General features: G+C 66.9%; 51 protein-coding genes and 1 pseudogene (1 of these 52 running past the window's edge). 29 read left to right on the plus strand and 23 right to left on the minus strand.

Features of this window, described 5'->3' with window-relative positions; genetic code table 11:
- The 3 genes and pseudogenes from HALKA_RS0114235 to HALKA_RS0114245 all read right to left on the minus strand — a co-directional run.
- Positions 1 to 77, minus strand: the 5' end (the start) of a protein-coding gene (locus HALKA_RS0114235; RefSeq protein WP_018258626.1) for an Nmad3 family putative nucleotide modification protein. It extends 715 nt beyond the left edge of the window; only the first 77 of its 792 coding nucleotides appear in the window; it begins with the start codon at positions 75 to 77; its stop codon lies beyond the left edge, outside the window.
- Between the two features lie 45 nt (positions 78 to 122).
- A pseudogene (locus HALKA_RS22275) lies at positions 123 to 762 on the minus strand (RAD55 family ATPase).
- A 28-nt stretch (positions 763 to 790) separates the two neighbouring features.
- The gene (locus tag HALKA_RS0114245) at positions 791 to 1417 is read right to left on the minus strand and encodes a MinD/ParA family ATP-binding protein (protein WP_018258628.1); all 627 of its coding nucleotides are present in this window, start codon (positions 1415 to 1417) and stop codon (positions 791 to 793) included.
- Between the two features lie 82 nt (positions 1418 to 1499).
- Here HALKA_RS0114245 and pyrB point away from each other — a divergent pair, with 82 nt between their 5' ends.
- The 3 genes from pyrB to HALKA_RS0114260 all read left to right on the plus strand — a co-directional run bounded on the left by pyrB (position 1500) and on the right by HALKA_RS0114260 (position 3322).
- Positions 1500 to 2414 carry an aspartate carbamoyltransferase gene (pyrB, locus tag HALKA_RS0114250; protein WP_015763255.1) on the plus strand — a complete coding sequence of 305 codons (915 nt, stop codon included), beginning with the start codon at positions 1500 to 1502 and terminating at the stop codon, positions 2412 to 2414.
- Positions 2411 to 2875: an aspartate carbamoyltransferase regulatory subunit gene (pyrI, locus tag HALKA_RS0114255; RefSeq protein ID WP_018258629.1), complete on the plus strand. Its 465-nt coding sequence runs from the start codon at positions 2411 to 2413 to the stop codon at positions 2873 to 2875. The genes pyrB and pyrI overlap by 4 nt, the downstream gene beginning before the upstream one ends.
- A 75-nt stretch (positions 2876 to 2950) precedes the next feature.
- Positions 2951 to 3322 (plus strand): TRAM domain-containing protein, encoded by a 372-nt coding sequence (locus HALKA_RS0114260; RefSeq protein WP_018258630.1) that lies wholly within the window; start codon positions 2951 to 2953, stop codon positions 3320 to 3322.
- 142 nt (positions 3323 to 3464) lie between these two features.
- On the opposite strand, the gene HALKA_RS0114265 is transcribed toward HALKA_RS0114260, so the two are convergent.
- A complete protein-coding gene (locus HALKA_RS0114265; protein ID WP_018258631.1) occupies positions 3465 to 4427 on the minus strand; it encodes an FKBP-type peptidyl-prolyl cis-trans isomerase in 963 nt (320 codons plus the stop codon).
- A gap of 132 nt (positions 4428 to 4559) precedes the next feature.
- Between HALKA_RS0114265 and cyaB the strand changes: the two genes are divergently transcribed.
- The 4 genes from cyaB (at position 4560) to HALKA_RS0114285 (ending at position 8394) form a co-directional block, all read left to right on the plus strand.
- Complete coding sequence (gene cyaB, locus HALKA_RS0114270; protein WP_018258632.1) at positions 4560 to 5111, plus strand: class IV adenylate cyclase; 552 nt, start codon at positions 4560 to 4562, stop codon at positions 5109 to 5111.
- Positions 5112 to 5171: 60 nt separating this feature from the next.
- A complete protein-coding gene (locus tag HALKA_RS0114275; RefSeq protein ID WP_018258633.1) occupies positions 5172 to 6374 on the plus strand; it encodes a methionine adenosyltransferase in 1203 nt (400 codons plus the stop codon).
- 317 nt (positions 6375 to 6691) lie between these two features.
- Complete coding sequence (locus HALKA_RS0114280; RefSeq protein WP_018258634.1) at positions 6692 to 7879, plus strand: tRNA sulfurtransferase; 1188 nt, start codon at positions 6692 to 6694, stop codon at positions 7877 to 7879.
- A 41-nt stretch (positions 7880 to 7920) separates the two neighbouring features.
- Entirely contained in the window at positions 7921 to 8394 is a 474-nt protein-coding gene (locus tag HALKA_RS0114285) for a DUF5804 family protein (protein ID WP_018258635.1), read from the plus strand.
- A 15-nt stretch (positions 8395 to 8409) separates the two neighbouring features.
- Here the strand turns inward: HALKA_RS0114285 and HALKA_RS0114290 are convergent, their stop codons facing one another.
- Both HALKA_RS0114290 and HALKA_RS0114295 read right to left on the minus strand, forming a co-directional pair.
- Positions 8410 to 9378, minus strand: a complete 969-nt coding sequence (locus tag HALKA_RS0114290) for a hypothetical protein (protein ID WP_018258636.1) — start codon at positions 9376 to 9378, stop codon at positions 8410 to 8412.
- A 226-nt stretch (positions 9379 to 9604) separates the two neighbouring features.
- Entirely contained in the window at positions 9605 to 10531 is a 927-nt protein-coding gene (locus HALKA_RS0114295; RefSeq protein WP_018258637.1) for a PLP-dependent cysteine synthase family protein, read from the minus strand.
- 199 nt (positions 10532 to 10730) lie between these two features.
- Between HALKA_RS0114295 and HALKA_RS0114300 the strand changes: the two genes are divergently transcribed.
- Complete coding sequence (locus tag HALKA_RS0114300) at positions 10731 to 11114, plus strand: thioredoxin family protein (RefSeq protein ID WP_018258638.1); 384 nt, start codon at positions 10731 to 10733, stop codon at positions 11112 to 11114.
- Positions 11115 to 11208: 94 nt separating this feature from the next.
- Here HALKA_RS0114300 and HALKA_RS0114305 read toward each other — a convergent pair whose 3' ends face one another.
- From HALKA_RS0114305 to HALKA_RS0114315, 3 genes are all read right to left on the minus strand, one after another.
- Positions 11209 to 11862, minus strand: coding sequence for a trimeric intracellular cation channel family protein (locus HALKA_RS0114305; protein WP_018258639.1), 654 nt, complete (start codon positions 11860 to 11862; stop codon positions 11209 to 11211).
- A gap of 100 nt (positions 11863 to 11962) precedes the next feature.
- Positions 11963 to 12244 (minus strand): DUF7322 domain-containing protein, encoded by a 282-nt coding sequence (locus HALKA_RS0114310; protein ID WP_026190329.1) that lies wholly within the window; start codon positions 12242 to 12244, stop codon positions 11963 to 11965.
- Between the two features lie 51 nt (positions 12245 to 12295).
- The gene (locus tag HALKA_RS0114315) at positions 12296 to 14443 is read right to left on the minus strand and encodes a thioredoxin domain-containing protein (protein ID WP_018258641.1); all 2148 of its coding nucleotides are present in this window, start codon (positions 14441 to 14443) and stop codon (positions 12296 to 12298) included.
- A gap of 319 nt (positions 14444 to 14762) precedes the next feature.
- On the opposite strand from HALKA_RS0114315, the gene HALKA_RS0114320 reads away from it, so the two are divergent.
- From HALKA_RS0114320 to HALKA_RS0114340, 5 genes are all read left to right on the plus strand, one after another.
- Positions 14763 to 15731: a hypothetical protein gene (locus HALKA_RS0114320; protein WP_018258642.1), complete on the plus strand. Its 969-nt coding sequence runs from the start codon at positions 14763 to 14765 to the stop codon at positions 15729 to 15731.
- 185 nt (positions 15732 to 15916) lie between these two features.
- Positions 15917 to 17257 carry a phosphoribosylamine--glycine ligase gene (gene purD / locus HALKA_RS0114325; RefSeq protein ID WP_018258643.1) on the plus strand — a complete coding sequence of 447 codons (1341 nt, stop codon included), beginning with the start codon at positions 15917 to 15919 and terminating at the stop codon, positions 17255 to 17257.
- A gap of 71 nt (positions 17258 to 17328) precedes the next feature.
- The gene (locus HALKA_RS0114330) at positions 17329 to 17847 is read left to right on the plus strand and encodes an acyltransferase (protein ID WP_018258644.1); all 519 of its coding nucleotides are present in this window, start codon (positions 17329 to 17331) and stop codon (positions 17845 to 17847) included.
- 24 nt (positions 17848 to 17871) lie between these two features.
- Positions 17872 to 18606 (plus strand): NRDE family protein, encoded by a 735-nt coding sequence (locus HALKA_RS0114335; RefSeq protein WP_018258645.1) that lies wholly within the window; start codon positions 17872 to 17874, stop codon positions 18604 to 18606.
- Positions 18607 to 18633: 27 nt separating this feature from the next.
- Entirely contained in the window at positions 18634 to 18984 is a 351-nt protein-coding gene (locus HALKA_RS0114340; protein ID WP_018258646.1) for a helix-turn-helix transcriptional regulator, read from the plus strand.
- Positions 18985 to 19029: 45 nt separating this feature from the next.
- On the opposite strand, the gene HALKA_RS0114345 is transcribed toward HALKA_RS0114340, so the two are convergent.
- From HALKA_RS0114345 to HALKA_RS0114355, 3 genes are read right to left on the minus strand one after another with little or no spacing between them, the layout of a single operon-like run.
- The gene (locus tag HALKA_RS0114345; RefSeq protein WP_018258647.1) at positions 19030 to 19455 is read right to left on the minus strand and encodes a hypothetical protein; all 426 of its coding nucleotides are present in this window, start codon (positions 19453 to 19455) and stop codon (positions 19030 to 19032) included.
- Between the two features lie 39 nt (positions 19456 to 19494).
- Entirely contained in the window at positions 19495 to 19779 is a 285-nt protein-coding gene (locus HALKA_RS0114350; protein WP_018258648.1) for a DUF8060 family membrane protein, read from the minus strand.
- On the minus strand, positions 19772 to 20803 hold the full coding sequence (locus tag HALKA_RS0114355; protein ID WP_018258649.1) for a DUF7490 domain-containing protein: 1032 nt from the start codon (positions 20801 to 20803) through the stop codon (positions 19772 to 19774). Before HALKA_RS0114355 ends, HALKA_RS0114350 begins: the two co-directional genes overlap by 8 nt.
- 108 nt (positions 20804 to 20911) lie before the next feature.
- On the opposite strand from HALKA_RS0114355, the gene HALKA_RS0114360 reads away from it, so the two are divergent.
- Positions 20912 to 21394, plus strand: a complete 483-nt coding sequence (locus tag HALKA_RS0114360) for a hypothetical protein (protein WP_018258650.1) — start codon at positions 20912 to 20914, stop codon at positions 21392 to 21394.
- On the opposite strand, the gene HALKA_RS0114365 is transcribed toward HALKA_RS0114360, so the two are convergent.
- Positions 21387 to 22142, minus strand: coding sequence for a DUF2797 domain-containing protein (locus HALKA_RS0114365; RefSeq protein ID WP_018258651.1), 756 nt, complete (start codon positions 22140 to 22142; stop codon positions 21387 to 21389). The genes HALKA_RS0114360 and HALKA_RS0114365 overlap by 8 nt on opposite strands.
- Before the next feature lie 144 nt (positions 22143 to 22286).
- Here HALKA_RS0114365 and HALKA_RS0114370 point away from each other — a divergent pair, with 144 nt between their 5' ends.
- Positions 22287 to 22943: a DsbA family protein gene (locus HALKA_RS0114370; protein WP_018258652.1), complete on the plus strand. Its 657-nt coding sequence runs from the start codon at positions 22287 to 22289 to the stop codon at positions 22941 to 22943.
- Between the two features lie 24 nt (positions 22944 to 22967).
- Positions 22968 to 23531 carry a tRNA (cytidine(56)-2'-O)-methyltransferase gene (locus tag HALKA_RS0114375; protein ID WP_018258653.1) on the plus strand — a complete coding sequence of 188 codons (564 nt, stop codon included), beginning with the start codon at positions 22968 to 22970 and terminating at the stop codon, positions 23529 to 23531.
- Positions 23532 to 23543: 12 nt separating this feature from the next.
- Here HALKA_RS0114375 and HALKA_RS0114380 read toward each other — a convergent pair whose 3' ends face one another.
- The 3 genes from HALKA_RS0114380 to HALKA_RS0114390 all read right to left on the minus strand — a co-directional run bounded on the left by HALKA_RS0114380 (position 23544) and on the right by HALKA_RS0114390 (position 26639).
- Entirely contained in the window at positions 23544 to 24257 is a 714-nt protein-coding gene (locus tag HALKA_RS0114380) for a ThuA domain-containing protein (RefSeq protein WP_018258654.1), read from the minus strand.
- A 92-nt stretch (positions 24258 to 24349) separates the two neighbouring features.
- Positions 24350 to 24883 (minus strand): phosphate-starvation-inducible PsiE family protein, encoded by a 534-nt coding sequence (locus tag HALKA_RS0114385; protein WP_018258655.1) that lies wholly within the window; start codon positions 24881 to 24883, stop codon positions 24350 to 24352.
- Positions 24884 to 25229: 346 nt separating this feature from the next.
- Positions 25230 to 26639 carry a PQQ-dependent sugar dehydrogenase gene (locus HALKA_RS0114390; protein WP_018258656.1) on the minus strand — a complete coding sequence of 470 codons (1410 nt, stop codon included), beginning with the start codon at positions 26637 to 26639 and terminating at the stop codon, positions 25230 to 25232.
- Positions 26640 to 26741: 102 nt separating this feature from the next.
- On the opposite strand from HALKA_RS0114390, the gene HALKA_RS0114395 reads away from it, so the two are divergent.
- The 10 genes from HALKA_RS0114395 (at position 26742) to HALKA_RS0114445 (ending at position 33892) form a co-directional block, all read left to right on the plus strand.
- A complete protein-coding gene (locus HALKA_RS0114395) occupies positions 26742 to 27281 on the plus strand; it encodes a transcription factor (protein ID WP_026190330.1) in 540 nt (179 codons plus the stop codon).
- The gene (locus HALKA_RS0114400) at positions 27281 to 27952 is read left to right on the plus strand and encodes a DUF2110 family protein (RefSeq protein ID WP_015763285.1); all 672 of its coding nucleotides are present in this window, start codon (positions 27281 to 27283) and stop codon (positions 27950 to 27952) included. The genes HALKA_RS0114395 and HALKA_RS0114400 overlap by 1 nt, the downstream gene beginning before the upstream one ends.
- Positions 27949 to 28722, plus strand: a complete 774-nt coding sequence (locus tag HALKA_RS0114405) for a DUF5803 family protein (protein WP_018258658.1) — start codon at positions 27949 to 27951, stop codon at positions 28720 to 28722. Before HALKA_RS0114400 ends, HALKA_RS0114405 begins: the two co-directional genes overlap by 4 nt.
- 46 nt (positions 28723 to 28768) lie before the next feature.
- Positions 28769 to 29461, plus strand: a complete 693-nt coding sequence (locus HALKA_RS0114410) for a competence/damage-inducible protein A (RefSeq protein WP_018258659.1) — start codon at positions 28769 to 28771, stop codon at positions 29459 to 29461.
- Positions 29462 to 29651: 190 nt separating this feature from the next.
- On the plus strand, positions 29652 to 30710 hold the full coding sequence (locus tag HALKA_RS0114420) for an ATP-NAD kinase family protein (RefSeq protein WP_018258661.1): 1059 nt from the start codon (positions 29652 to 29654) through the stop codon (positions 30708 to 30710).
- A 123-nt stretch (positions 30711 to 30833) separates the two neighbouring features.
- Positions 30834 to 31868, plus strand: coding sequence for a phosphate signaling complex PhoU family protein (locus HALKA_RS0114425; protein WP_018258662.1), 1035 nt, complete (start codon positions 30834 to 30836; stop codon positions 31866 to 31868).
- Between the two features lie 163 nt (positions 31869 to 32031).
- Entirely contained in the window at positions 32032 to 32247 is a 216-nt protein-coding gene (locus tag HALKA_RS0114430; RefSeq protein ID WP_223270951.1) for a DUF7525 family protein, read from the plus strand.
- 117 nt (positions 32248 to 32364) lie between these two features.
- Complete coding sequence (locus HALKA_RS0114435) at positions 32365 to 32589, plus strand: DUF7123 family protein (protein WP_018258663.1); 225 nt, start codon at positions 32365 to 32367, stop codon at positions 32587 to 32589.
- 50 nt (positions 32590 to 32639) lie between these two features.
- Positions 32640 to 33083 carry an SRPBCC family protein gene (locus HALKA_RS0114440; RefSeq protein WP_018258664.1) on the plus strand — a complete coding sequence of 148 codons (444 nt, stop codon included), beginning with the start codon at positions 32640 to 32642 and terminating at the stop codon, positions 33081 to 33083.
- Positions 33080 to 33892, plus strand: a complete 813-nt coding sequence (locus tag HALKA_RS0114445; protein WP_018258665.1) for a carbon-nitrogen family hydrolase — start codon at positions 33080 to 33082, stop codon at positions 33890 to 33892. Before HALKA_RS0114440 ends, HALKA_RS0114445 begins: the two co-directional genes overlap by 4 nt.
- 293 nt (positions 33893 to 34185) lie before the next feature.
- On the opposite strand, the gene HALKA_RS0114450 is transcribed toward HALKA_RS0114445, so the two are convergent.
- The 3 genes from HALKA_RS0114450 to HALKA_RS0114460 all read right to left on the minus strand — a co-directional run bounded on the left by HALKA_RS0114450 (position 34186) and on the right by HALKA_RS0114460 (position 39275).
- Positions 34186 to 35394: a PQQ-dependent sugar dehydrogenase gene (locus HALKA_RS0114450; protein WP_018258666.1), complete on the minus strand. Its 1209-nt coding sequence runs from the start codon at positions 35392 to 35394 to the stop codon at positions 34186 to 34188.
- A gap of 171 nt (positions 35395 to 35565) precedes the next feature.
- Complete coding sequence (locus tag HALKA_RS0114455) at positions 35566 to 37095, minus strand: aldehyde dehydrogenase family protein (protein ID WP_018258667.1); 1530 nt, start codon at positions 37093 to 37095, stop codon at positions 35566 to 35568.
- A 68-nt stretch (positions 37096 to 37163) separates the two neighbouring features.
- Complete coding sequence (locus HALKA_RS0114460) at positions 37164 to 39275, minus strand: CDC48 family AAA ATPase (protein WP_018258668.1); 2112 nt, start codon at positions 39273 to 39275, stop codon at positions 37164 to 37166.
- A gap of 153 nt (positions 39276 to 39428) precedes the next feature.
- Here HALKA_RS0114460 and HALKA_RS22180 point away from each other — a divergent pair, with 153 nt between their 5' ends.
- On the plus strand, positions 39429 to 39563 hold the full coding sequence (locus HALKA_RS22180; RefSeq protein WP_015763299.1) for a DUF7128 family protein: 135 nt from the start codon (positions 39429 to 39431) through the stop codon (positions 39561 to 39563).
- 78 nt (positions 39564 to 39641) lie between these two features.
- Here the strand turns inward: HALKA_RS22180 and HALKA_RS0114470 are convergent, their stop codons facing one another.
- Both HALKA_RS0114470 and HALKA_RS0114475 read right to left on the minus strand, forming a co-directional pair.
- A complete protein-coding gene (locus HALKA_RS0114470) occupies positions 39642 to 40847 on the minus strand; it encodes an RNA-guided endonuclease InsQ/TnpB family protein (protein WP_018258669.1) in 1206 nt (401 codons plus the stop codon).
- Positions 40848 to 41211: 364 nt separating this feature from the next.
- Positions 41212 to 41640 carry a DUF5796 family protein gene (locus HALKA_RS0114475; RefSeq protein WP_018258670.1) on the minus strand — a complete coding sequence of 143 codons (429 nt, stop codon included), beginning with the start codon at positions 41638 to 41640 and terminating at the stop codon, positions 41212 to 41214.
- A gap of 96 nt (positions 41641 to 41736) precedes the next feature.
- On the opposite strand from HALKA_RS0114475, the gene HALKA_RS0114480 reads away from it, so the two are divergent.
- On the plus strand, positions 41737 to 42615 hold the full coding sequence (locus HALKA_RS0114480; RefSeq protein ID WP_018258671.1) for a shikimate kinase: 879 nt from the start codon (positions 41737 to 41739) through the stop codon (positions 42613 to 42615).
- Entirely contained in the window at positions 42612 to 42899 is a 288-nt protein-coding gene (locus HALKA_RS0114485) for a chorismate mutase (protein WP_015763303.1), read from the plus strand. Before HALKA_RS0114480 ends, HALKA_RS0114485 begins: the two co-directional genes overlap by 4 nt.
- 16 nt (positions 42900 to 42915) lie before the next feature.
- On the opposite strand, the gene HALKA_RS19590 is transcribed toward HALKA_RS0114485, so the two are convergent.
- Together HALKA_RS19590 and HALKA_RS19595 are read right to left on the minus strand one after the other, a co-directional pair.
- Entirely contained in the window at positions 42916 to 43209 is a 294-nt protein-coding gene (locus HALKA_RS19590) for a PIN domain-containing protein (RefSeq protein WP_018258673.1), read from the minus strand.
- A 33-nt stretch (positions 43210 to 43242) separates the two neighbouring features.
- Positions 43243 to 43589 (minus strand): IS1595 family transposase (locus HALKA_RS19595; RefSeq protein ID WP_018258674.1); only part of this gene is annotated, 347 nt, incomplete at its 5' end.

Raw genomic sequence — 43589 nt, forward strand, 5'->3', positions numbered from 1 at the left:
CGGCCGTCCGGGTACAGCGGCGCGTGGGCGTTGACGTTGCTGTCGTCGGCTCCGACGCCGGCAAAGACGACTGTCATCGTCGACACTGGGCGGCGGGTCGGCAAATGAACTCCGGTGGCCGGTCACGCGATGTCTCGGGACGTGTCGATGCTGACCTGTTCGACCAGATCGAGCTTGATCACGTCCGAGGGGGCGCGGCCGCCGCGGAACTTCGGAATCGCCAGCCTGTTCTCGACTTCGTCGCCGGAGACGGTGGTGTCGAGCTGGAAGACGACGTCCGCGAAGTGCTCGGTCGTGTCTCGCAACGACGCGACCTCGCGGCCGTCCAGACAGTGGAGGATGGCGATGCTGCCCGTGTTGACGATGTGTGTCTGCAGGTCGTTCATGAAGGCACGGAACCGGGAGTGTGGTTCCTGGGCCTCCAGCACGTCGAGCGGGTCGACGATCAGGTTCGACGTCTCCGGGAGCGCACTGACCAGTTTGCCGGCGTTGTCCAGCGGCGCTTCGCCCGAGATGTGTCGCACCGTCGGGTCGCCGGTCTCTGCCGGGGTCTGCCGGGGTCTGCTCGATGCTCGCCTGCACCGCGGTGGCCGTTCGATCCAGCGAGAGCCAGAGCGTCCCCCGCGTCGCGGTCAACTCGTACAGAAACAGCTCTGCCTGGCTCGCTGGATCCGCCGTCAGGGCCACGATGCTTCCCTCCGGGATTCCCCCATCCAGTTTGCGGTCGAGAACGTCGATCCCCGTCCGCAGACGATTCACCATGCCACTGTGAGATACGCCCCGACACGAATTAAATATTCCGTTCGACCACTTCGTCGACGACGCGGTCGTACCGTGCCGCCACGGTCCCGTCGGTCAGCGGCGCTGTCACGTCCGGAACGTGGGCCAGCGTCTGGCAGCCCAGCAGCGGTTCCGGCTCGATCTGGCCCGCGCTTCGGGTCACCACCGAACCGAGGACGCGAGTCCCCAGCGTGCGAGCCATGGCCGCGGTCTTCGCTGCGTCTTCGAGACTCTCCGGCGTGGCCGTCGAGACGACGACGACCGCGTCGGCCGCGCGCAACGCGGTCGCCACGACCGGCGACGCGCCGGCCGGCGTATCGACGACGACCGGCCGCGGCGTCGCGGCCAACTGCTCCAGGGTCGTTTCGAGTGCCCCGACGCCGCCACGACCCGCCGGCAGCACCTCGACGCCGGGCAACTCCACGGCCGAGTGCGTGACTTCGTCGAGGGACGCTCCGTCCTCGTAGGCACCGATGCCCGGCCGTGGGCACGTTCCGGCGACGAGGTGCAGGTCCGGCATGTCACAGTCGCCGTCGACGGCGATCGGAGGAGGCCCCTCGCCCGCCAGCCCGCGAGCGAGACACGCCGTCGTCGTGGTCTTTCCCGACCCGCCCTTCCCGCCTGCGATCGCGAGCATGGCGGGGCCTGTCTCGTCATCCGTCTTGAACGCTCGGGACGGTTCGGGAGATTCAAGGCCGTCGCGGCCACGGTACCTATCGATGCGCCAGGACCACATCATCAGCGCCAAACAGCTCTCCCGCCGGGACATTGAGGCGGTGCTGGACCGCGCTGCCGAGATCGCGGCGGATCCGTCGGCCTACGCGGACCGACACGAGGGGTCCCTGCTCGGCCTCCTCTTTTTCGAACCCAGCACGCGGACGAAGATGAGTTTCAGTGCCGCAATGAAACGCCTCGGCGGCGACATCGTCGACATGGGCACGGTCGAGTCCTCCAGCGTCAAGAAAGGCGAGTCGCTGGCAGACACCGTCCGCGTCGTCGAGGGCTACGCCGACGCGCTCGTCTTGCGCCACCCGAGCGAGGGCGCGGCCCAGATGGCCAGCGAGTTCGTCGACGCGCCGCTGATCAACGCGGGCGACGGTGCCGGCCAGCACCCGACACAGACGCTCCTGGACCTGTACACGATCCGCGAGAACGCCGGCTTCGACGACCTCTCGATCGGGATCATGGGCGACCTGAAGTACGGTCGCACCGTCCACTCGCTGGCACACGCCCTGACCGTCTTCGACGCTCGCCAGCACTTCGTCAGCCCCGAGAGCCTCCAACTGCCCCGCTCGGTGCGGTACGACCTCCACGAGTCCGGCGCGGAGGTCCGCGAGCACACCGACCTCGACGACGTGCTGTCGGAACTGGACGTTCTCTACGTCACCCGGATCCAGAAAGAGCGGTTCCCCGACGAGAGCGAGTACCACGAGGTCGCCGGGGAGTACCAGATCGACGCGGCGACGATCCGCGAGCACAACGAGGATCTGACGGTCATGCACCCGCTCCCGCGGGTCGACGAGATCGACCACGACGTGGACGAACTCGACGGCGCACAGTACTTCCAGCAGGCACACAACGGCGTCCCCGTCCGGATGGCGCTCCTGGACATGGTCCTGGAGGAATCACGATGAGCGACGACCCCGAACTCCGCGTCAGCAAGATCCGCAACGGCACCGTGATCGACCACATTTCCGGCGGCCAGGCGCTGAACGTGCTGGCGATCATCGGCATCGACGGGACCAGCGGCGAGGAGGTCTCCGTCGCGATGAACATCCCCTCGGATCGGCTGGGCAAGAAAGACATCGTGAAAGTCGAGGGCCGTGAGCTCTCACAGAACGAGGTCGACGTGCTGTCGCTGATCGCACCCGCCGCGACGATCAACATCGTCCGGGAGTTCGACGTGGCCGAGAAACACCGCGTCGAACGCCCCGGCCGCGTCGAGGGCGTCCTGGAGTGTCCGAACCGCAACTGCATCACGACCGAGTCCGAGCCCGTCGACTCCGCGTTCGAGGTGCTCGACGACGGCGTCCGCTGTGAGTACTGCGACACGATCATCCGCGAGGACATCGCCGCTCACATTCTGGTGAGTTAGCACCCCCGCGGTGCCAGCGTCCGCCTGCAGCCGAACACCTCCAACTTATTTGCGGCACCCTCCCCAGTCGTCGGTATGAACTCGCTTCCGGTCGACGGTGTGGCCCCGCTCGCGATCGGCGGGGCCGCGGTGCTCGTCCTGGCGCTCGTCGCGATCTGGTGGCGTCGACGCGGCTCCGCGGACCGCCGCCAGTCGAAGAAAGCCCACGAAGCCGCCCAGCAACGTGACCCTCCCGTGGAGATCGGTGAGACCTACGAGTTCGGGATCACGGACTTCAGCGAGCACTACTCCGGTGAAACGAACGCCGTCGGGAAAGTCGAGGGGTTCGTCCTGTTCGTCGAGGACATCCCGGACGGGCTCTCGAAGGGCGATGTCATCGAAGCGAAAGTGCTCTCGTTCAACGAGGGCCGGACCTCCGCCGACGCGACGTTTGTCGGCCGGAAGTAGCGCCGATTTTCCGCACTGTCGCCACTGCGCGGCGGAAAATAGTGAGAAGCGACTCGGGACTTATACGGATTATTGTAGCGATTTACCGGTGATCGTCTACTCCGTGGCGACGATCACCGGTAAGCAACTACAAGAAACCGTATTACTCGTCGGCTGCGCCTTCGATCTCGTCCATGATCTCGTCGGCGTCGACGTCGGCGTCTTCGAGCGCGTCCTCGATGTCAGCGCCGCCGGCACCGCCCATGCCGCCCATCATGCCGGGCATGCCCATGCCGCCACCGCCGATCTCTTCCTGGACGATGATGCGGTCGATGTCGAGCAGCTGGGTGAGCTGCTGGGCGATCTGCTGTTTGCCCATCATCCACTGCTGGTTCATCGTCAGCTGGGGCGTCGCCTCGATGTAGAGCGTGTCCTTCTCGACCTCGACGGTCTCGGTCTCGGGTTCGGCGTCCTCGTCGTCCTCGTCGGACTCGACGAGCTGCTCTTCCTCGACGGTCTCGGTCTCGAACCACACGTCGAGCTCCATGTCGAGCATCATCGAGAGGATGCCTTGGGCCTGCGCTTCGCGGTCCTCGACCTCGCTCAGGACCTCGTAGTCGTACTCGATGTCCTCGCCGGCCAGCGGGTGGTTGAAGTCGACGCGTGCGCGGCCGCCGATGATCGTCTCGACGTGGCCGTGCTCGCCGTCGACGTCGACGTGTGCGCCGGGGTAGCGGTCGTCTTCCGGGATCTTGTCGGCCGCGACGGTACGGACCTCGCTCTCGTCGTACTCGCCGAAGGCCTCGGCCGCGGGGACGGTGACGGTGCCGGAGTGTCCGACGTCCTCACCGTACACGTCCTCTTCGACGGCCTCGAACAGGTGGCCCTGGCCGAGCACGATCGTCCGCGGCGCGAACTCCTGATCCTCGCCGACGCCTTCCTCTTCTGCGACTTCCGGGTCCGTCGTGTCGACGAGGTCGCCGCCCTCGACGGTGCGTGCGGTGTAGGCCATCTCGACGAAGTCGCCCGCTGCGAAGCCCTGGCTTTCCTCTTCATCGGCCGCTGATTCTTCTGCGTCCTGCTCTTCGAGTTCTTCTTCCGCGTCGGCCTCGGATTCGTTACTCATACCCTATCGGTCTGGCGTTGTACTCTTAAGAACAACGTTTCGGCTGCGCGACCGGGGCGGATGGTGCCCGATATCGCGCACACTCTCGTGGTTCTCGAATGCGTTTTATCCCCTGACGGTCAGTTACGGGGTATGTACGAGGTCGAACTCAAGGTCGAGACCGACCACGAGCCCGTGCGCGAGCGACTCGACGAGCTCGGGGCGACGTTCCTGGGCACCGTCGAACAGGCAGACACCTACTACGACGCGCCCCACAGAGAGTTCGCCGAGACCGACGAGGCGTTGCGGGTGCGTCGCGAGACCGTCGACGACGAGTCCTCGGCGGTGATGACCTACAAGGGACCCAAGGTCGACGCGGCGTCGAAGACCCGCGAGGAGATCGAGACCGCGGTCGGTGACGGCGACGACGCGGCGGCGATCTTCGAGTCGGTCGGGTTCGCGGCCGCGGCGACGGTTCGCAAGGAGCGCGACCGGTATCGGCTCGACGGCTACACGGTCACGCTGGACGCGGTCGAGGGCGCGGGCTCGTTCGTCGAGGTCGAGACCGAGGCCGAGGAGATCGACGCCGCGCGCGAGGGGGCAGCCGATCTCGTGCGCGATCTCGGTCTGGATCCGGACGAGCAGATCCGGACCTCGTACCTCGGGCTGGTGCTCGACGACCCGGACGGCGATGCAGGAGAGTAATCAGATAGGGCGGTTTGGTTTCCGCAAGTTATAGAACCGGGGACATCGAACGCAGTACCAATGACAGATCGGAACATCCACGTGCAGCCGTCTTCTGGGCTGGCAGTCGAGGAACAGGGCGTCGAAATCGTCGAGCGAAAGGGAATCGGTCACCCGGACTCGATCTGTGACGGCGTCGCGGAGACGGTCTCGCGGGCCCTCGCACAGACGTACCTCGACCGCTTCGGGACGGTCCTGCACTACAACACCGACGAGAGCCAGCTCGTCGCCGGGAACGCCGCTCCGGCCTTCGGCGGCGGCGAGGTACTGGAGCCGATCTATCTGCTGATCGTCGGACGCGCGACCAAGTCCTACGACGGCGAGCGCATTCCCGCGGAGACGATCGCGCTCGAAGCGGCCCGGGACTACCTGGAAGCGAACTTCCCGTATCTGGACGTCGGGACGGACATCGTCGTCGACGTTCGTCTCGGCGAGGGCAGCGGCGACCTCCAGGACGTGTTCGGCGACGAGGGGTCCGTGCCGATGGCCAACGACACGAGCTACGGCGTCGGGCACGCGCCGCTGTCGGAAACCGAACAGATCGTCAAGGCCACTGAGCAACGGCTCAACAGCGAGTACTCCGTCGACCACCCGGAAGTCGGGCAGGACGTGAAGGTGATGGGCAAACGCGAGGGCGACCACATCGACGTGACCGTCGCCGCGGCGATGGTGGATCGACACATCGAGGACCTCGAAGCGTACAAGGACGCCGTCGCCAGCGTCCGCCGATACGTCGAAGACCTCGCCACGGAGTTCACCGACCGAGCGGTGACGGTCCACGTCAACACCGCCGACGACTACGACGAGGGGTCGATCTACCTGACGACGACCGGCACCTCCGCCGAGCAGGGCGACGACGGCTCCGTCGGCCGCGGCAACCGTTCGAACGGCCTGATCACTCCGAACCGACCGATGAGTATGGAGGCCACCTCCGGCAAGAACCCCGTCAACCACATCGGGAAGATCTACAACCTCCTCTCGACGGAGATCGCAAAGAGCGTCGTCGACGATGTCGACGGCATCGAACAACTCCAGATCCGACTGCTCTCTCAGATCGGATCGCCCATCGACGAACCCCACGTCGCCGACGCCGAACTGGTCACCGAAGACGGCGTCACCATCGACGACATCGAAGACGAGGTCGAGGCCGCGATCGACGACGAGCTGGCCGACGTGACCAATATCACCCGACGCGTCGTCGACGGGGAGCTGTCGACGTTCTAAGGGAGACTCCAACCGGACGGGAGGAGTCTCCAAGTGCGAGCGGGAGTGAGCGAAGCGAACGACACGCGAGCGGCGGTGATGTGGCCGACGGGAGAAGTCTCCAAGTGCGAGCGGCGAGGCGCGGAGCGACTGACGGGAGCGACGGGCCTCGAACCGAAGCGGGGAGCGGAGTGACCCGCGGAGGAGGGGTTTGAGCAAGAGCGACGCGGAGCGACTGACGGGAGCGACGGGCCTCGAACCGAAGCGGGGAGCGGAGTGACCCGCGGACCGCCGTAGTGAGGCGACATTCCTTTATCGCGGATCGGTCAAGCATCGGTATGCACCCGCCGGGAGCCGACATCGTCCTCGTTCGTCACGGCGAGATCGGGACCAAGAGCGAGCAGGTCCGTCGATCCATGGAGGAGCGGCTGGCGCGGAACCTCTCGGCGTTGCTCGCGGATCGCGGCGTCGACGGTTCCATCGAGCGCGAGCGGACCCGGCTGTTCGTCCACAGCGACGATCCGGAAGCCGCGGCAGAGGCCGCGACAGACACCTTCGGCGTCGTCTCTGCGAGCGCCGCCGTCCGCACCGAGCCGACGCTCGACGCCATCTGTGAGGGGCTGGCAGCGATCGCACGCGAGCGATTCGACGGCGGGACCTTCGCCGTCGACGCCCGCCGTGCGGGCCAGCAGTCCGCCCACGACTTCTCCAGCGAGGACATCGAGTCCGACGGCGGCGCTGCCGTCTGGGCCGCGATCGAAGCGGCGGGCGGCGATCCGGCGGTCGATCTCGACGAGCCGGACCTGACGTTCCACGTCGAGTGTCGTCGGGAGGTCGCGTACCTGTTTCTCGACACGCAGGCGGGCCCCGGCGGGCTCCCCGTCGGGACTCAGGAGCCCGTCGTCGTCTTGCTCTCCGGGGGGATCGACTCTCCCGTCGCGGCCTGGAAGCTGCTCAAGCGCGGCTGTCCCGTCGTGCCGGTGTACGTCGATCTCGGGGCGTACGGCGGTCCGGACCACCGGGCGCGCGCCCTCTCGACCGCCGAGACGCTCGCCAGCTACGTCCCGAACGTCGACCTCTCGGTGCGGGTCGCCGACGGAGGGGGCGTCGTGGAGCGGCTCGCAGAGGAGCTAGACGCACGGCGGATGCTCGCCCTGCGGCGGTTCATGCTCGCCGTCGGGGCTCGGGTCGCCGAGCGTACCGACGCCGTCGGCGTGGCGACGGGCGAGGCGATCGGACAGAAGTCGAGCCAGACGAGCGCCAACCTCGCGGTGACGGACGCGGCGGTCGACTGTCCCGTCTTCCGGCCGAACCTGACCGCCGACAAGGCCGAGATCACGCAGCTGGCCCGCGAGATCGGGACCTTCGAGGCGTCGACGATCCCGACCGGCTGTAACCGCGTCGCGCCGTCGCTTCCCGAGACGAACGCCGACCTGCACGCCGTCCGCGAACGCGAACCGGACGACCTGTTCGAGCGTGCGAGGGTCGTCGCTGACCGCGCCGAACTCGTCGCCCTCGACCGCTGAGAGCGAAACCACTATCCCCGGCGACGGTCTCGGATAGCACGATGGCGCGAGTGTGTCTCGTCGGCTCCGAGGACTGCAACCTCCGGTACGAACTGCTCTCGCGCGAGACCGCACGGGAAGCGCTGGCGACCTACGACATTCGGGAGCCGTTCGCCAACGCCCTGGCCGTCGAGACCGTCAGCCTGGGGGCCGCGGTGGCGCTTTGCAACGACCTCAACTGGTATCTCGTCCGCTTTACCGACGCTGCGATGGTGCTCGAACCGTCGGTCAGCGAGACGGAGTGGCTCTCGCGGTCGCTGGCGACGGCGATGCGAGACGACGCCGTCGACGAGGACGAACGCGACCGCTTCCTGAAGGTGTACGGCGTCGAACCGCCCGAGGACGACGACGCCGAACCCCGGCTCGTCGAGCCGATGCTGGTGACGCGGACTGGCGATTCGATCCCCGAGTACGATCTGCGTGCGGTCGACGAGACGGTGGTCGTCAGGGTGTCGAGAGACGAGTTCGGGGCGTGAGACTGCCGGCGACCGTCAGCGGACCCACTCGCTGCTCTGGAGCAGCGACCGCTCTCCGTCGAGGGCGACGTACCACGCGTCGTCGTTCGGGTGAGGGAGCTGCTCGCCCTCGGACAGGCGCTCTTGGAGCGCCGACAGCGCCGTCGACGCCGGGGCACACTCCTCGTAGCGGCCGTCGGTCGCGGCGGTGAGGATCGACCGCTGGGCTTCGGGCAGGTCGTCGAGCGCGACGAGATACCGCTCGGCGGCGAACGAACGGAGCGCGGACTCGTCGGCGGCGACCCGTTCGAGGGTGTACTCGAACGTTCGCCGCTCTTTGGTGCCCTCGGAGTCGCCGGCCACGTCGACGCGCATCGTCCGGTCTCGCCACCGGACCCAGGTTCGACTTCCGACGAGCCGCGAGTCCGTCCCGCCGTCGGGGTAGGGTGCCGGGAACGCTCGGATCGAGAGCTGGCGCTGTGGGAGCCCGTCTCCCTCGCCCTCGGACTCGGGATCTAACGCTGCCGATTCGAGCGCGGCCCGGTCAGATTCGGGCAGCTCCTCGAAGGCGACGACCGTCGCGCTGTCGGGCGCGGTCTGGCCTTCCTCCCAGGACACGTCCATCTCGTAGACCGGGATCGCATCGACGGCGACGATCTCGGATTTCGTCCGGTAGAACGCGCCGTCGTGGCGTACGATCACGCCGTCACGCAGGGGGCTAGCGCCGTCGGTCGTGTACGACGCGGGCCCGTCGCTGGCTGCCCGTTCGACGATCGACCGCTCCGTCTCGCTCAGGGTGGCTGGGAGGTCGGCGGCCGGTGCGTACGGCCCGGTCGTGAGGACGATCCCCGACGTACAGCCGTCCGTTTCGGAGCCGTTCGGGCTCGAAGTCGGCGATCGCTGGTCCCGGCGGTCATCTTCGAGACTGGTCGTGTCGAACCCGACACAGCCGGCCGCCAGCAGCGAGGCGCTGGCTGCGAGGACCCGGCGGCGAGATCGTTGCATACCCGTCCCTGCCGTCCGTACTGATAAACTCCTTGTGGAGGCTCAAAACGCGGTCGAGGCGACCTCGGAGGGGACTGTAGTGGCCATTGAGCGGCGATGCACACCCGACCGCACGACGGCAGTGCGATCGGTGTGTGAATCCGTTCATACGGAACGTTGTAGTTGCTTACCGGTGAGCGTCTACCTCGTGGCGACGCTCACCGGTAAATTCCTACAACCGTCCGTATCAATCGCTACTGTGCTCGTCGAACATCCCCGTCGACATGTAGCGCTCGCCGCTGTCCCAGTAGACGGTCACGACGAGCGGGTCCGCGACGCCCTCGTCGAGCAACTCGGCGGCCTTCTCTCTGGCGGCGAGGTTCGACGCCCCGGAGGACTGGCCCACGAGGATCCCCTCCTCGCGCGCCAGCCGTCGGCACTCGGCTTCGGCGTCGGCGAGTTCGACCGTCGTCACCGAATCGAGCAGCTCCACGTCGAGGTTCGGGCTGACGAAGCCCGGCCCCATCCCCTGGAAGCTGTCCTCGCCGGTCCCGGGCTCTTGGCCCGAGAGGACGGCGTTGTCAGCCGGCTCGACGCCGACGATCTCTACGTCGGGGAACGTCTCGCGGAGCCGCCGCCCGACGCCGGTGACGGTCCCGCCCGTGCCGATGCCGGCGACGAACGCGTCGACGCTCCGGTCGCCGACCTGCTCGACGATCTCCGGCCCCGTCGTCTCGTAGTGTGCCCGCGGGTTGGCCTCGTTCTCGAACTGCCGGAGCTGAACGTACCCCTCTTCGGCTTCGAGTTCGTCGGCACGGTCTTTCGCTGCGGAGATGTCGCCGTCGACGAGCTCGATCTCCGCGCCGTAGGCTGCCATTATCTGGCGGCGCTCGGGCGACTTCGAGCCCGGCATCACGAGGCGCACGTCGTACCCCTTGGCCGCGCCGGCCATCGCGAGCCCGATCCCCGTGTTGCCACTCGTCGGCTCGACGAGCGCGTCGCCCTCGCTCAGTTCGCCGGCTTCCTCGGCGGCCTCGATCATGAACCGCGCCGGTCGGTCCTTCGCGGAACCGCCGGGGTTGAACGACTCGATCTTGGCTGCGACCGTCGCTCCCTCGGGAGCCCCGACCGAGACGAGCGGCGACCCCAGCGTCTCCAGGATTGTCTCGTTCATTACCGCCCTCTTGACGGTCCCCGGTTAAAACCCTCCCCGTCACCAGCATGGCGTGCCGTTACCGGTGACGACTGATACGGATTATTGTAGCGATTTACCGGTGATCGTCTACTCCGTGGCGACGATCACCGGTAAGCAACTACAATAAACCGTATGAGAGAGCGCGAGCGTTAAGCGACTCCGGGCACTACTCCGGGATATGCCACTGACAACGATGGAACCCAACCCCGTCTGGTCGGAGGGTGCCTACGAGGACACCGTCGACGTGCTGGCCGAGCACCGCGACGAACTGGTCTACAAGGTCTGGGGCGGCGACTGGTGCAAGGACTGCCGCTCGCAGCTGCCCGACTTCGGCGCGGCGCTAGACGCCGCCGAGGTCCCCGAAGAGAACGTCGCCCACCACGAAACCGAGAAGGAAGACGACGGCTCGAAGACCGGCCCCGGCGTCGAGGAGTACGGGATCGAGTACATCCCGACCGTGGTGGTCGAACGCGACGGCGAGGAGATCGCACGCTTCGTCGAAGACGCCGACGTTCCGATCGCCGTCTCTCTCGCTGAGGAGATCCAGGCGGTCCTCGACTGATACGGATTATTGTAGCGATTTACCGGTGATCGTCTACTCCGTGGCGACGATCACCGGTAAGCAACTACAATAATCCGTATGATACTGCCGGCAGTCACTCGCCGGATCTGAGCGTTTGGACGGTCGGGAGATTCCAGCTGAAGGTAACCGCCGCCAACCGCGTTACCACAACTACCCCTGCGCACACGCCAGCAGCAGTGCCCTCGGCCAGACCGACCGTGCCCGCGAGCCAGTACGCGATGCCACCGAGGACTGCGCAACTCGCGTAGAAGTCTTCGAAAAGGATGAACGGCGGTCGGTCGAGTAAGATATCTGCAAATGCTCCGCCGCCGACGGCGTTTATCGTCCCGATAGCAACGATACCGAAGGCCGACACGCCGGCTTCGGTGGCGACGATCGCCCCCGCCGTCGTAAATGCCGCCAAGCCGATGGCATCTGAGACGACCGTCACCGGATGCGTATCTGGCGTCGGCAGAACGATACTCAGCGTGACGGCCAAGCCAACGCCGAGCAGTCCCAGTCCGATTTCGACTGGCGACTGGAGGGCCAGCGGGATTCGGGTCACGAGTAGATCGCGTGTCGCCCCGCCAGCAAACGCCATCGCCAATCCGACGATGGTGATGCCAAACAGATCGAACTCTTCGCGGATCGCTTTCGAGGCCCCGACGAGTGCGAACGCCACCAGACCGATCGTGTTCATCACCGCGAACGGATCGCCGAACAGTGTCTGGAGGGCGCTCTGACTCATTACACTCGCCTTTGTGGGAGCCTCTCTTGAGTGCTACGTATCAGCGAACGCCACCTCGTACGATCGGCTGTCCACCGTGTGGCGGATCCGGGTTGTCTTCCTACTCGCTCCTCTCGGTCCGGTGCCACCAGTAGAGCGCGCCGACACCGGCGAGCGCGGCGACACCGACGGCGACCAGCGCACTGCCGAGGGGCCACTGGTCGAGGACGAGACCGTACAGCAGGCCGAGGCTGACGGCGGCGAGCCCGAACTGTGCCAGCACCAGCGCGGTGACGAACGCCCAGAACGTCCCGCGCGAGACCTCGCCGACCGTCGCCGCCGTCACGTCCGGCGACGCCTCGTCTTCGGTCAGCAGCGAGAAGGGGTCGAGCACGCTATGCACCGCTCGAAGGCGGCCACGCCGACGGACACGACCCGGCGACGGTGCGCCGTCTCACGCCTGTTCCGTCGCCCAGTCGAGCGCGTCACACAGGTGGTGTTGTGGCGGCGAACACGTGAACTGTCGGCAGGCGTAGACGGTCGCCTCGCCGTCGCGCTCGGTCCGGTCTGCCCAGATCGGCGGGACATCGTCCAGTCCCAGCACGTCGAGCCACGCGTCGAGGTCGCCGTCGCTCGGCGGCCGCCACGCGAGCAGCCGGTCCGGGAGATACGTCTCGGCCAGCGTCGTTCGCCACGCTGCCGGGACCTCGTCGGCCACCAGCGTCAGTTCGAGATCCCCACGGCGGTAGCGGTCGGCCGCGACGACCAGCGATGCGTGTTGCATCGGATTCGCCTCGATCTTGTTGGCGTGTGTCTCCAGGACGCCCGCAGCGATTGTCTCGAAGCGGTCGTGTGGGACGAACGCCGACAGCGAGAGCAGCGCCTGGACCGCGACGCCGCTGCTGGAGGGGGTCGACTGGTCGGTCAGTTCCTGGGGGCGGGCCACCAGCGACTCGCCGCTGGTCGGGGTGAAGTACAGCGTGCCGTCGTCCGCGTCCCAGAACTCTCGTTCGATCGCCCGGACGAGGTCCAGAGCGAACGCGAGGTGTTCGACTTCGCCGGTCGCCTCGAACAGCGCCAGCGCGCCGCGAGCGAGGAAGGCGTAGTCTTCGAGGTAACCGTCGATGGCCACGTCGCCGTCCTTGTAGCGCCGCGCCAGCCGTTGCTCGTCCTCGTCCCAGAGGTGTTCGCGGACGAACGCGAGAGCGTCGACGGCGGGATCCGGATCGACATCGTCGAGGACGATCGCGCCCTCCGCGATGGCCGTGATCAGCAGCCCGTTCCAGCCCGCGAGCACCTTCTCGTCGCGTGCGGGGCGGGGCCGCTCCTCGCGGGCCTCGAAGACCTGCTCGCGTGCGCTCGCCAGCGTGCGCTCGACTTCGCTCGCTTCGAGGCCGCTGGACTCGCTCAGGGCCTCGATGGAGGCGTCGACGGTCAGCACCGTCTTGCCCTCGAAGTTGCCCGACTCGGTGATCCCGAAGCGGTCACACAGCAGGTCGGCCGCCGTCTCGTCGTCGACGGCCGCGCGGACCTCCTCGGGAGTCCAGACGAAGTACGCCCCCTCCTCGGGCTCGGCGTCCGCGTCCTCGCGGCGGCCGGCGGGTGGCACGCTCTGGGCGTCGAGCGTGCTGAAGAAGCCGCCGTCTTCGTGTGTGAGTTCGCGCTCGACGAAGGCGAACGTCTCGCGGGCGATCTCCGCGTACCGCTCGTCGCCGGTGAGCTGGTAGCCCGCGAGGTAGGCTCGCGGGAGCGTCGCGTTGTCGTAGAGCATCTTCTCGAAGTGGGGAACGACCCACTCCCGGTCCGTGCAGTAGCGGTGGAAGCCGCCGCCGACGTGGTCGAAGAGCCCGCCGTCGGCCATCGCATCGAGCGTCTCGGTGACGACCGAGCGCACGTCGTCGCGGTCCGAACGGGCGACCTCGCGCATGAGGTAGTGGAGTCGCCCCGGCTGCGGGAACTTCGGGCCGTTCCCCCAGCCGCCGTGTTCGCGGTCCGCGGCCCGCACTGCGGCGTCGACGGCCGCCTGCATCGCCTCGTCGTCGGGCACGTCGCCCGGCTGCCCCACGTCGCCGACGTCGCCCTCGATGGCGTCGGTCCACTGCCGGGCGCGGTTGTACATCTCCTCGCGTTGCTCCGAATCGGACCACGAGCCCGCGATGTCTTCGAGCAGTTGGCCGAACGCCGGCATCCCGCGGCGCTCCTCGGGCGGGAAGTAGGTCCCCACGTAGAACGGCTCTCCCTCGGGAGTGAGCCACGCCGACAGCGGCCAGCCACCGCGGCCGGTCACCTGCTGACAGATGCTCATGTAGATGGCGTCGAGGTCCGGGCGCTCCTCGCGGTCGACCTTGATCGGGACGAAGTGCTCGTTGAGTAGCGCCGCCGTCTCGGGATCGGAGAAGCTCTCGTCTTCCATGACGTGACACCAGTGACACGCCGAGTACCCGATCGAGAGGAAGATCGGCGCGTCGTGTTCTCTGGCAGTTTCGAGTGCCTGTTCGTCCCACGGCTGCCAGTTGACGGGGTTGTCCGCGTGCTGGCGGAGGTAGGGGCTCTCCGCCTCGTCGAGGCGGTTCCGGTCCGTCGGGCCCGAGTCGCTGCTCATAGCTGACCGTCCGGGTGGCAGACGGGAAAGCCTGTCCGTCTCAGCGATCGCCGGCCCACGTTCCGGTTCGATCCGGGCGGTCGTCAAATATAGTAGCCATTGAAAATCAAGGTACACCTGATCGCACGACTGCAGTTTGATCGATGTGTAAATCGTTTCAATTGTTACTATACCTTCGGACGGCTAGCCGTACCGGCGAGACGGTTCGATCGACGGCCGACTACCTTCGTCTGGAGTCGGGGAACTGACCGGTTAGTGGCGGACTTACCGGCCGTACACGACCCATTACGAAATCGATACGCCGAGTGGGGTACCACCGATGAGTCCAACAGACGACGCGACCGACGAGAACGGCGTCGACCGCCGACGCGTGCTGAAGACGATCGGAGCGGCGACCGCGGGGCTGCTCGCCGCCAGCGGCACTGCAGCGGCACACGAGACCCAGTTCGAGGGCTGTGATCGCGTCTGTACGGGGACGGACGGGAGCTTCGCCGTCGTCGCCGTCGACGGGAGCTTTACCTGTCGCCCGATGACGGCGACGAGCGGCGTCGACGTGCCCTGGGACTGGCAGAGCTACTGTTACGAGGCGTCGGCCGACGAGACGATCGTCGGGCTGCTCGAAGAGAACGTCGTTCGAGGCGGAACTACCGATTCGAGCGGCTCGTGTAGCCTCTGTGTCAACCCCAACGACTGCGCCGCGTCGGCCTACGACAGCGTCGACGACATCGTGGCGGCCCTGGACCAGAACGATGCCTGTGGCGTGTGCGCTGGACACGTCGAGGCAGGGGGCAACTGTACGACGTACGCAGTCGACGGCGACAGCGGCAGCGACGACGGCGACGGTAGTGAGACGGGCGACGACGGCTCGGACGGAGACGACCCAGACGACGGTGGTGCGGACGATGGCGACGGGAGCGATGGGAACGATAGCGACGAGGACAACGGTGGTGCGGACGATGGCGACGGGAGCGATGACGACAATGACGACGAAAACGACGAAAACGATGGCGGCGATGACGACTACGATACGAACCAACACTACGCGGACGACCGAGAGCTCTGGCGCAGCGACCTCGTGGACGACGGCTCGGACGACGCGCCGGCGTGGGAGTGTGAGAACACGACCGAGAACCCGACCGCGATGGAGCGGTGGTACGATCGAGACGACACGCCGGTCGATCCCACGGACAGAGAGCGTTGCGGGTCGGAGACCGACGAGGACGACGGTCTGCTGACGGCGATGCAGCGGTGGCTCGCTCGTGACGACACGCCCGACAGCCTGGACTGAGACTGCCGGCTGTCACTGTGTCACGAGATTCGCGATACGGAGTCGGGACATTCGTCACAGGCGGACAGCCGGCAGTATGAGACGGAGTATCGTCGGTGTCCGGGAAGGCGGCCGTGAGACACGGAGCAGCCGCCGACGCGAGGGGAAAGGCAAGGTTTAGGCCCCTCCCAGTCGCCCCCTCAGGTATGACAGAGACCGTGGTGCTGATCGGTGGCGGGGGCCGCGAGCACGCGATCGCCCGCTCGCTGGCCGAATCAGAGGCCCGACTGTACGCGTGTGCCGGCAACAGGAACCCCGGAATCGCGGCGCTGGCCGACGGGTTCGAGACGCTGGACACGACGAACCCGACGGCGGTCCGGACCTACGCCGACGAGGTCGACGCGACCCTCGCGGTGGTCGGCCCCGAGGCCGCACTCGAAGCCGGCGTCGCCGACGCGCTCGACGAGGCGGGCGTGTACACGTTCGGTCCCCGGCAGGACGCGGCTCGCATCGAGACGGACAAAGCCTTCCAGCGGCGGTTCATGCGGGAACACGACATTCCCGGCTGTCCAGACTTCGAGACCTTCGACGACATGGCGGCCGCCTGCGCGTACATCGACGACTACGACGGCGACCTCGCGGTCAAGCCGGCCGGGCTCACCGGCGGCAAGGGCGTTCGAGTCATCGGCGACCAGGTCACCGCCGAGGAGGCAAAAGCGCACCTCCGGAGTGGGGACTACGATCGGGTCGTCCTCGAAGAGCGCCTCGTCGGCGAGGAGTTCACCGTCCAGGCGTTCGTCGCCAACGGCCAGCTCCGAGTCACGCCCGCCGTACAGGACCACAAGCGCGCCTACGAGGGCGACGAAGGCCCCAACACCGGCGGGATGGGAAGCTACTCCGACTCCGGACTGGAGCTGCCCTTCATGTCCGAAGACGACTACATGGAGGCCGTCGACGTGCTCCGGGCGGTCGTCGACGCGCTGGACGACTACAAGGGCATCCTCTACGGGCAGTTCATGCTCACCGCCGACGGGATCAAGGTCGTCGAGTTCAACGCTCGCTTCGGCGATCCGGAGGCGATGAACACGCTGCCCGTCCTCAACACCGACTTCCTCGACGTGCTGACGGCGGCCCGCGAGGACGAGCCCCTGCCACAGCTCTCGTTCGCCCCGAAGGCGACGGTCTGCAAGTACGCCGTCCCCGAGGGCTACCCGACCGAGCCGAAAGCCGGTGCGAAAGTGAAAATCGACGAGGACAGCGTGGCGAAAGCCACGGAACGGTCGAGCGGCGACGAGCCGCGAGACAGCGCCGGTGACGCGCTCCTGTTCTACGCCAGCGTCGACGAGCGCGACGACGGCATCTACACGACGACTTCCCGGTCGTTCGCCGTCGTCGGCCTGGCGGAGACGATCACCGAGGCCGAGGAGATCGCGGAGGCGGCCCTCGACGCTGCCGGCGAAGAGGGCCTGCGGATGCGCCACGACATCGGCAAGCCCGACCTCGTCCAGCAGCGGATCGACCACGTGAACGAGCTGCGCGGCGAGTAACGCGGGCCGAGATCTATCGGACCGTCCGCGACGACGCGGGTTTTTAGACGGCTCCTGACGAACGGTCCGTCGTGACTGGGCCACGACGACACGACCGTCTCGACCGGACGGCGACACCGGGACCGCACAACTCCCTGCACCACTGGCCGTCGGCCAAGCACCCGCTCAGGCTGGTGGTGAACTTCCTCGCCGTCTGGACCCTGCGGTACTCTCCGAGCCTCGCGCTCAAGCGGTGGCTGCTCCGTCGGCTCGGCGCGACGGTCGGCGAGGGGGTCTCGCTGGCGCTGACGGCCACCCCGGACGTGTTCTGGCCCGAACTGCTGACGATCGAGGACCACGCGGTCGTCGGCTACGACGCCACGCTGCTGTGTCACGAGTTCCTCAGAGAGGAGTATCGGACCGGCGAGGTCGTCGTCGGCGAGGGCGCGATGATCGGCGCGGGAGCGATCGTCCTCCCCGGCGTCGAGATCGGTCACGACGCCAAGGTCGGTGCCAACGCCGTCGTCACGGCAGACGTTCCGCCGGAGACGACGGTCGTCGGTGCGCCGGCCGAGCCGGTCGGCGAGGACGGAACCGACAGCACCCTTTAGCTCTCGGGGACCCTCCCTCCGGTCGTGTGTACGCTCGTCTTCGCCTGGCAGGTCTTCGAACAGCCACTCGTCGTCGCCGCCAACCGCGACGAACGGCTCGACCGGGAGTCGGATCCGCCCGCCGTCCGCGACTGGCGCGCACAGGTCGTCGCACCGACCGACGCGGAAGCCGGCGGCACGTGGATCGGCTACAACGAGCACGGCGTCTTCGTCGCGATCACCAACCGCTGGACGGACGCCGACCTCGCGGGCGAGCGCTCTCGGGGCCTGCTCGTGCGCGACGCGCTGGGCGAGCGATCCGCGGAGGACGCTGCCCGTCTCGTCGAGCGCGCCGTCGACGCCGACGAGTACCAGGGGTTCAACCTCGTCGTCGCCGACGCGTCCGCGGCCGTCTACACCGAGTGGGACGGGACCCTCTCGGTTCGCACGCTGACTCCCGGTGTCCACGTGGTCGTCAACGTCGGTGCCGACGGCGACTACCGGATGCCCGACGATCGACGAGCGGCGGCACAGCGCCAGGCCGACAGCGCCGGTCGACTGGTCCGGGCCCTCCAGCCGGAGCCCGACGAGAACGGGGGCTCGTGGCTCGACCGCGCGGCCGAGACGATCGCGGACCACGACTACGGCGTCTGCGTCCACGGTGAGGGGTTCGGCACCCGCTCGTCGTCGCTCGTCGTCCTCGGCGACGAGCGGTGGTTCCGCTACGCCGACGGACCGCCCTGTGAGACTGCGTATCGTCCGGTCGAAGGTCAGGTTTAAGCGGCCGACCCTCCCATAACGGAGTATATGAGCATGGCAGCCATCGAGGAGGAGCTCTCGGACGACGAGCGTGCCGGCCTGGAACTCATCAGAGAGTCCGGTGGCATCCACCAGAGCGACTTCTGGAAGGAACTGGACGTGTCTTCGCGCAAGGGGAGTCGGATCGTCGACTCGCTGGCGGACAAGGAACTGATCCAGCGCGAGGAGACCATCTACGAGGGGCACAACACGTACCACCTCACGCCGGCACCCAGAGATCTGGACTTCTCGCTGTTGATGGCCGGCGATCAGCTCTCGCCGTTCATCGGCGACGAGGAGGTCGACGCCCGGAGCGACGCCTTCTCGCAGTGGGTCATGAGCCTCGCGTACAACGAGTAGCGCCGCTTCTCGAACGGCAAAACGCAGAACGGACTGTTCGAAGCGCTAGTCTTCGAGCGCGTCGGCGATCCGGTCGAGCGTGCGGCGCACGTCGTGGACCTCGTCGCGCAGCTTTCGGACTTCGCGGGTCAGCTCTTCGTTGTCGCCGCTCTCCTCTTCTCGGCCGCCCGGTCCCATGCCGCCGGCACCGCCGGGGCCGCCTGGACCGCCGCCCATCATGCCGCCCATCATCTGTGCGAAGGGGTTCCCGCCGCCACCGCCGCCGCCCATGCCGGGCGGGCCGCCGCCACCGCCCATCATCTCTTCCATGCGCTCCTCGCGGCTCATCTCGCCGTCTTCGCCCTCGCGTTCTTCGGCTCGTTCCTGACGGATCTCCTCGACGCGCTCGCGGAAGGACTTCTCCTCGTCCCCGCCCGCGTCCGAGGGGTCGTCTGCCGGCGATTCGTTCTCCTCAGGGTCGTCTTCTGCCATGGACGGCCGTTGGCGTGCGGGTCGGAAAAGGGTTGTCGTCTACGTGATCCGACGGACGAGCACGGACAGGCCCAGCGCGCTGGCCAGCAGGATCACGAGATTGAAGATCGCCTGGAACAGCGGCCGGTAGTCCGGCGTGACGAAGTTCCGGATCGCGTTCGAGGCCGCGAAGTAGAACTGCAGGGTCGCGATCAGGGCCACGAGGATCAGCATGGCGAAGGCGGCCCACTGGAGCGCGTCGATGACTCGCTGGCCGGTGTTGGACGCCGCCGTCTCGTCGTCGTGCTGTGCCTCGGTCGCGCCGCCGGTGTCGTCGTCACTCATTGGTCTGTCTCCGTGCAGTCAGCAGTGCGGTTGCGAGCAGTGCCACGAGGGCGAGGGCAACGCCGAAGCCGGGACCGCCGCCAGTGGTCGTTCTGGTCTCTTCCCGTCGGCCAGCGTCTCCCCCGCCGGTGGTCTCGTCGTCGAAGTCGCCGGTGTCGAACTCGACCTCTCGGCGCGTCTCGTTGGCCTCGACGACGCGGGTCGGATCGAGGTTGGCGACGCCGATGGCGGTGTCGATCACCACGCCGTCACGCAGCAGGATCGCGTCGATGTAGTAGTTGTAGCCGTCGGGGACCGTCAGCGTCGTGCCGGGCTCGACGGTCCGGCCCGGACGGATCGAGCCGACCTCCTGTCGGGACTGTGCGGCGACGAGGTTCGACTCGGCCTGGCGGGCCCGGAGTCGCAGCGTCACGTCGCCGGCTTCCGTATCGCCGTCGTTGGTCAGTGCGGCCGTCACCGACAGCTCCGAGCGGTTGTCGCTCGTCGTCGTCGGATCGACGGCGATCGTCGGAATGTCTGCCGGGGAGTTCTCGTACCGCTCGAACGTCACCGTCGAGTCGGCGTAGTCGGGCGTCAGTGCCTGGACGCCGCTGATCGTCCGCGTGCCGCGGGCGACGCGGTCGCCGTCCTCGTAGACGATCGTCTCGATGCGATAGCCGCCCTGGCGCTCGACCGAGAGGTCGGTCAGCACCGAGATCGATCGCTCACCCGTCACGTTCTCGACGGACTCGTGGACCTGATCTTCCAGCAGGCCCGACTCGGCGTCGATCGCGCGGACTTCGAGCGTGACGTTTCGCGCCGGCCCGCCGCGATGGACGAGCCGGGTGTCGAGCTGGAGGTTCGCCGTCCGACCGGGCACCGAGGTGACGTTGATCGTCGAGTCCTCGGTCTGGAGGTGGAGGTGGCTCGGACGGACGTTCTCGTCGTCGGGCTCGTCGAGAACCCCGGGAACCGCGAGCGGTGTGACGAGCATGGCGACGACGAGAACGACCATGCCGCCGGTGAGTATCGTTTCGCGTTGCACGTCCCAGTGCCCTCCACGGAGTCATAAATGTTTTCTGACTAACCGACTCGGTGTGCAATTCGGTCGGTGGGGGCAAAATTCATGCCGTCGCAGTGAGACCCCAACGACATGAACGGACGAACTGCCCTCTCGATCGCCCTCTCGGTCGTCGGCCTCGCCGCCGTCGTCGCCGGCATTCACCAGGAGTTGCTGGAGTTCCGGCCGGTGTACGACGCGACCGTCGAGACCGGCTGGGGCGGCCCGCTCAATCACGAGGAGCGTCTGCTCGCACGCGTCGCCGTCGTCGGCGTTCTCGGCGTCGTCGCTTCTCTCCGGTGGCGGCGGGGCGCGCTCGGAGCGGTCGCCGCGAGCGGCGTCGTGCTGTTCTACGCGGCGAAAGCGGTCGGCCACTACGCCGCCGACGGGTCGCTGTACACCGGCTTCTCGGTCGCTGGCGGCGACGCCGGACGTTTCGTACTGGGTGCCGAACCGTACTGGCTCGTCCTGGGGGCCGCCTGCCTCCTCGCGGGCGGCGTGGCCCGGCTCTCTACGGGACGAAACAGGACAGCGAGCACCACCGTCCCAGCGGACGCCGACGCCGGCATCAACTGAACGCGCCGAGGCTGGCCTGGAGTTGCCGATCGGCGCTGTCCTCGCTGACCTCGTAGCCGACGGTGTCCCGGAGGTCGACGGCGTAGGTTCCGCCGCTGTTCTCGACGACGAGGAGACGCCCCTGGCTGCCGACGACGGTACCGGACAGCAGCGTCTCGGCGATCGGGCGGTCGGTCAGGGCCAGCCCGTACTCGAACTCGAACGTCTCGATCGGCTCGAACTCGTCGAGCAGCGTCCGCCAGGCGGCCTCCTCGACCGATCGGTGTAGCCCCTCGATCTTCGTTTGCACCCGGACGCTGTCGCCCACCGTCGCGGCGATCTCGGCCTCGATCTGGCGAGCGACTCGTCCGTTCGCGACGGTCCGGAGGTGGGCCGCCCGGTCGGCCCCCTGTTCTCGCAGTCGCCGTTCGAGCCGCCACGAGCGGGTGACGCCGACTTTGAACGTCGCCGGGGCGAAGGCGGCCAGGTAGACGGCGTGTTCCTCGTGACAGCTCTCCAGTGGCATCGCACAGTCCCCGCGACACCGCGCACATGGCCAGCGGTCCGTGTGTCTGTCACAGTAGGGTGCCGTCGGCTCCTCGCAAGCGACGTGCGTTCCCTCGTCGATCGTGCCCGCGCAGTGGCGCTCGCCGAGCGAGTACGACACCTGCTGGCCGGGCTCCAGTGGCTCCGTTCGAGCGGTCCCGTCGGTCCCGAGCAGGAGCGCGGCCGACTCGTCGACGCGAGCGCGATAGCCGACGACTTGCACGGCGGCGGCTACGGGGTGGCGGGCAAAATACCCGTGGATCGTCGCCGTCCCCCGACGCCCGCGTCGGACTCGCCCCCGCTCTCGGCGCGGATTCTACAGCACACAGACCGCGAAACTAAAGTGCGCGAACCCCGATTGCCGACTATGGACGACCTCTCTCCGACGCGGCGCTCGCTGTTGCTGGCCGGCGGTGCGGCGGCCGCCTCGCTCGCGGGCTGTCTCGACTCCTCGGGTGGTGGCTCCGAGCAACCGGACGGAACGGCGACGGTGACGACCGGTTCAGTCTCGACGCCGGTGGCGGGCGATCCCGAGGCCGACGTGACGGTCGCCGTCTACGAGGACTTCGCCTGTCCACACTGTGCGACCTTCAACCAGGAAGTGTACCCCGACATCCGCTCTGAGTACGTCGAGAGCGGGGCGATCCGGTACGAACACCACGACTTCCCCCTGCCGGTCGACCAGAGCGTCTCTCTGGAGGCTCCGAACGCGGCCCGAGCGGTACAGGACGGCGTCGGCGACGAGGCGTTCTTCGAGTACGCCGACCTCCTGTTCGAGAACCAGGGCTCGCTGGGGCCGGACCGCTACGCGTCGCTGGCTCGGGAGGTCGACGCGGACCCGTCCACGGTGAAGACCGCAGCGGTCGAGCAGGCCTACGAGGCGACCATCGAGGCCGATCGCGAGGGCGGCATCGACGCGGGGGTCGACCGGACGCCGACGGTGCTGGTCGACGGCGAGACGGTCGAGGCCAGCTACGAGGCGCTCAGCGCCGCGATCGACGCGGCCCAGTCCGACAGCACTTAACGGCCGACGCCCCTCCCCTCGGGTATGCAAGGCGAACCCGAGGTCGCCGTCCTCCGACTCGGCCACCGTCCCGGCCGGGACGAACGGATGACGACCCACGTCGGACTCACGGCCCGGGCCCTGGGTGCGGATCGGCTCGTTCTGGCGAACGCGGGCGCGAGCCGGCAGGACACCGTCGAGGACATCACCGACCGCTTCGGCGGCCCCTTCGAGGTCGAGGTCACCGAGCAACCGAACCGCTTCCTGAAAGACTGGTCGGGCTCGATCGCCCACCTCACCATGTACGGCCTCCCGGTGCAGGAGGTCGAAGGCGAGATCCGCGCGGCCCACCGCAGCGAGCCGCTGCTGCTGGTCGTGGGCGCGGAGAAGGTCAGTTTCGAGGTGTACGAGCGGGCCGACTGGAACGTCGGCGTGACGAACCAGCCCCACTCGGAGGTCGCCGGGCTGGCGGTCTTCCTCGATCGACTCTTCGAGGGGCGCGAACTCGACCGCGAGTGGGAAGGCGCGGATCGCGTCGTCCAGCCCCAGCCGGAGGGAAAGCGGGTCGTCCCGGCCGAGGAAGCGGCCGAGACAGCCGACGAGGGGTAGCTGCGGCCGCTGTTATTCGTTAGCTTCGACGTTGACGTTGGCCCACTGAGTGACGTTGCGATCCGTCGGTGCGGCCCACTCGACGGCGTTCGCGAGCACGTCCTGAATCGTCTCGTCGTGGTAGATCGGGTACGTCTCGTGGCCCGGCCGGAAGTAGAAGATCCGGCCGCTGCCGCGGCGATAGCAGACGCCGGATCGGAACACCTCGCCGCCCTCGAACCAGGAGCTGAGGACGTGTTCGTCGGGCTGTGGGATCCCGAACGGCTCGCCGTAGGTCTCGGCCTCGGGGACGACGATCGGCGTCTCGATGCCGTCGAGGATCGCGTGGTCGGGGTCGATCGCCCAGAGACGCTCACGCTCGCCGGCCTCTCGCCAGTTCAGGGTACAGGGCGTCCCCAGCAGTCGCCGGAAGGGCTTCGAAAAGTGTGCGGAGTGGAGCACGAGCAGGCCGAGGCCGTCGGTGACTGCACGACAGACCCGCTCGACCACGTCGTCTGCGACCTCGTCGTGAGCGGCGTGCCCCCACCAGAGCAACACGTCGGTGTCGTCGAGCACCGACTCGGTGAGGCCGTGCTCGGGTTCTTGCAGGGTCGCCGTTCGCGTCTCGTGGCCGCGCTCGGCCAGCGCGTCGGCGATCGTCTCGTGGATGCCGTCGGGGTAGATCTCCGCGACGGCGTCGTCCTCTCGCTCGTGTACGTACTCGTTCCAGACAGTGACAGCGACCATGCGTGACCTCGGTCGGGACGTGTGCAAAAGTCTGCCGGCCCGTCACGGCGATGTCCTGACACTTCGGTGGCCGGCTCTCGTCGGCAGCTTCGCTACGCGGACTCGCCGTCGGACAACTGGAGGGAGCCGTTCCCGTAGACCCGCTCGACGAAGAGCAGTGCGACCAGCGCGAGAATGATGATCGCGTACGATCCGGCGGCCAACACGGCGTCCGCCAGCGTGGCGTACTCTCCCGTGCGGAAGATGATGGCCTTCCGAACCATCGCGATGACACCGGTGTAGATGACCAACCGGACGACTCTCCGGGTGTCGCTCTGTTCGACGTAGGCCAGCACCGTCTGGTACACCTCGACGATGATCAACAGGAGGAGTCCGGTGTCGATGAACCTGATGACGACGAGCGGATCGGTGATCCTGCCCGACCGCACGGAAGCGAGTATCTCCAGAATCAGGTCGACGACGCCGACCGCAAAGAGCAGGGCAAAGACCGTCGCGGCAGCGAGTTCGACTCCGTGGACGAATCGATCCACGACGCGTGAGTACCGCTCTCCCAGCGACGCCGAAGACTCACTCTCGACGGAATCAGACGAGCTCTGGGCGGGCGAGGGCTGCTCGTCGCCGCTCATTCGTCCAGACCAGTCTTCCAACGGCCGTTGTCAAGCATACACCGTCTCGTACGTGTCTTGGACACATATACCATTTGTCGCGCCGGGACCGGTCCCTCGCTCCAGAACACTCCCGTGCCCTCGTCTGCTGGCACCGCTCCTCTACTACCGTCTTCCCAGCTCGCACCCGTCTCCGTATCGTTCCACGGGACGGAGACGCTCACCGGTACGTTCCGACGACCGTCCGTACAATCGGGCCAGCGCCTCGGCGGACAGTCCCCGGAGTCATACGGTTTATTGTAGTTGCTTACCGGTGATCGTCGCCACGGAGTAGACGATCACCGGTAAATCGCTACAATAATCTGTATCAGGCCGGACGGATCCGAACCAGTCGATCGTCGTCGTCGCGCGGGAACGGTCCGTTCGCGCGACCGTCACGGTTCGACGTGATCGCGTAGAGATCGCCCTCCGGTCCCTGTTCGACGTGGCGGACACGTCCGAGTTCCTCGCTCAGGAGCCCGCTGGTCCCGGCCCGGTAGTCGGCGTCGTACCACGAGGCGTCGTGGTGTCGCTCGTGTCCGTCTGCGGGCTGTGGCCCGTCGGCGGGCGTGATCGTCGCGGCCGTGACTCGCTGACTGATCAGGCCACCGAACACGAACCGGTTCCGCAGGCTCGGAACGCTCTCGCCGGTGTAGAACACGCCCCCGGCCGGGGCCCACGACGAGGCGTCCGCGACCGGCGACTGGAACTCGGTCTCTGGGTATCGCTCGTGATCACCGCTGTTCCGGACCACTGGCCAGCCGTAGTCGACGCCCGGCCTGAGGACGTTGAGCTCGTCTCCAGCGCCGGGTCCGTGCTCGGTGACTATCGGAGTCCCGTCCGGGAGCCAGTCGATGCCCTGGGGGTTCCGGTGGCCGTAGGTGAACACGCGCGGGTCGGCGTCCGACGTGCTGTCGGGGTTGTCCGGTGGTGGCGACCCGTCGGGCCGAACGCGGAGGACCGTCCCGGCCAGGGAGGCTGGGTCTCTCGTCTGTTCCGTGTGTTCGAGTCCGGGATCGGCGTCGCCGGTCGTAATCCACAGGTAGTCGGCCGGTCCGAACGCGATCCGACCGCCGTTGTGGTAGGTGTCGGCCGGGATCTCGTCGACGACCGGGACGACAGTCTCGTCGGGAGCTGGTGCGCTGGCGTCGAAGGCGACCACTCGATTGCGCTTCCCCTCGCTCGTCTCGGCCGTGTAGTAGACGTAGACGACCGGCGGATCCGGATACGACGGGTGGGCGGCGACGCCGAGCAGACCGCCCTCGCCGCCGGTGAGCCGCCACCGACTCTCGTCGGAGCCCGCCTCGATCGCCGCTGCGTCGATGACGTCGGACGGCTCGGCGACCGTCCGCAGCGTCCCGCTGTCGAACTCGGTGACGCGGCCGGTCCGCTCGGTGACGAACAGCGTGTCTTCGCCCGCAAACGAGAGGTCCCAGGGCACTTCGAGCCCGGTCGCCAGCACCTCCGCGGTGTACTCCTCTCGGGGCGAGTCGCTCGGCGGTTCCCAGTCGGGATCGTAGCGGTCCCACTCTGTAAGCTCGTGGGCCACCGAGAGGTCGTATCCGAGCGCCGCGGGGCCGGCCGGCGTGTCGGTACCGCCCTCGCTCGTCGTTCGAGTGCCGTCGTTCGGATTCGACCCCGTACAACCGGCGACGAGGCCGACGCCGACGATCGCACCGCTCCGTCGGAGAAACCGACGGCGACCGATCCCCCTGCTGCTGGCTCGATTGCCACCCATGGGTTTTGGCTCTCCTAAAACTATATTGTACTTGCGGTTTCGACCCCGGGAGTCGTACGGGAAAGCTAAAACTTAACCGGACGACGGCCCGAAGAGCATACAATGGCTTTTGAGGACCTCCTGGAGGATCCTGTGATACAGAAATACCTCCACGAACTCGTCGGACCGAAAGGGATGCCGGTCGCCGCCGCGCCGCCGGACGGCGAAGTGACCGACGAAGAACTCGCCGAAGAGCTGGGACTGGAGCTCAACGACGTGCGCCGGGCGCTGTTCATTCTCTACGAGAACGACCTGGCGTCGTATCGGCGACTCCGGGACGAAGACTCGGGGTGGCTCACCTACCTCTGGACGTTCAAGTACGAGAACATCCCGGAGAAGCTCGAAGAGGAGATGCACCGCCTGCTCGACGCGCTCGAAGACCGCGAATCGTACGAGCGAGACAACGAGTTCTACCTCTGTGAGCGCTGTGGCATCCGCTTCGAGTTCGACGAGGCGATGGAGTTTGGCTTCCAGTGTCCCGAGTGCGGTGACCAGGTCGAATCGATGGAGAACACGCGACTCGTCGACGCCATGGACGAACGGATCGCGACGCTCCGCGACGAACTCAACGTCGACCACGAACGAGAGGACGCCGAAGCCTGATGGTCGTACTCGCAACGAAGCTGTACGTCGACGGCGACGCTCGCCAGCGTGCGCTCGACTCGCTGACCTCGCTCGTCGGGAACGAACTCGCGGATCTGGACGTGGAGTACGACGTGGGGATCCGCGACGACGACTTCCCGAGCGTCACGATCACGGGGCCAGACGAGACGATCGCCCGGAACCTCCTGGGCGAGGAGTTCGGCGAGATCGTCCCGACCCTCGAAGCCGGCGAGACCTACGTCGGCACGCTCGACTCCTGGGACGACGACGGGTTCGTCCTCGACGTCGGCCACGGCGACTCCGTCCGGATCCCGGCCGACGAGATCGGTCTGGGCCGGGGGAGTCCCGAACAGGTCCGGACCCGCTTCGGACTGGTCCAGCACCTCCCGCTGGAGTTCGTCAACGACGATCCGCCACGGCTCAGCGACGCCGCCCAGGACGAGCTGTACGAGTGGACCCGCGGACAGGGCCGCGTCAACGTCAACAGTGCGACCCGGGCAGAGGTTCGGGCGACCGTCAACCGCGCCGGCCACGCCCAGGACATCGTCACCGTCGAGCGCGTCGGCCTGCTCGAACAGAGTATCGTCTGCCGTGACGAGACCGATCCGCCGGGGCTGGTGTCCAGCATCGGCCAGTACCTGCCCTCGGAGCTGCTCTGTATCGTCCCATGAGGCGTCGGGGTCTCGCGCTCGCTGCGGTGCTCGCACTCGTCGCCCTGAGTGGCTGCACCTCGCTTCTCGGGCCGGGCGAACCGGACCCCCAGCGGCTCAACGAATCCGCCGACTACGACTGGGATTCGAGCGTCAACGCCTCCATCACGCTCGAAAAGAACGCCTCTGCCCACGTGTACGGTACCGAGAACCGCTCGGAGCTACGTGTGTACGAGCGCGACGCGCTGGGCCAGGAGGCCCACCTCGAAATCAGGGCGCTCCAGTACCGATATCCGAACGGGACCGTCGTCACCGCCGACCACTCGGCGCTGTCGGTGAGCCAGACCCGCGAGCGGACCATCGTCGACGTACCCAACGAGACCGCCGGACAGGTCGCGTTCACCGCGCCGCGACAGGGCAAACGCTACTCGACGCCGGTGTTCGTCGAGGGGGCGACGAACCTCACCCTCCCGCCGGGGGCTCGCGTCGGGGTCCCGCTGCTCTCGCAGGTGAACCCACCGGCCGGCGAGCGATCGGTGACGGACGACCGGATGACGCTGACCTACGAGAACGTGACCGCCCAGACGATCCGCGTGCGCTACTACCTCCAGCGTGACCTGCTGATCTTCGGCTCGCTCTTCGGGGGTGGGATCGTCCTGGCGATCGGCGGGAGCGTCTACTACTGGCGACAGATCCAGTCGCTGAAACGAAAGCGCGAGGAGACCGCCATCGACATCGACACGGACGGCGACGACTTCGGCGACGACGGACCGCCGCCGGGCATGCGGTAGCCGCGACGACGAGAGGCTTTTACTCGGTGACGACCAACGCCGCGACATGCACGTCGCGCTGGTCACGGTCGGCGACGAACTTCTCGCTGGCGACACCGTCAACACGAACGCCGCGTGGCTCGGCCGCCGGCTCGCCGACCGCGGAGTGTCGGTCGAACGGACGACGGTCGTCCCGGATCGGCTGGCGGACATCGCTCGCGTCGTCAACGAGTACCACGCCGAGTACGACGCCGTCGTCGTCACCGGCGGGCTCGGACCGACACACGACGACAAGACGATCGAGGGCGTCGCCGCCGCCTTCGGCCGTGACGTGGTCGAGAGCGAGGAAGCGCTGTCGTGGCTGGAAGAACACGGCGGCTACGAGCGTGCGGATCTCACCGACGGCACCGGCCACGTCCCCGAAGGGGCGCGTGTGCTGCCCAATCACGAGGGCGTCGCGCCGGGCTGCGTCGTCGAGAACTGCTACGTACTGCCGGGTGTCCCCGCAGAGATGAAACGGATGTTTGAGGAGATCGAGGACGCGTTCGACGGGGACGGGCGACACGTCACCGTCGTCGAGACCGACGAACCCGAGAGCGCGCTGCTGGATCGCCTCGCCGCGGTCCAGGAGCGGTTCCCGGTGAAAGTCGGCAGCTACCCGGGCGAGCGTGTCAGCGTCAAGTTCGAGGGGACCGATCGGGAACTCGTACAGGAAGCGGCGGCGTGGTTCGAAGCGCGGGTCGAGTCCGCCGACGACTAGCGCGCGAGGAACTTGAGCCAGAGCGCCGTCGCGAGGATCCCGCCGAGCGTGACGACGTAGCCGGCCGCGTCGATGACTCCGGGCTGTACGGTTTCTTGCAGCGGAACGAACATACGACTACGTCCATCGCCCTCCGGCTTCAAAGATTCGTTCCCGGGTGGCTTTTGCGAGTGGCGACCGAACGCGTGGTATGCGCCGAATCGGTGTCGTCGTCAACCCCATCGCCGGGATGGGCGGGCGGGTCGGACTCAAAGGGACGGACGGCAAAGTCGAAGCGGCTCGCGAGCGGGGGGCCGAGCCCCGCGCACCCGAGCGTGCGACCACCGCGCTGGCCGCACTCCGAGAGTACGGCGACGAGATCGAGGTGCTCGCTTGGGGCGAGCCGATGGGTGCCGGGGCGGCCCGGGACGCGGGGTTCGAGCCGGTCGTACTCGGGGAGCCAGCGGGCGACGAGACGACGAGCGAGGATACGCGGGCCGCCGTGCGTGCCTTCCGCGAGCACGGGGTCGATCTCGTGTTCTTCGTGGGCGGGGACGGCACCGCCGTCGACGTGGCCGAGGAACTCGGCGAGGAGACGCCGATGCTCGGCGTCCCGGCCGGCGTCAAGGTGTACTCGTCTGTCTTCGGCGTCTCACCGCGTGCGGCCGGCCGCATCGCCGCCCGCTTTACCGACACCGAACGGGCGGAGGTCAACGACATCGACGAGGACGAGTACCGCCGAGGCGAGGTCGTCACCGAGCTTCGGGCCGTCGTTCGCGTCCCACAGGCAGACGAGCGCCAGTCCGCGAAGCAACTCGGCGGCGGCACCGTCGAGACGCTGGCCGAGGCCGTCGCAGAGGAGGCACGATCGGGAGTCACCTACGTCCTCGGACCCGGCAGCACCGTCGGCGCGATCAAGTCCGCGCTGGGGTTCGACGGCACGACCCTGGGCGTCGACGTGTGGCGGGACGGGGCGGTTCTCGTCAGGGACGGCGGCGAGGCGGAGATCGTCGACGCGCTCGGCGAGGACAACGTCGTGATCGTCTCGCCCATCGGCGGACAGGGGTTCGTCTTCGGCCGAGGGAACCAACAGCTGTCGCCGGCCGTCATCGAACGCTGTGAGATCGAGGTCGTCGCCTCGCGGGCCAAGCTCGACGACATCGGCGTGTTGCGCGTCGACACCGGCGATCCGGAACTCGACGAGCAGTTGCGGGGCTGGCTCCGGGTGCGCGTCGGGGCCTTCGAGCGCCGTCTCGTCGAGGTCGCCTGACGCCGCGACGATCGGTGGATGTTCGTCCACCAATTCCCGGTAACGAATTCCAATATTATTATTCGCGGAATGTATTCGACCGTATAGACAACATTAAGGTGAGCTGGGACAAGTAAAGGACATATGGAAACCCGAAAGGTACAGCGGTTGGGCCCGTCGACGCTCGCGATGACGTTGCCGGCGGAGTGGGCCAGCGACCACGACGTGGAGAAGGGCGACGAAGTGTCGCTGCGAATCAGCGGCAACGGTGCCCTCACCGTGTTGCCCGAATCGGTGCAGGCAGAGGAGTCCGAGGCGATCATCTACGCCGCCAATCTCGACGCCGACGCCGTCGAGCGAGCGATCGTCGCCCAGTACGTGCTGGGCCGCCGGATCATCCACATCGACGCTGGCGAGGGCGAGACGCTCCCCTCGGAACACATCAACGCCGTCTACAACGCCGAGACCCAGCTGATGGGGCTGGGCGTCATCGAGGAACGCCCGGAACGCATCGCCATCCGGTGCTCGGTCGACCCCGAAGACTTCACGCTGAACAACCTCCTCGAACGGCTCGAATCGACCGGCAGCACCATGCGAAACGAGGCCGTCAAGTCGCTGGCCCACGGCAACCCCGATCTCGCACAGCGCGCACTCAACCGGGAACGCCAGGCAAACAAGATCTTCGTGCTCCTCCTTCGCCTCATCTTCACCTCCTACCAGAACCCCAATCTGGCGCGGGCGGTCGGCCTCGACGACGGCTTCCCGCTGATCGGCTACCGATCGATCGCGAAGAACCTGGAGCTGACTGCCGACAACGCCGAGGACATCGCCGAGATCGCCCTGGCGTCCGACGATCACACGCTCACGATCGAGTCGTCGACGATGCGTCGGATCCGCGATTTCACCGATCAGGTCAACGAGATCACGGAGAAAGCGGTGACCGCCACCGTCGAGCGCGACTACGACACCGCCATCGAAGTCCGCGAGACCTACGCCGAGATCGGCGACCGGGAGACCGAGATTCTTGACGATCTGCCGGAGATGGGCAACGAGTCGCTCCTGCAGGTGCGAGAAGTCCTCGTGAGCCTCCAGCAGACCGCCGAGTACGCCGTCCGAAACGCCGAGATCGCGACGAACCTCGCGCTCAACGAGGAGTCCGAGCACACCGAGATCAAGTAATCGTCGGTCATACGGACAGTTGTAGGAATTTACCGGTGAACGTCTACTCCGTGGCGACGCTCACCGGTAAGCAACTACGACTTTCCGTATCAGAGCACGCCGTCGTCGCTCTCGGGGCGCTCGCTCCGCATGAATTAAGTGGCCACTCGGGATAGCAGTTCGTATGGCAACAACGTCGTCGAAGACGGACATGAGCGTCGGACTGGGGCTGCTCTTCTCGATCGTGGCGGTCGTCGCTTCGGTCGCGACAGGGGTCTTCGGCTACTCGTACGCGCTGGAACACGCCCGTGCAGTGCAGGTCAACGGCGGGATCGCCTTCGGCGTCGCGATGCTGGCAGCTGGCCTGGCGATCGTGGCGATCCACGCCTTCGACGACTGATCGACCGGCCGACGAGTCGTCGTTCGAACACCCTTTTGTTCCCACCTCCTGCCCGTCTACTCCGCTCCGATAGCTCGGAAAGGAACGGTTAAGACTTCGAAGGCCCTACTTGGAGGCATGGGAGAGATCAGCGAGGAAGACCGGCAGATCCTCGACTACCTGAGGGACAGCGTCTCCCGCGGGCAGAGCTACTTCCGCGCGAAGAACATCGCCGAGCAGCTCGGTCTCTCGTCGAAGCAGGTCGGTGCCCGGTTGCCGCGACTCGCCGAGGAGGCCGACGAGGTCGACATCGAGAAGTGGGGCCGATCCCGCTCGACGACGTGGCGCGTCACGCTGAGCTAGTCGTGGCGGTCTTCGCCGTCTTTTTGACCACGTACCCCTGACGACATCGTATGACTGTCCGGGTCGAGCGGACGATGACGGTACCGGCGTCGCCCGAGCGTGTCTGGGAGTTCATCGCAGACCCGGACCGACGCGCCGCGCCGCTCAGCGTCATCGAGCGATGGGAGACACACGACGACGGCTCGGCCACGTGGCACCTCGCGCTCCCGATCCCGCTGATCGACAGCACGGTCGCCGTCGAGACCAGCGACGACGAACGGCGGGCTCCCGACTACGTCAGCTTCACCGGCCGATCGAAGGTGATGTCGGTGCGGGGAGAACACGAACTGGAAGCGATCGAGCGGGACGACGCGGACGTGGCGACGCGACTGACGAATCGGTTCGTCGTCGACGGTCGAATCCCGGGCGTCGAGCGGTTCTTCAAGCGCAACTTCGACGCCGAGCTGGAGAACCTCGAACGCGCGCTGCTGGCAGACATCGAGGACCGCCCGTGAAGATCGCGCTCGCACAGCACCGCGTCGAAGCGGGCACCGTCGAGGGAAACGTCGAGCGAGCGACGGCGATGATCGAACGAGCCGCCGACCGGGGTGTGGGACTCGTCGCGCTACCGGAGCTGTTCGCCACCGGCTACTTCGCCTTCGACGCCTACGCCCGCACCGCCGAGTCCCTGACCGGACCGACGCTGACGCGCCTCAGAGAGACGGCGGCCGAGCACGACCTCGCCCTCCTCGCGGGGTCGATCGTCGAGGACTTGGCTGCCAGCCGCGCGGCCGGCATCGAGACGCCGGCCACGACGGGCTACGCCAACACGTCCGTGCTGTTCGACAGCGACGGACAGCGCCGCAGCGTGTACCGCAAACACCACCTCTTTGGCTACGGCTCGGCCGAGCAGGACCTCCTGGAGCCGGGCGAGCGCATCCAGACTGCCGACATCGGGGGGTTTACCGTCGGCGTCACGACCTGCTACGACCTCCGATTTCCGGAGCTCTACCGGGAACTGGCCGACCGCGGCGTCACGCTCGCGCTCGTCCCGAGCGCGTGGCCCTATCCCCGCGTCGAGCACTGGTCGGTCCTGCCGAAGGCACGCGCCGTCGAGAACCTCACGTACGTCGCGGCGGCAAACGGCGTCGGCACGTTCGACGGCGAGGCGCTGCTCGGTCGCTCGACGGTGTACGATCCGTGGGGGACGCCGATCGCGTCGACGGGCGACGAGCCGGCACTCGTCACCGCCGACCTCGATCCGGATCGGGTCGCCGCCGTCCGCGAGTCGTTCCCGGCGCTCGACGATCGCCGCCAATCCTGAGCTTTATACGTGCTCGGTCGAGAGTAGCAAGTGCCGGCACGGCGCTTTTCACGTCTTTGCCGGCGAACTAGCTCGGCTCGCTCGACTCGCTGCTCGGCCACGGTGGCGATCGCCCAAGGCTGTCCGGACAGCCTTTCTCGGCGTCCTTCCATCGTGTTGGGTCTCCAGCCCTTTTGACGCTCGCTCGCAACCGTTCTCTCTCGTCCTCGGAGCGCCGCTCACACTGTCGGCTGACACCCTGGGAGAGACTCGCCGTGGTGGCGAACTCGTTTACAGACGGACAGCCGACAGCATCACGCAGGCGAGAGGCGCACGATCGGCGCGTCGTCGGCGTCGACGGCCACGTAGAGGTGCCCCTCTTCGACGCCCTGGGCCACGTCTCTGATTCGCCACCCGCGTCCCGACAGCAGCTGCTCGGCCTCGGTCACGTCGGTGCCGTCGACGGTGAAGCGAGCGAGAGACTGCGCGGCCAGCCCGCCGACGAACAGATCGCCGTCCCACTCCGGGAACGCCGCGCCGGTGTAGAACGTCATTCCGCTGGGTGGGAAGCCACCGCTCCCGCAGGGCCAGGAGTAGACCGGCCCGACCACGTCGTCGCGGTCCGCGTGTGCCACGCCGATGGGATCGCCCGAACCGTACGTACAGCCTTCGTCGGCGACGGGCCACCCGTAGTTGCCCCCGCGCTGGAGGACGTTGATCTCGTCGCCGTCCTGCTCCCCGAACTCGCTCTGCCAGATCGCGCCGGTGTCGGGATGGACGGCCATGCCCTGGGCGTTGCGGTGGCCGTAGCTGTAGACGGCGTCGGCGGCCGCCGGCTCGTCGACGAACGGATTGTCGTCCGGGACCGAGCCGTCGGGTTCGAGGCGCAGCGTCACACCGAGTTCCGTCGTCGGGTCCTGGGCGACGTGCTCGGGGCCGAACTCCTTGAACTGTCGATCACCGACCGTCTGGTAGACCGTGCCGTCCCGGCCGAAAGCGACCCGGGAGCCGAAGTGGCCGTTCGACTCGACGAAGGGCTCGGCGACGTGGAGCCGCTCGAACGCGTCGAGCGAGCCGCTGTCGACGTTCAGCCGCCCGCGACCCAGCGCCGTCGTCGACTCGCCGCCGTCGTTGGCGCTGGCGTAGGTCAGGTACGCCCACAGCGTCTCCTCGAACTCGGGGTGGAGTGCGCTGTCGAGCAAGCCGCCCTGGCCCCGGGCGTGGACCGACGGCACGCCGGTCAGTTCGCTCTTCTCGCCGTCCGGCAACGACACCAGCGAGAGCCGACCAGGCCGTTCGGTCACGAGCAACTGTTCCCCGCCGGGTAGCGGTGTGACGCTCCACGGAGCCGTGAACGACTCCGCGACGCGATCGACGGCGACCCCGGCGTCGTCGTCGGTCTCGGTCGGTGATCGCTGTCCGACCGAGCGCCCGCCACAGCCGGCCACGAGACCGCCGAGGCCGGCGGCCATCGTGGCCAACATCGATCGACGCCGCGTGACTGCTGTCGTCTCGTCGGTCATACTGCCACTTCGTGCCCCACGTTCACAAACCTCTCGTCGACTCGCTCCCGCGGGTCGAACTCTCTCGGAGCACACGCCACCGCTACTCGCGGCTCGTCCCGCTCGTCGAGCGCATCACTCCTCTGCTCGCAGTGAACCACTGGTCGGCGATGAAACGCCTCCCTGCGTCGTTCACTCCTCGGTCCGTATATCAGCCGACAACCCCTGTGCCATCTCGATCTCCTTCGAGTTGTTGATCGTCCAGGCCGTTCGTTCGGTGACCGCCTCGATCACCTCGCGGGCGTGTGGCGAGCCGCTGCCGGACTTCTTGACGCCGCCGAAGGGGAGGTGAACCTCCGCGCCGATACACGGGAGGTTCCCGTAGGCCAGTCCGAGGTCGGCGTTGTCTCGGAAGTAGTTGATCTGGCGGTAGTCCTCGGCGACGATCGCGCCGGCGAGGCCGTACGGCGTCGCGTTGACCATCTCGACCGCGCGTTCGACCCCGCCGGAGTACTCCAGCAGGGCGACGTGGGGGCCGAACACCTCTTCGGTGAGACAGCGCAGTTCGGGATCGTACTCCATCTCGTAGACGAAGGGTCCGACCCAGTTGCCCTCTTCGCGGCCGTCGGGGATCGCGTCGGGGGCCAGTTCTTCGCGGTCGACGAGGACCGTCGCGCCCTCCTGTCGGGCCAGTTCGTTGTACTCCGCGAACTTCTCGACTTGCTCTTGGTCGACGACCGGGCCCATGAACGTCGACTCGTCGAGGGGATCCCCGACCGTCACGTCTTCCGCGAGGTCGACGAAGCGGCGCTTGAACTCCTCGTACACGTCCTCGTGGACGATCAGGCGCTCCGCGGAGACACAGCGCTGGCCGGCCGTCTTGAACGAGGACATCACCGCCGAGTGGACCGCGATATCCAGGTCGGCGGTGTCGGTGACGACGACCGCGTTCTTGCCGCCCATCTCGCAACACGCGCTCCGGCCCGGCCGGCCGCCGATCTTGCCGGCCACCTCGTGGCCGACCGCCGCGGAGCCCGTAAAGAGGACGGTGTCGACGCGGTCGTCCTCGACGACGGCGTTGCCGGCGTCGCCGTACCCCTGAACGAGGTTGAACACGCCGTCGGGGATCCCCGCGTCGTCGAACATCTCCGCGACGATCTGGGCACACCACGGGGTCTGTTCGGCGGGCTTCCAGACGACGGTGTTGCCCTCGACGAGCGCGACCGCCATGTGCCAGAACGGGATGGCGACGGGGAAGTTCCAGGGCGTGATGCAGCCGACGACGCCGCGGGGCTTGCGCCGCATGTAGGCGTCCTTGCTCGCGACCTCGCTCGGAACGACGTCGCCGTGGGGGTGGCGGGCGTTGCCCGCGGCCCACTCGACCATGTGGTAGGCCTCGACCACGTCGGCTCGGCCCTCGGAGAGTTCTTTCCCGCACTCTCTGCTGACGACTTCGCCGAGTTCGTCGGTGCGGTCTCGGAGCTCGTGGAAGATCTCCCAGAGGTGTTCCGCGCGATCGATGTAGGAGAGGGACTGCCACTCGTCGGCGGCGGCCTCGGCGGCGGCGACGGCGCTGGCTACGTCGTCGCCCGTTCCGCGCTGGAACTCGGCCAGCACCTCGCCGGTCGCGGGCTCGCGGCTCTCGAAGGTCGTCGTACTGTCGCCGTCTGTCCACTCACCGTCGATGTAGTGGCGGCCGGGGACCTCGCTGTCTCGGGTCATGTGAGCGTGTGGACTTGACCCCCGGTAGACAAAAATCTATGTCACGAGACGGGTGTGGGTCGCTGGCGTCAGACCGATTCGAGCGCGGCCTCGAAGTCGGCCGTCTCGATGACGACCGATTCGGCGCTGGCTGCAACGTCGTCGGGATCGATGTCGTCGGCGACGGCCCGGATCGCTCGCATCGAGGCTTCCCGGACGAGTGCCTCGATCTGGGCTCCCGAGTACCCCTCCGTCCGGGCCGCCAGCCCGTCGAGATCGACGCCGTCGCCGAGGGGCTTGTCGGCGGTGTGGACCGCCAGGATCTCGCGACGCGCGGCGCGATCCGGGTTCGGCACTTCGACGTGCTGCTCGAACCGACCCGGCCGCAAGAGCGCGTCGTCGAGCGTCTCGCGGCGGTTCGTCGCCGCCAGGACGACGAGGTTGGGGTTCTCCGTGATCCCGTCGAGCTCGGTCAGCAGCTGGGAGACGACGCGCTCGGAGACCTCGTTGCTCTCCCCGCGCTGGCCCGCGACGGCGTCGATCTCGTCGAGGAAGACGATGCTCGGGGCGGTCTGGCGGGCTCGCTCGAACACCTCTCTGACCGACTCCTCGGACTCGCCGACGTAGCGATCGAGCAGTTCGGGGCCGTTGACGTGGATGAAGTTGACGCCGCTCTCGCCGGCGATCGCGCGGGCCAGCAGGGTCTTGCCGGTCCCCGGCGGCCCGTAGAGGAGCACGCCGCTGGGCGGATCCGTGTCGGTCGCCGAGAAGAGCGGCCCGTAGGCGAGTGGCCACTCGACGGCCTCCGTGAGCCGCTCTTTCACCTCGTCGAGCCCGCCGACGGCGTCGAACGAGACCGACGGCGACTCCGCGACGTACTCTCGCATCGCCGAGGGTTCGACGGCCGCCATCGCCGTCTCGAAGTCGGCCCGGTTCACGTCCGGGTCGTCGCTCTCTCGTCGCAGCGCCGTCATCGCGGCCTCCGTGGTCAGCGTCGCCAGGTCCGCGCCGACGAAACCGTGGGTCTGACTCGCCACGTCGTCGAGTTCGACGTCGTCGTCGATCGGCATCTCGCGGGTGTGTACGTCGAGGATCTCTCGCCGACCCGGCTCGTCCGGCACGCCGATCTCGATCTCGCGGTCGAAGCGCCCGCCCCGCCGGAGGGCGTCGTCGATCGTGTCGACGCGGTTGGTCGCGCCGATGACGACGACCCGCCCGCGGTCTTCCAGCCCGTCCATCAGCGTGAGCAACTGGGCGACGACGCGGTTCTCCATGTCGGCGTCCTCGTCGCGAGAGCCCGCGATCGAGTCGATCTCGTCGATGAAGAGGATCGACGGCGCGTTGTCCTCGGCGCGCTCGAAGGCCTCTCGCAACCGCTCCTCGGATTCGCCCTTGTACTTGGAGACGATCTCCGGGCCGGAGATCGTGTCGAAGTACGCGTCGACCTCGTTGGCGACGGCCCGAGCGATCAGCGTCTTCCCGGTGCCGGGCGGCCCGTGGAGCAAGACGCCACTGGGCGGGTCGATTCCGAGCCGACGGAACCGCTCGGGCTCGGAGAGTGGCATCTCGATCATCTCGCGGATCTGGTCGAGCTCTTCGTCGAGGCCCCCGATGTCCTCGTAGTTCACGTCGATGTCGGCCGTTTCGGTCGCCTCGTCCTCGGACGGGGGATTTACCGACGACGCGGTCGCCGACTCCTCGCGGTCGCCGCTGTAGGGCAACACTGTGACGCGGGTGTCGTCGGCGACGCGCACGGACCCTTCCGGCGAAGTCGAGCGTACGAGGAACGTCCCCAGCCCCTCGACGTGGACCTGCTCGTCTCGCTGGACGAGTCGGTCGACGAGCCGGTCGCGGACGGCGTGCTCGTAGGACTCGCTGCCGGGGAGGGGCTTTGCCGGCTGGACGGTGATCGTCGTCGCGTCGTCGACGCTCGCGTTCGAGACCGTCACGGTGTCGCCGATGTTGACACCGGCGTTGGCCCGCGTGTCCGCGTCGATTCTGACGAACTGGCCGCCGTTGTCGCTGGCCGGCCAGACCTTGACGACGGTCTTCCTGTCGCCGCCGACGATGATCGGGTCGCCGCTGAGGACGTTCAGTTCGTCCCGGACCGAGTCCGGCAGCCGAGCGATGCCACGCCCCGCGTCGCGCTTGTTGGCCCCTTCGACTTCGAGCTCGATCCCGCCAGACGGGTGACCACTCATGCGCTCGGATAGAGGACCGACGGTCTTGATACCGTCGCCTGGTAGCTGGGCGGCGTCCGGCGGTCGCGGTGTCTACCGACGGCGATCTGGTGATCGTCTGTCGAACGCAGCCCCGGAGAAACGCCTATACCGGAGGCGTGTGGAACACGTGACATGGTCTCTCAGACCGAGCGTGACGAGATGACCTGGTACGAGTGCGAGCACTGCGGGCTCATGTTCGACGACGAGAGCGACGCCGACCAGCACGAGCGCAACTGTGACTCGGAAGAACCGTCCTACATCCAGTAAACTACCCTCCCCTACTTCGCTCGGGGGTAATTACCCCGCTCGCTCGTTGAGGGGAGGGCTTTCGCGTGGACTCCCGTTCTACGCCTCGGATGAGGCGGGAAGGTCGTACTCTCCACTCACGTTCAGCGTCCCGCGATTCAAGCGCACGTCTACGGGTGCGCCTCCGGCATCTGCGTTTTGCCGACGCCGGAGATACTGCAAACCGATGTTCTTGGAAGCGTTGTAGTCCGCGTGGTTCTTGTACCCACACTTCAGACACTCGAACGACTCTTGATGGCGATTGTCGTCGTGGGTAAACCCACAGGTCGAACATCGCTTCGAAGTGTTGCGTGGGTCCACTTGGACGGATTCGACGCCTTGCTCTCTAGCTTTGTATTCGACGTACTCATAGAGGCGACGGAACGCCCACAGATGATGCCACGACGCGTCTGGCACGTTCTCACGAATATCGGTCAGATCCTCGAACACGATATGCGAACAGTCGTGTTCGACGGCTTCAGCGACGATTTCGTTGGCGACACGGTGCAGGAATATCTCGAAGCGCCCGTCCTCTTTCTGTTCAACTCCTTCTATCGCGTCGTGTGCGGCCCGTGTCCCGCACTGCTGGAGGTCGCCACGCCGTTTCTCGTACTCTCGCTTCCAGTGGTTGAACTCGTCTGCCGACCAGAACCGACCAGTCGAAGCGACCGCGAGCTGGTTCACACCGAGGTCCACACCGAGGACTGTTCTGTGCCCGGTCGTGGTGTCGGTGTCGTCCTCTTTGAGCATCGATGCATGGAGATACCAGTCGCCATCACGTCGATGGAGAGTCGCCCGCCGAAACTCGTACTCCTCGTCTGTGACGTACTTCGTCGGTGGTACGTCAGCGTCGTCAGGGAGGATATAGTCACACCCGATTCGTCCGTCCACTGTTGACAGCGAAACGTGGTCACGATGGAACGTGGCACTTCGCTTGTCGTAGATTGCGGTATCCGCAGTGAACGTCGGGCGAGACGTATCTTGGTCGTTTGTGAGCCGTTCGACGCCGCTTTTGACGGCTTCGACGGCTTGGCGAATCCCCTTCTGGACGAGGTTCGCGGTCAACTCGGTGTCCTCGCGTAGCTGGTCGTACAGGCCGCGTTCGGCTTTTGCTTTCGAGGTAACGTGGTAGCCGTCGTCGCCGTGCCAGCACCACCTACTCGCGGTGTTGGCGCAGTATTTGAATTGCTCGACAGTCTCCTGAAGGTGTGCATCCGCGCCTTCGGGCGTGTCGAGCTTGATAACGGCAGTACGACGGTACTCCACTGTATTTTCACATATATACCAGTAGTTACTTAATAGTTGGGAATTAGCAGGCAACAGTTTGGCGGCTAGTCAGTACCATGTCGGCTTCTGCTCACGGCTTCGCCGTTCGCACGGCCCGCGGAACGGAGTTCCGCGCTGTCCTCCCCACCCTACTCGTTTGTGCTTCCGACGTATCGGAAGCTCGGCACTCCTTGAGGGTGGGGCCTCCACCTTGAATTAGGTGAACTGCTCCGGGGTCAAGCCCCGGAGCTTCTTCCCGTAGACGACTCGTCGATCGACCGCCTCGACGGTCGGAGCGGCGCGTTCGTGCGGCCGCGCACCGCTTTGCGACCCAGCGGCCGCGGATGGCTCGAAACCACGGATATCACTCGCTGCCGACGATCTCGTAGCTCCGTTCGCCCATCTCGTCTTCGACGAACACGAAGACGCGTCCACGAGCCGTTTCGGGATCGGCCTCGACTTCGACGCGCATCGACGCGTCCGTGATCGTCACGCCGGGGAACACCTCTTCTTGCTCGCCCGTGTCGAGCATGATCCGGCCCACGCCGGTCTCTTCGAGGATGTCGTCGTGGGTGTTGAGATCGTTGACGTACAGCAACACGCCTTCGGTCTCGTTGGGATCGGTCACGAGAACGTGGACCTCTTTGGCTGGTGCTGCCACGACGCTGTCTTCGACTCGCTCGGGGACGCCGTGGTAGAACACTTCTCGGCCGTCGGTGTACTCGACTACGACGCCGTCTTCCGTGAGCTGGACCGACAGCGTCTCCGGGGCTACGTCGTTGCGGGCACTCATTGGCGACGGTTCGCCTCGGACCGGCAAAAGCGCCGCGTTCCACCGGCGGCTACCAGACCGCCACAGGTAAATACGGTCGTGTGGGACAGTGAGACGATGCAGGGGAAGGCTGCGGCCCCGGCGGCCGGGACGGTGCTGAACGCGCTCGCCACCCACCGCGGGTCGGCGTTCGCCATCGACGAGTACACCCACGCGACGGTCGATCTGTTCACCGAGGCGGAGATCGACGACGACGAGGAGGCAGTCGTCGGGGAGATCGCTGGCGCGCCCGACGCCGACACTCGCCTGATCGAGACCTGCGTCGAGTACGTCCTCGACGCTCACGGCGAACCAGAGGTGGCCGGTGCCGTCGTCCGAACCGAGAGCGACGTGCCGATGGCCTCGGGTCTCAAGAGCAGCTCGGCGGCCGCCAACGCGACCGTCATGGCGACGCTTGACGCGCTCGACAGGACCGACCGGATGACGCGAGAGGACATGGCCCGCCTCGGCGTGATGGCGGCGCGAGACGTGGGCGTCACGGCCACCGGTGCGTTCGACGACGCCTCCGCCTCGATGCTCGGGGGCGTCACCGTCACGGACAACGACGCCGACGAGCTACTGGCACGCGACGAGATCGACTGGGACGTGCTCGTCTACACGCCCCCAGAGCAGGCGTTCAGCGCCGACGCGGACGTGCGCCGCTGCGAGCACGTCGCTCCGATGGCCCGGCTGGTCGAGGACCTCGCGCTCGACGGCGACTACGAACGAGCGATGACGGTCAACGGACTGGCCTTCTGTGCGGCGCTCGACTTCGACTCGGAGCCTCTCATCGAAGCGATGCGGCAGGTCGAGGGCGTCTCGCTCTCCGGCACCGGCCCGTCCTACGTCGCCGTCGGCCCACGTCCCGCGCTCGAACAGGTCCAGGTCTACTGGGAGCAGCGCGACGGCAACACCTGGCTGACCACGACCCAAACGGAGGGAACTCACACACTATGAGCACGAATCCAGAGGACATGAGTCTCGACGAACTGCGCACAGAGATCCAGACGATCGACCGCGAGATCGTCGAGAAGATCGCACAGCGGACCTACGTCGCCGACACGATCGCCGAGGTCAAAGACGAGAAGGGCCTGCCCACGACGGACGAGGACCAGGAACAGTCCGTGATGGATCGGGCCGGCGAGAACGCCGAACGGTTCGACGTGGACGCCAACCTCGTGAAAGCGATCTTCCGACTACTGATCGAACTGAACAAGGTCGAACAGCGGGAGAGTCGGTAGCACTTCACTCGAAGATTTAGTAAGACTGTATTTCAAGGCCGTCGATACGTCCGAAGTGCTTCGTGTTTCTCGTGAGAACCGGTTCGTCATTGAGAAGCGTAGTCGCAGCGATAATACAGTCCTCTCGCTCGATCCGTTCACCGTCGTTGATTAGCTCACCGGAGAGTTTTCCGGCTTTTCGCATCACGGTGTGGTCGGCGCTCACGATGTGCTTCGTTTCCAGTATCTCGAGAATTCGCTCTCGCTTCGTCTCCGGCGTTCGAGACCGAGCGACGCCCTCGTAGAGTTCCAAAACCGTCACGGCAGACATTTTCTGTGGTCGCGCTTCTTTTTTGACGATCGCTCATCCCGATACATTGTAACACAGCAGTTTCTTGAACCAGTCGTCCGGTGAGTTGAGTTTCAGTGCGAGAAATCCGAGGTATTTTTGGAGATGATGCTTCGAGATGCCTCTGAACTTCGCCAGCCACTGGCGAAGGAAGCTGTGGCGGTTCTCGCAGGTNTTTGTGTGGGCGTCACCGATGACGTAGGTGTCGGAGTGGGTGACGGCCAGATGGCCGTCCACCCCCTCCGTCTCCTCGATGTCCTCATAGATCGTGTAGCCGTCGGTACAGAGGATGACGCTTCCGTCGCCGTACTCAGAGATGTCCTCGTCGGCCTCTTGCAGATCCTTACAGACGAGAAATCGCA

The sequence above is a fragment of the Halomicrobium katesii DSM 19301 genome, assembly GCF_000379085.1.
In the GTDB taxonomy this organism is placed as follows: Archaea; Halobacteriota; Halobacteria; order Halobacteriales; family Haloarculaceae; genus Halomicrobium; species Halomicrobium katesii.

Bases quoted from the DNA above. Each gene is read 5' to 3' on its own strand.
- HALKA_RS0114245 (WP_018258628.1), bottom strand. From the start codon at position 1,417: ATGCTCGCGATCGCAGGCGGGAAGGGCGGGTCGGGAAAGACCACGACG.
- pyrB (WP_015763255.1), top strand. From the start codon at position 1,500: ATGCGCCAGGACCACATCATCAGCGCCAAACAGCTCTCCCGCCGGGAC.
- pyrI (WP_018258629.1), top strand. From the start codon at position 2,411: ATGAGCGACGACCCCGAACTCCGCGTCAGCAAGATCCGCAACGGCACC.
- HALKA_RS0114260 (WP_018258630.1), top strand. From the start codon at position 2,951: ATGAACTCGCTTCCGGTCGACGGTGTGGCCCCGCTCGCGATCGGCGGG.
- HALKA_RS0114265 (WP_018258631.1), bottom strand. From the start codon at position 4,427: ATGAGTAACGAATCCGAGGCCGACGCGGAAGAAGAACTCGAAGAGCAG.
- cyaB (WP_018258632.1), top strand. From the start codon at position 4,560: ATGTACGAGGTCGAACTCAAGGTCGAGACCGACCACGAGCCCGTGCGC.
- HALKA_RS0114275 (WP_018258633.1), top strand. From the start codon at position 5,172: ATGACAGATCGGAACATCCACGTGCAGCCGTCTTCTGGGCTGGCAGTC.
- HALKA_RS0114280 (WP_018258634.1), top strand. From the start codon at position 6,692: ATGCACCCGCCGGGAGCCGACATCGTCCTCGTTCGTCACGGCGAGATC.
- HALKA_RS0114285 (WP_018258635.1), top strand. From the start codon at position 7,921: ATGGCGCGAGTGTGTCTCGTCGGCTCCGAGGACTGCAACCTCCGGTAC.
- HALKA_RS0114290 (WP_018258636.1), bottom strand. From the start codon at position 9,378: ATGCAACGATCTCGCCGCCGGGTCCTCGCAGCCAGCGCCTCGCTGCTG.
- HALKA_RS0114295 (WP_018258637.1), bottom strand. From the start codon at position 10,531: ATGAACGAGACAATCCTGGAGACGCTGGGGTCGCCGCTCGTCTCGGTC.
- HALKA_RS0114300 (WP_018258638.1), top strand. From the start codon at position 10,731: ATGCCACTGACAACGATGGAACCCAACCCCGTCTGGTCGGAGGGTGCC.
- HALKA_RS0114305 (WP_018258639.1), bottom strand. From the start codon at position 11,862: ATGAGTCAGAGCGCCCTCCAGACACTGTTCGGCGATCCGTTCGCGGTG.
- HALKA_RS0114315 (WP_018258641.1), bottom strand. From the start codon at position 14,443: ATGAGCAGCGACTCGGGCCCGACGGACCGGAACCGCCTCGACGAGGCG.
- HALKA_RS0114320 (WP_018258642.1), top strand. From the start codon at position 14,763: ATGAGTCCAACAGACGACGCGACCGACGAGAACGGCGTCGACCGCCGA.
- purD (WP_018258643.1), top strand. From the start codon at position 15,917: ATGACAGAGACCGTGGTGCTGATCGGTGGCGGGGGCCGCGAGCACGCG.
- HALKA_RS0114340 (WP_018258646.1), top strand. From the start codon at position 18,634: ATGAGCATGGCAGCCATCGAGGAGGAGCTCTCGGACGACGAGCGTGCC.
- HALKA_RS0114345 (WP_018258647.1), bottom strand. From the start codon at position 19,455: ATGGCAGAAGACGACCCTGAGGAGAACGAATCGCCGGCAGACGACCCC.
- HALKA_RS0114350 (WP_018258648.1), bottom strand. From the start codon at position 19,779: ATGAGTGACGACGACACCGGCGGCGCGACCGAGGCACAGCACGACGAC.
- HALKA_RS0114360 (WP_018258650.1), top strand. From the start codon at position 20,912: ATGAACGGACGAACTGCCCTCTCGATCGCCCTCTCGGTCGTCGGCCTC.
- HALKA_RS0114370 (WP_018258652.1), top strand. From the start codon at position 22,287: ATGGACGACCTCTCTCCGACGCGGCGCTCGCTGTTGCTGGCCGGCGGT.
- HALKA_RS0114375 (WP_018258653.1), top strand. From the start codon at position 22,968: ATGCAAGGCGAACCCGAGGTCGCCGTCCTCCGACTCGGCCACCGTCCC.
- HALKA_RS0114380 (WP_018258654.1), bottom strand. From the start codon at position 24,257: ATGGTCGCTGTCACTGTCTGGAACGAGTACGTACACGAGCGAGAGGAC.
- HALKA_RS0114385 (WP_018258655.1), bottom strand. From the start codon at position 24,883: ATGAGCGGCGACGAGCAGCCCTCGCCCGCCCAGAGCTCGTCTGATTCC.
- HALKA_RS0114390 (WP_018258656.1), bottom strand. From the start codon at position 26,639: ATGGGTGGCAATCGAGCCAGCAGCAGGGGGATCGGTCGCCGTCGGTTT.
- HALKA_RS0114395 (WP_026190330.1), top strand. From the start codon at position 26,742: ATGGCTTTTGAGGACCTCCTGGAGGATCCTGTGATACAGAAATACCTC.
- HALKA_RS0114400 (WP_015763285.1), top strand. From the start codon at position 27,281: ATGGTCGTACTCGCAACGAAGCTGTACGTCGACGGCGACGCTCGCCAG.
- HALKA_RS0114405 (WP_018258658.1), top strand. From the start codon at position 27,949: ATGAGGCGTCGGGGTCTCGCGCTCGCTGCGGTGCTCGCACTCGTCGCC.
- HALKA_RS0114410 (WP_018258659.1), top strand. From the start codon at position 28,769: ATGCACGTCGCGCTGGTCACGGTCGGCGACGAACTTCTCGCTGGCGAC.
- HALKA_RS0114420 (WP_018258661.1), top strand. From the start codon at position 29,652: ATGCGCCGAATCGGTGTCGTCGTCAACCCCATCGCCGGGATGGGCGGG.
- HALKA_RS0114425 (WP_018258662.1), top strand. From the start codon at position 30,834: ATGGAAACCCGAAAGGTACAGCGGTTGGGCCCGTCGACGCTCGCGATG.
- HALKA_RS0114430 (WP_223270951.1), top strand. From the start codon at position 32,032: ATGGCAACAACGTCGTCGAAGACGGACATGAGCGTCGGACTGGGGCTG.
- HALKA_RS0114435 (WP_018258663.1), top strand. From the start codon at position 32,365: ATGGGAGAGATCAGCGAGGAAGACCGGCAGATCCTCGACTACCTGAGG.
- HALKA_RS0114440 (WP_018258664.1), top strand. From the start codon at position 32,640: ATGACTGTCCGGGTCGAGCGGACGATGACGGTACCGGCGTCGCCCGAG.
- HALKA_RS0114450 (WP_018258666.1), bottom strand. From the start codon at position 35,394: ATGACCGACGAGACGACAGCAGTCACGCGGCGTCGATCGATGTTGGCC.
- HALKA_RS0114455 (WP_018258667.1), bottom strand. From the start codon at position 37,095: ATGACCCGAGACAGCGAGGTCCCCGGCCGCCACTACATCGACGGTGAG.
- HALKA_RS0114460 (WP_018258668.1), bottom strand. From the start codon at position 39,275: ATGAGTGGTCACCCGTCTGGCGGGATCGAGCTCGAAGTCGAAGGGGCC.
- HALKA_RS22180 (WP_015763299.1), top strand. From the start codon at position 39,429: ATGGTCTCTCAGACCGAGCGTGACGAGATGACCTGGTACGAGTGCGAG.
- HALKA_RS0114475 (WP_018258670.1), bottom strand. From the start codon at position 41,640: ATGAGTGCCCGCAACGACGTAGCCCCGGAGACGCTGTCGGTCCAGCTC.
- HALKA_RS0114480 (WP_018258671.1), top strand. From the start codon at position 41,737: ATGCAGGGGAAGGCTGCGGCCCCGGCGGCCGGGACGGTGCTGAACGCG.
- HALKA_RS0114485 (WP_015763303.1), top strand. From the start codon at position 42,612: ATGAGCACGAATCCAGAGGACATGAGTCTCGACGAACTGCGCACAGAG.
- HALKA_RS19590 (WP_018258673.1), bottom strand. From the start codon at position 43,209: ATGTCTGCCGTGACGGTTTTGGAACTCTACGAGGGCGTCGCTCGGTCT.